The 47090-nt window shown below is 73.8% G+C and carries 36 protein-coding genes; 20 read left to right on the top strand and 16 right to left on the bottom strand.

From position 1 onward, the window contains the following. Positions 1-138 precede the first annotated feature (138 nt). The 3 genes from A4V12_RS00685 to A4V12_RS00675 form a co-directional block, all read right to left on the bottom strand. On the bottom strand, positions 139-2250 hold the full coding sequence (locus A4V12_RS00685; protein ID WP_234372023.1) for a PQQ-binding-like beta-propeller repeat protein: 2112 nt from the start codon (positions 2248-2250) through the stop codon (positions 139-141). 395 nt (positions 2251-2645) lie between these two features. Continuing rightward, the gene (locus tag A4V12_RS00680) at positions 2646-3323 is read right to left on the bottom strand and encodes a response regulator (RefSeq protein WP_064067170.1); all 678 of its coding nucleotides are present in this window, start codon (positions 3321-3323) and stop codon (positions 2646-2648) included. Further along, positions 3320-4603 (bottom strand): sensor histidine kinase, encoded by a 1284-nt coding sequence (locus A4V12_RS00675; RefSeq protein WP_079136708.1) that lies wholly within the window; start codon positions 4601-4603, stop codon positions 3320-3322. The genes A4V12_RS00680 and A4V12_RS00675 overlap by 4 nt, the downstream gene beginning before the upstream one ends. Before the next feature lie 336 nt (positions 4604-4939). Between A4V12_RS00675 and A4V12_RS00670 the strand changes: the two genes are divergently transcribed. The 4 genes from A4V12_RS00670 to A4V12_RS00655 all read left to right on the top strand — a co-directional run bounded on the left by A4V12_RS00670 (position 4940) and on the right by A4V12_RS00655 (position 10255). After that, entirely contained in the window at positions 4940-7162 is a 2223-nt protein-coding gene (locus A4V12_RS00670) for an MMPL family transporter (protein ID WP_064067169.1), read from the top strand. A gap of 263 nt (positions 7163-7425) precedes the next feature. Beyond that, the gene (locus tag A4V12_RS00665; RefSeq protein ID WP_064067168.1) at positions 7426-8181 is read left to right on the top strand and encodes a (Fe-S)-binding protein; all 756 of its coding nucleotides are present in this window, start codon (positions 7426-7428) and stop codon (positions 8179-8181) included. Further along, on the top strand, positions 8178-9611 hold the full coding sequence (locus A4V12_RS00660) for a LutB/LldF family L-lactate oxidation iron-sulfur protein (protein ID WP_064067167.1): 1434 nt from the start codon (positions 8178-8180) through the stop codon (positions 9609-9611). The genes A4V12_RS00665 and A4V12_RS00660 overlap by 4 nt, the downstream gene beginning before the upstream one ends. Beyond that, a complete protein-coding gene (locus tag A4V12_RS00655) occupies positions 9608-10255 on the top strand; it encodes a LutC/YkgG family protein (RefSeq protein WP_064067166.1) in 648 nt (215 codons plus the stop codon). The genes A4V12_RS00660 and A4V12_RS00655 overlap by 4 nt, the downstream gene beginning before the upstream one ends. Positions 10256-10281: 26 nt before the next feature. On the opposite strand, the gene A4V12_RS00650 is transcribed toward A4V12_RS00655, so the two are convergent. Both A4V12_RS00650 and A4V12_RS37315 read right to left on the bottom strand, forming a co-directional pair. Beyond that, positions 10282-11502, bottom strand: a complete 1221-nt coding sequence (locus A4V12_RS00650) for a damage-control phosphatase ARMT1 family protein (protein ID WP_064067165.1) — start codon at positions 11500-11502, stop codon at positions 10282-10284. Between the two features lie 61 nt (positions 11503-11563). Continuing rightward, on the bottom strand, positions 11564-11716 hold the full coding sequence (locus A4V12_RS37315; RefSeq protein ID WP_159028798.1) for a hypothetical protein: 153 nt from the start codon (positions 11714-11716) through the stop codon (positions 11564-11566). 104 nt (positions 11717-11820) lie between these two features. Here A4V12_RS37315 and A4V12_RS00645 point away from each other — a divergent pair, with 104 nt between their 5' ends. Next, positions 11821-12285 carry a DUF2199 domain-containing protein gene (locus tag A4V12_RS00645; RefSeq protein ID WP_064067164.1) on the top strand — a complete coding sequence of 155 codons (465 nt, stop codon included), beginning with the start codon at positions 11821-11823 and terminating at the stop codon, positions 12283-12285. A 74-nt stretch (positions 12286-12359) separates the two neighbouring features. Here the strand turns inward: A4V12_RS00645 and A4V12_RS00640 are convergent, their stop codons facing one another. Continuing rightward, entirely contained in the window at positions 12360-12782 is a 423-nt protein-coding gene (locus tag A4V12_RS00640) for a secondary thiamine-phosphate synthase enzyme YjbQ (protein ID WP_064067174.1), read from the bottom strand. 81 nt (positions 12783-12863) lie between these two features. On the opposite strand from A4V12_RS00640, the gene A4V12_RS00635 reads away from it, so the two are divergent. Further along, positions 12864-14021 (top strand): NAD(P)-binding domain-containing protein, encoded by a 1158-nt coding sequence (locus A4V12_RS00635; protein ID WP_064067163.1) that lies wholly within the window; start codon positions 12864-12866, stop codon positions 14019-14021. 21 nt (positions 14022-14042) lie between these two features. On the opposite strand, the gene mltG is transcribed toward A4V12_RS00635, so the two are convergent. Beyond that, positions 14043-14900 carry an endolytic transglycosylase MltG gene (gene mltG, locus A4V12_RS00630; RefSeq protein ID WP_064067162.1) on the bottom strand — a complete coding sequence of 286 codons (858 nt, stop codon included), beginning with the start codon at positions 14898-14900 and terminating at the stop codon, positions 14043-14045. A gap of 426 nt (positions 14901-15326) precedes the next feature. Next, positions 15327-17141 carry an ABC transporter ATP-binding protein gene (locus tag A4V12_RS00625; RefSeq protein ID WP_064067161.1) on the bottom strand — a complete coding sequence of 605 codons (1815 nt, stop codon included), beginning with the start codon at positions 17139-17141 and terminating at the stop codon, positions 15327-15329. 127 nt (positions 17142-17268) lie between these two features. On the opposite strand from A4V12_RS00625, the gene A4V12_RS00620 reads away from it, so the two are divergent. Next, entirely contained in the window at positions 17269-17718 is a 450-nt protein-coding gene (locus tag A4V12_RS00620; RefSeq protein ID WP_064067160.1) for a MarR family winged helix-turn-helix transcriptional regulator, read from the top strand. 74 nt (positions 17719-17792) lie between these two features. Further along, positions 17793-20717, top strand: coding sequence for an FAD-binding and (Fe-S)-binding domain-containing protein (locus tag A4V12_RS00615; RefSeq protein ID WP_064067159.1), 2925 nt, complete (start codon positions 17793-17795; stop codon positions 20715-20717). A gap of 3 nt (positions 20718-20720) precedes the next feature. Here A4V12_RS00615 and A4V12_RS00610 read toward each other — a convergent pair whose 3' ends face one another. Beyond that, on the bottom strand, positions 20721-21107 hold the full coding sequence (locus A4V12_RS00610) for a transcriptional regulator (RefSeq protein WP_064067158.1): 387 nt from the start codon (positions 21105-21107) through the stop codon (positions 20721-20723). Positions 21108-21378: 271 nt separating this feature from the next. On the opposite strand from A4V12_RS00610, the gene A4V12_RS00605 reads away from it, so the two are divergent. Beyond that, complete coding sequence (locus A4V12_RS00605; RefSeq protein ID WP_064067157.1) at positions 21379-22803, top strand: Gfo/Idh/MocA family protein; 1425 nt, start codon at positions 21379-21381, stop codon at positions 22801-22803. Between the two features lie 58 nt (positions 22804-22861). On the opposite strand, the gene A4V12_RS00600 is transcribed toward A4V12_RS00605, so the two are convergent. Next, positions 22862-24457 (bottom strand): peptide-N4-asparagine amidase, encoded by a 1596-nt coding sequence (locus A4V12_RS00600; RefSeq protein ID WP_199831195.1) that lies wholly within the window; start codon positions 24455-24457, stop codon positions 22862-22864. 179 nt (positions 24458-24636) lie between these two features. Here A4V12_RS00600 and A4V12_RS00595 point away from each other — a divergent pair, with 179 nt between their 5' ends. Both A4V12_RS00595 and A4V12_RS00590 read left to right on the top strand, forming a co-directional pair. Then, entirely contained in the window at positions 24637-26487 is a 1851-nt protein-coding gene (locus tag A4V12_RS00595) for an ABC transporter transmembrane domain-containing protein (RefSeq protein ID WP_064067155.1), read from the top strand. Further along, positions 26484-28274, top strand: a complete 1791-nt coding sequence (locus tag A4V12_RS00590) for an ABC transporter ATP-binding protein (protein ID WP_064067154.1) — start codon at positions 26484-26486, stop codon at positions 28272-28274. The genes A4V12_RS00595 and A4V12_RS00590 overlap by 4 nt, the downstream gene beginning before the upstream one ends. A gap of 143 nt (positions 28275-28417) precedes the next feature. Here A4V12_RS00590 and A4V12_RS00585 read toward each other — a convergent pair whose 3' ends face one another. After that, positions 28418-30385 carry a flavin monoamine oxidase family protein gene (locus A4V12_RS00585; RefSeq protein ID WP_064067153.1) on the bottom strand — a complete coding sequence of 656 codons (1968 nt, stop codon included), beginning with the start codon at positions 30383-30385 and terminating at the stop codon, positions 28418-28420. A gap of 70 nt (positions 30386-30455) precedes the next feature. Beyond that, positions 30456-31247 (bottom strand): metal-dependent hydrolase, encoded by a 792-nt coding sequence (locus tag A4V12_RS00580; protein WP_064067152.1) that lies wholly within the window; start codon positions 31245-31247, stop codon positions 30456-30458. Positions 31248-31369: 122 nt separating this feature from the next. Here A4V12_RS00580 and A4V12_RS00575 point away from each other — a divergent pair, with 122 nt between their 5' ends. Both A4V12_RS00575 and A4V12_RS00570 read left to right on the top strand, forming a co-directional pair. Next, positions 31370-33883, top strand: coding sequence for a DEAD/DEAH box helicase (locus tag A4V12_RS00575; protein ID WP_064067151.1), 2514 nt, complete (start codon positions 31370-31372; stop codon positions 33881-33883). Between the two features lie 16 nt (positions 33884-33899). Continuing rightward, entirely contained in the window at positions 33900-34766 is an 867-nt protein-coding gene (locus A4V12_RS00570) for an acyl-CoA thioesterase (protein WP_064067150.1), read from the top strand. Between the two features lie 27 nt (positions 34767-34793). Here the strand turns inward: A4V12_RS00570 and A4V12_RS00565 are convergent, their stop codons facing one another. After that, positions 34794-35003 (bottom strand): DUF6011 domain-containing protein, encoded by a 210-nt coding sequence (locus A4V12_RS00565; RefSeq protein ID WP_064067149.1) that lies wholly within the window; start codon positions 35001-35003, stop codon positions 34794-34796. An 86-nt stretch (positions 35004-35089) separates the two neighbouring features. On the opposite strand from A4V12_RS00565, the gene A4V12_RS00560 reads away from it, so the two are divergent. Both A4V12_RS00560 and A4V12_RS00555 read left to right on the top strand, forming a co-directional pair. Continuing rightward, positions 35090-35575, top strand: a complete 486-nt coding sequence (locus tag A4V12_RS00560; RefSeq protein ID WP_064067148.1) for a glutathione peroxidase — start codon at positions 35090-35092, stop codon at positions 35573-35575. A gap of 228 nt (positions 35576-35803) precedes the next feature. Next, a complete protein-coding gene (locus tag A4V12_RS00555) occupies positions 35804-36490 on the top strand; it encodes an esterase/lipase family protein (RefSeq protein ID WP_064067147.1) in 687 nt (228 codons plus the stop codon). A 109-nt stretch (positions 36491-36599) separates the two neighbouring features. On the opposite strand, the gene A4V12_RS00550 is transcribed toward A4V12_RS00555, so the two are convergent. From A4V12_RS00550 to A4V12_RS00540, 3 genes are read right to left on the bottom strand one after another with little or no spacing between them, the layout of a single operon-like run. Continuing rightward, positions 36600-38885, bottom strand: coding sequence for an ABC transporter permease (locus tag A4V12_RS00550; protein ID WP_064067146.1), 2286 nt, complete (start codon positions 38883-38885; stop codon positions 36600-36602). Positions 38886-38891: 6 nt separating this feature from the next. Further along, positions 38892-39662, bottom strand: a complete 771-nt coding sequence (locus tag A4V12_RS00545; protein ID WP_064067145.1) for an ABC transporter ATP-binding protein — start codon at positions 39660-39662, stop codon at positions 38892-38894. Next, positions 39659-40174 carry a PadR family transcriptional regulator gene (locus A4V12_RS00540; RefSeq protein WP_064067144.1) on the bottom strand — a complete coding sequence of 172 codons (516 nt, stop codon included), beginning with the start codon at positions 40172-40174 and terminating at the stop codon, positions 39659-39661. The genes A4V12_RS00545 and A4V12_RS00540 overlap by 4 nt, the downstream gene beginning before the upstream one ends. Before the next feature lie 125 nt (positions 40175-40299). On the opposite strand from A4V12_RS00540, the gene A4V12_RS00535 reads away from it, so the two are divergent. The 5 genes from A4V12_RS00535 (at position 40300) to A4V12_RS00515 (ending at position 47059) form a co-directional block, all read left to right on the top strand. Further along, positions 40300-41577: an ABC transporter substrate-binding protein gene (locus A4V12_RS00535; RefSeq protein ID WP_064067143.1), complete on the top strand. Its 1278-nt coding sequence runs from the start codon at positions 40300-40302 to the stop codon at positions 41575-41577. 212 nt (positions 41578-41789) lie between these two features. Then, positions 41790-43481 (top strand): glycoside hydrolase family 13 protein, encoded by a 1692-nt coding sequence (locus tag A4V12_RS00530; RefSeq protein WP_064067142.1) that lies wholly within the window; start codon positions 41790-41792, stop codon positions 43479-43481. Then, entirely contained in the window at positions 43478-44803 is a 1326-nt protein-coding gene (locus A4V12_RS00525; RefSeq protein WP_064067141.1) for an ABC transporter substrate-binding protein, read from the top strand. Before A4V12_RS00530 ends, A4V12_RS00525 begins: the two co-directional genes overlap by 4 nt. A 4-nt stretch (positions 44804-44807) precedes the next feature. Beyond that, entirely contained in the window at positions 44808-46139 is a 1332-nt protein-coding gene (locus tag A4V12_RS00520) for an ABC transporter permease subunit (protein WP_064067140.1), read from the top strand. Beyond that, positions 46136-47059, top strand: coding sequence for a carbohydrate ABC transporter permease (locus tag A4V12_RS00515; protein WP_234372022.1), 924 nt, complete (start codon positions 46136-46138; stop codon positions 47057-47059). Before A4V12_RS00520 ends, A4V12_RS00515 begins: the two co-directional genes overlap by 4 nt. The last annotated feature ends 31 nt before the right edge of the window (positions 47060-47090 follow it).

The following is a 47090-nucleotide window of genomic DNA, read 5'->3' as shown; positions in this document are numbered from 1 at the left end:
GGCCGGGGACGCCGGTGCCGGAGGCGTCGCTGCCGGAGGCCGTCGTGCCGCCCGTGCCGGGGCCGCCCGTGCCGGGGACGCCGGGCCGGGCCTCCCCGGCGGTGGACCGGCGCCGGGACGCGCGCCACCGGAGGCGGATCACGGGGCCGGCTCCGGGGCCGGGGGCCGGGCGGCCGCGCGCCGGGTGGTGTCGGCGCCCAGGTCGACGGCGTGCAGCCGGCAGTCGGTGCCGACGACGAAGAGGAGGCCGTACCCCGTCCTGAGCCCCGCCTCGACGGGCGCCCCGGCGTCGTACCAGGGATGTGCGGGGCCGCCGTCGCGGCGCAGCCGGTGCACCCGGCCGTCGGACGTTCCGGCGTAGACGCTGTGCCGGTCGACGGCCGCCTCGGAGTGGACGGCCGCGCCGAGCGCGAGACGGCGGACGGCGGTGCCGTGGCCGGCGCCCAGTCCGTACAGGCCGCCGCGCAGGCAGCCGACCCAGATCTCGCCCCCGTACGCGACGGGGCGGGCGCGTACCGGGCCGTAAGTGGGCACCTGGCTCTCCTGCCGTCCGTCGGAGGCGCGGAAGGCGCACACGACCCGGGCGCGGCTGCCGACGTGGACGCTGCCCCCGGACACGACCGGCCCGCCGTGCAGTTCGCCGCCGGTGGGGGCCTCCCACAGGCGGGTGCCGTCGCGCGCGTCGAGGGCGTAGACACTGCCGTCCCAGGAGGTGACGAAGACACGGCCGTCGTGGACGGCGGGAGCGCCGTGGACGGCACGGTCGCCCGTGCGCGCGGTCCACAGGAGGTCCCCCGCCTCGGCGTCGAGGGCGCGCACCAGCCCCTCCCGGTCGCCGAGGAGGACCCGGTCGCCGGCGACGACGGGGGTGGAGGGCGCGGTGTTGCCGGTGGGGCGGCGCCATAGTTCCTTGCCCGTGGAGGTGTGCAGGGCGCACACCCAGCGGTCGGCGCGGGAGACGATCAGGGTGTCGCCGCCCGTCGCGGGCGGGCACTCCACCCGGCCGTCCAGCTTCCGCGACCAGGCGACCTCGCCGGTGCGGGCGTCGAAGGCGCGGACGGTGCCGTCGAGCGCCGCGACCACGGCGAGGCCCCGGTGGAGCACGGGCGCTGCGTAGTAGGTGCGGCCCGGCAGCCGGGCGCTCCAGCGGGCGCCGGCGAGGGGCGGGGGCGCCGGCCGCCGGGGGGATGCGTGCGGGGGCGGGGGCGGAGCCGGCGACGGGCGGGGGGGCGCCGGGCGGCCGGCGGGCGTCGACGAGGCTCGGGGCTCCATGACCTTCGTCGGGGCGGGGGGCTCGGGGCGGGGAAGCGGGACGGTCGCGGCGGCGGGCCTGTGGGTGGCGGGCCGGGCCTCCGGCAGGCGGATCTCCTCGTAGGCGCGGAGCACGTCCTGGGCGGCGGGCGGCAGCCAGGTGAAGGCTCCCGGCCGGGCGACACCCGGCGTCGCGGCCCGGGACAGCGCGTCGGCGCGGGCCACCACCGTCGCGGGGGGCGGGCGGTCCGCCGGGTCGAGCGCCATGCAGTCGGCGACCAGTTCGTACGCCTCGGCGGACAGCCCGGTGATGTCGGGGCGCCCGTCGCGCCGCCGCCGGACCGCCGGGCCGTCCACCGGCAGGGCGCCGCGCAGGACGAACGCCAGGATCGCGCCCAGGGCGTAGACGTCGGCCGCCTCGCTCACGGGCCGGCGGAAGCAGTGTTCCGGCGCTGCGTAGCCCGGGGTGCCCCGGCGGTCGGTGTCGAGCGGGTCGGTGGGGCTGGCCAGGTCGAGCAGGAGCCCGAAGTCGATGATGACCGGGCCCTGCCTCGCCACCAGGACGTTGCCCGGTTTGAGGTCGCGGTGGACCAGGCCGAGCCGGTGGACGCGGGGCAGGATGCGTGCCAGTTCCCGCACGAGCGACATGGCGCCCGGCGGGGGTAAGGGGCCGGCCTCGCGGACGAGGACGCTCAGTGGCGGGGCGTGGATGTAGTCGACGGCCAGCCAGGGTGGCCGGCCGTCCGGGTCGGCGCCCCGGTAGCGCGGTGTCCCCGCCCCGGACAGGCGCTCGCACGCCCGGGCCTCGCGGGCGAACCGCATGCGGAATTCCGGGTCGTCCTGGAGTCCCGGCCGCACGGTCTTGATCGCCACGGGCGGCGCCCCGGCGGCCTTCTCCCCCAGATAGACGCGGCCCATGCCGTCCTGTCCGATGACGGCCAGTACGGTGTAGCCGCCCAGGCTGCGCGGGTCGTCCTCGCCGAGCCGGGCGAGCATCATGTTCACGTGGGCGTCCCCCTCCCAAGTGGTCCCCGGGCGACGGAGCCCGGGCGGGGGCAGGAGGGCGGCACGGGGACGCTGACGCGCCGTGCCCCGGCCCCCCGATCCACCCCCGCGCACGCCCAGTCAAGATCCCTTTTCGCCGAAGATTGTCACATCGTACAGATAAATGACGAAGCTTCGGGCATAACCGCGGATTCCCCGCCTCCGCCTCGCCGAAGGTCCCTGACGAGCCGCAACAGGCGTACCAGCGATGGCTGTTCACCCCGCACGGAACCAGTCCCTCCGGGCCGTTCGGCCCGTACGGAACGAAACATTCCGGGTCGTTGGGCCCGCACGGAACGGAGCCCTCCCCGTGCGGCAGGATGCCCTCCGGGCCGCCCGGCCCGGTGGTTTCACGCCTCGCGCCGTACCGTCACCAGGCCCGTCTCGTACGCGGCGATGACCGCTTGGGCGCGGTCGCGGACCCGGAGCTTGGCGAAGAGGCCGGTGATGTGGTTCTTCACGGTGGAGGCGCTCACCCCGAGCTGGTCGGCTATCTCCGTGTTGTCCAGACCGCCGGCGATCAGCCGCCACACCTCCCGCTCGCGCGGGGTGAGCCCTTCGGCCGCGGGGGGCACCGGGTGCGGCGAGGCGGCGGCCGGGGCCGTGACGTGCGTGGAGATGAGCCGGGTCAGGAGCCGCGGGGCGAGGATCGCCTCGCCGTCGTGGACCACACGCAGGGCGGCCACGAGGTCCTCGGGCGAGATGTCCTTGGGCAGGAAGCCGCACGCCCCCGCCCGCAGGGCGGCCACGACGTGCTCGTCCATGTCGAAGGTGCTCAGGGCCAGGACCCGGCAGCCGGGCAGTTCGGCGGTGAGCCGCTCGGTGGCGGCGATCCCGTCCAGGACCGGCATGCGGATGTCCATGATGACGACGTCGGGCCGGCGGTCATGGGCGAGACGGACCGCCTCGGCGCCGTCCGCCGCCTCGGCCACCACCTCGAAACCGGGCTCGGGGGCGAGCATCAGGGCCAGGCCGCGCCGGACGAGGGGCTGGTCGTCGGCGATGAGGACCTTGACGACCGCGCTCACGCGTACGCCTCCTGACGGTCGGCGGGCAGGGGGAGACGGGCCCGGACGGCGAACCCCGCGCCCTCCGGTCCGGCCCGCAGGGTGCCGCCGTGGAGGGCGACGCGCTCCCGCATCCCCATGAGACCGTGGCCCGGTCCGCGTGCGACGGGACGGCCGGTACGCGGACCGTCGTCCGTGATGTCGACCCGGACCTCGCGGGCCCCGCAGGTGAGCCGTACGTCGACGTGCGCGCCGTCGCCCGCGTGCTTGCGGGCGTTGGTGAGGGCCTCCTGGACGATACGGAAGACGGTGAGCGCGACACCGGGCGGGAGCGACCGCGGGTCTCCCTCGGTGGTGAGGCTGGTGGGGAGGCCGGCGCGCCGGCTGTCGCCGACGATGCGGTCGAGGTCGCCGATGCCGGGCTGCGGTGCGGTCGTCCCGCCCTCGTCGCCCTCGTCGCCCTCCTCGTCGATCTCGTCGCCGGCCCGCAGCACGTCGAGCAGGTGACGCATCTCGCGCAGGGCGGTGCGGCCGGAGCCCTCCAGGGCGACGAGTGCCTCGCGGGCCGCCTCCGGGGACCGGTCGATGTTCGCCCGGGCACCTCCGGCGAGCAGCTGCATGGTGGTCAGGTGGTGCGCGACGATGTCGTGCAACTCGCGGGCGATGCGCCGCCGTTCGTCGGACACGGCCCGCTCGGCGAGCAGCCGCCGCTGGGCCTCGGCGTTGCGCTGCCAGCGGCCGACGGCGACGGCGGCACCGGCCACGAACAGCGCGGAAGCGGCGTTGGGGGCGAGCTCGATCAGGGACGGCGCGGGCATCCCCGGGTGGACGAACTGGAGCACCGCGACGCAGCCGGCGACGGCCGCCGCGCCGATTGCGGCCCGGTGGTGACGTACGACGGTGTAGAGGGCGACGACGGTGGCCGCCCCGTAGTGCTGGCCGACGGAACTGAACCAGTTGAGCGACAGGTTCGCCACGAGGACGCACACGAGGACCGCCAGGGGTGAGCGGCGGCGCGCCAGCAGGAACAGCGAGGCGACCACCACGACCAGGCAGCCGGCCACCGGGACGTGACCCTGGTCCATCTGGCTGGTGACGGTGAAGCCCACGAGATCGACGGCCGCGGCGCCGACGGCGACCAGCCCGTCGGCTTGTGTCCACAGCCCCGGTCCGCCGGGGCGGCTCCCCGGGCCGGCCCCACCGGGACGCGGCCCGGCCGGGAGGTCCGACGGTCCGTCGCCGGGCGCGCCCGCGCCGCCCCGTGCCCGGCCGGGGCGCCCTGCGTCCGCGATCCGTCCCATCTCCGCCCCCTGTGCGCGTCCATGTTCGCCCGGGCCGCCGGGGCGGCCCGGTGACCTGCGGTTCGTCCGCCGAGTGTCCCATGGTGCCGGTGCGCCGGGGCCAGGGCGTCGGGACCGGGAGGGAGCGGCGACCAGGAGCAGGCTCCCAGTGGCGCGGCGGTCCGGGGCCGTGCTCCCAGAGGGTTTCTCGTCCCCGGCTCCGAGGTTCGGGCCGCGCGGCGCTGATGTGCTGGAGGAGTGCCGGAACCACCCGGCAGGGGGCGCCGCCCCGGACGTCACGGTCCCGCGGCACCCGCCCCCGTCCCCCCGTACCCCGCACCCTTCCGGAGGCTTTCCGTGATCCGTTCCCTGACCGGATACTCGACCCGCAGACCCTGGCGGGTCATCGTCGTATGGGCGGTGCTCGGCGTCTTCGTCGCGATCATGGGTCAGGCGCTCGTCTTCCGTGTGACGGACACCGACAGCGCCGGCTTCCTGCCACCGGAGTACGACGCGGCCGCGGCGCTGCGGATCGCCCGGGAGGAGTTCGGCGCGGAGCCGGACGCCGACGCGGTGACGGTGCTGGTGGCGCGGCGCGACGGCAAGCCGCTCGAGGACGCGGACGAGCGGCGCGTGCGGGACGTGGCGCGTGAACTGAGCGCCACGCGCGTGGAGATGCCGTGGACGGACGAGCAGGTACGGGGGCTCTCCGAGGACTACTCCCAGGTCCCGCGCGTGGCACCGGTGGCGACCGCCCCCGACGGGTCGTTCGCGCTGCTCGGCGCGCGGCTGCGGGGCAACTCCACCGACCCCGGCATGCAGTCCCTGTACCGGGTCTTCCACGACCGCGCCGAGCGGGAGTTCGGTGAGGCCGGGCTGCGCACGGGGTTCACCGGGGGGCTCGCGGACGTCGTGGACCGCGCCGAGGCGGAGGAGACCACGCAGACGGTGGTCGGCCTGGTGATGGTCGGGCTGATCGTCCTGATCAACGTGCTGGTGTTCCGCAGCGTCCTGGCCGCGTTCGTCCCGCTGTTCGCGGTGTCCGTGGTGGGGGGCGCCGCCGCCGGCACGGTCGTGGGAGCGGCCCTCCTGACCGGTTTCCGGCTCGACCCGGGCACCCCGAGCATGATCGGCACCGTGCTGATCGGCATCGGCGTCGACTACTTCCTCTTCCTGCTGTTCCGCTTCCGCGAGGAGCTGCGCCGGCGGCCGGACGAGCACCACCGCCTGGTGGCCGCGGACGTGGCCGGGCGGGTGGGCACGGCGGTGACCTCGGCGGCGCTGACCATCGTGGCGGCCTTCGCGACGCTCGGGGTGGCGACGTTCGGTCAGTTCCGGGTGCTCGGCCCGTCGGTGGCGGTGTCGGTGCTGGTGATGCTGGTGGCGAGCCTGACGCTGATGCCGGCGCTGCTGGCGGTGGCCGGGCGGAAGATGTTCTGGCCGTCGCGGATCCTCTCGGAGAAGGCCGGGCGGGCCGGCGCGGCGGGCCGCACCGGCGAGACGGTGGCGCGCCGCCCGCTGCTGGTCGCCGTGGCGTCGGTGGCGCTCCTCGGCGCGCTCGCGGCCGGAGCGGCGGGCGTCCGCATGGACTTCGGCACCGGCGGCACCCCGCGCGACACGCCGGCCGCCGCGACGGCACGGGAGATCGCGAGCGCGCTGCCGCCGGGCGTGTCCGACCCGACGACGGTGTACGTCACCGCCGACGACGGCCGGGTCCTGGACCCCGCCGGGCTGGGCGCCCTGCACCGGGCGCTGTCGGCGGTGGCCGGGGTCGGCGAGGTGGCCGCCCCCGTGTTCGACGCCGACCGCACCGCCGCCCGGCTGGACGCGTACCTGACGGTGGACGCCCAGTCGCAGCGCGCGCGGGATCTCGTGGCGGGCCCGGTGCGCGAGGCCGTCCGGGAGGCGACACCCGCGGGGCTCACCGCGCACGTGGGCGGCACCGCGGCCGTGTTCGCGGACGTGGCGACGGCGGTCGACCGGGACCTGCGGACGGTGTTCCCGGTGGCGGCGGCACTGATCGCGCTGATCCTGGTGGTGCTGTTGCGCAGCCTGGCCGCCCCGGTGGTGCTGATGCTCGCGATCGGGCTGTGCTTCGCGGCGACGTTCGGCGCCTCCGCGCTGGTCTTCCAGCACATCGGCGGGCAGGCGGGCGTGACCTTCGTCCTGCCGCTGGTGCTGTTCCTGTTCGTGGTCGCGCTGGGCACCGACTACAACATCCTGATCAGCGACCGCCTGCGTGAGGAGATGTCCCACGGAGGCCCGGCCCGCGCCGCCGTCGCCCGCGCCGTACGGCACACGGCGCCGGCCATCGCCACGGCCGGTGTGGTCCTCGCCGCCTCCTTCGGCAGCCTCGCGGTGAACGCCGACCCCTCCACCCGGCAGCTCGGCTTCGCCACGGCCCTGGGCATCCTCCTGTCCGCCTTCGTCGTGTCGCTCCTTCTGGTCCCGGCGGCCGCGGCACTGCTCGGCCGGGGCATGTGGTGGCCGGTGCGCGGAGCCCGCGGCCGGCGGGACGCGGCCACCCCCCGCAGCGCCCCGGAACCGCGGGGACGCCAGGAGGAGACGACACTGGTGTGACGCGGGAGGGGCTGCGGCCGGCGGCCGCCGCGCGCGGCCCCCGGTCGCGGCCACCCCCCTCGCGGCCGCCCCCCCCTCGCGGCCGACCCGTCGCGGCGGCCCCTCGCGAACGTCCCCTCGCGGCCCGCCGAGTCGAGGCCGCCGCGCAGGGGACGTACTGGTACAGTCCCGCGCCCACGGGCCGGCCGGCGACCACGTGCGGACGCGCGAACCGGTGGCGCGTACCCAGCCGATGTGCCGTTACGGACCGGAGGACCCCCGCGATGCGTGTCGCCCTCTTCCTCACCTGTGTCAACGACACGCTGTACCCGGACACCGGCCGTGCCGTGGTGCGGCTGCTGAGCCGGCTCGGTGTCGACGTCGACTTCCCGATGGGCCAGACCTGCTGCGGTCAGCCCCACTACAACACCGGCCACCGGCGGCAGGCCGAACCGCTCGCCCGCCGGTTCGCCGACGTCTTCGCCGGCTACGACGCCGTCGTGACGCCTTCGGGATCCTGCGGTGCGATGGTGCGCGAGCTGTACCCGCGCATGGGCAGAAGGGCCGAGGAGGAAGGGCGAGGGTCCTCCCTTGCCCTTGCGGTGGCCGAGGTCGTGCCCAGGACGTACGAACTGACGGAGTTCCTCGTCGACGTCCTCGGAGTGACCGACGTCGGAGCGTTCTACCCTCACCGGGTGACGTACCACCCGACCTGCCACGGACTGCGCGCGCTCGGTCTGGGCGAACGCCCCCGGCGGCTCCTGCGAGCGGTGCGGGGCCTCGAACTGGTGGAGCTGCCGGGGGCGGAGGAGTGCTGCGGCTTCGGCGGCACGTTCGCCGTGAGGAATCCCGACGTTTCCGCGGCGATGGGGCGTGACAAGGTCGACGCCGCGGTCTCCACCGGAGCGGCCGTGCTGTGCGCCGCGGACAACTCCTGCCTGATGCACCTCGGCGGCCTCATCCGCCGGTCGGGTGCGGACGTCCGCCCCCTGCACATCGCCGAGATCCTCGCCTCCACGGAAGGAGACCCCCTGACATGACCGGGACCCACCTGGGCATGCCCGCGTTCCCCGAGGCCGCACGCGAAGCAGTGGGCAACAGCACGCTGAGGGCGAACCTGCGCCACGCCACCCGCACGATCCGCGAGAAACGAGCCCTGGCGGTCACCGAACTGGACGACTGGGCAGCGCTCCGCGAGGCCGGCAAGCAGATCAAGGACCACACGCTCAGGCACCTGGACACGTACCTGCTCCAGTTGGAGGAGGCGGTGACGGCGGCGGGCGGCACCGTGCACTGGGCGCAGGACGCCGCGGAGGCCAACCGCATCGTCACCGACCTCGTACGGGCCACCGGCGAGACCGAGGTCGTCAAGGTCAAGTCGATGGCCACGCAGGAGATCGGCCTCAACGAGCACCTGGCGGCCGAAGGGATCACCGCGTACGAGACGGACCTCGCGGAGCTGATCGTGCAGCTCGCCGACGACCGTCCCTCGCACATCCTGGTCCCCGCGATCCACCGCAACCGCGGCGAGATCCGCGACATCTTCCGCGAGCGGATGGGCGATTGGGGGCGCCCGGCACCGGAAGGGCTGAGCGACATCCCGGCCGAACTCGCCGAGGCGGCCCGGCTGCACCTGCGGGAGAAGTTCCTGCGCGCCAAGGTCGGCGTCTCGGGCGCGAACTTCATGGTGGCCGAGACCGGCACCCTCGTCGTCGTGGAGTCGGAGGGCAACGGCCGCATGTGCCTCACCCTCCCCGAGACCCTGATCTCGGTCGTCGGCATCGAGAAGGTGGTGCCGACCTGGCAGGACTTGGAGGTCTTCCTCCAGACGCTGCCCCGCTCCTCGACGGCCGAGCGGATGAACCCGTACACGTCGATGTGGACCGGCACCACGGACGGCGACGGCCCCCGGGACTTCCACCTCGTCCTCCTCGACAACGGACGCACCGCCGTGCTCGCCGACGAGGTGGGGCGCCAGGCGCTGCGCTGCATCCGCTGCTCGGCCTGCCTGAACGTCTGCCCGGTGTACGAGCGGGCCGGCGGGCACGCGTACGGCTCGGTCTACCCCGGTCCCATCGGCGCGATCCTCACCCCGCAGCTGCGGGGAACGGCCAGCGAGGTCGACGCCTCCCTGCCCTACGCCTCCACTCTCTGCGGCGCCTGCTACGACGTGTGCCCGGTCGCCATCGACATCCCCGAGGTCCTGGTCCACCTCCGGGAGCAGGTGGCCGACCAGGGCGGACACCGCGTGGAGAAGGCGGTACTGGGCGCCGCCGCCTGGGCGTTCGACCACCCTGCCGTCCTGGCCACCGCCCAGCGGGCCGCATCGCTGACGCGCGCGCTCCACCCCTCCCGGCTCCCCGGCCCGGGGCGCGCCTGGACCGACAGCCGCGACCTCCCCCAGCTGCCGGACAAGCCCTTCCGCGACTGGTGGAAGCGTCACCACGAGGGAAAGGAGGACGCGCAGTGAGCAGCCGCCGGCAGATGCTCGACCGCATTCGCCGAGCCCTGGACGGCGGCGCGGGGCCCGGGGGCGCATCCCCTGCGGCCGCCGTCTCCCGCGCCTACGCGCACGAGCACGGCGACCGGACGCCCGCGGAGACCACCGACCTCCTGGTGGAGACGCTGGAGCAGTACAAGGCCGCCGTGCATCGCGCGGCGCCCGGCAAGGTCCCCCACGTCGTCGCACGTCTGGTGGCGGAGGCGGGATCCGGCCGGGTGGTCGTACCGACGGGCCTGCCGGAGCACGTTCTCGGGCTGGTCGGGTGCGAGGTCGAACACGAGCGGCCCGGCCTCACGGCCGGCGACCTCGACACCTGCGGGAGCGTGATCACGAGCTGCGCACTCGCCATCGCCGAGACCGGCACGATCGTGCTGGACGCGGGACCGGGCCAGGGAAGCCGGAAGCTCACGCTCGTACCCGATCACCACATCTGCATCGTCCGCGCGGAGCAGATCGTGGGCTCCGTTCCCCAGGCTCTCGCACGCCTCTCCCCCGCCCGGCCGCTCACCTGGATCTCGGGCCCCTCGGCCAGCAGCGACATCGAACTGAACCGCGTCGAGGGCGTCCACGGCCCGCGCCGCCTCGACGTCGTCGTCGTGGACCGCGGATGACGTCGCGGGCGACCGCGCCCGCAGCCCTACGGCCGCACCTGGATGAGCGCGTGCGTGCCGCTCGTACGCCAGGCGGTTGCGGACCGTTCGAGGGCGTCCAGCATTGCCGGCTGCAGGCCGACGATGACGTCGGACTTCAGGGTCCGGAGCGCCCCGACGGCCCCGGGGAAGTACGCCGTGCGCTCGGCGAAGGGCACGGTCGGGCTCCACAGTCTGTCCCCCACGAGGCGGCGGTAGTTGAGATCGCCCTTGAGGATCGTGAGCACGGCACCCGTGAACTCCTCCCGCAGGTCCTCGGGCATGTCCTCGTACGGCAGCGGGGCGCAGAAGAACGGGTGGGTGCGGACCTCCAGGCTTCCCTTCGCCATGGCCTTCCAGAGCCGGCCACCGATCCGGCCGGCGTCGCCGGGAGCCCCGGTGAGGCGGCGGAGGCAGTCGACCACGTCCGCGGTCATCGCGTCGGAGACGAAGTACGGGCACGGCTTGACGTGAAGTGCGACCCGCGCGGCGTGCCCGTGTTCGAGGAGGTGGTCGATGAGCACGAGGTCGGGAATCAGCTCACGTCCGGCGTTGTCGGCCACCACGGCCACGGTGGCCGACGTGCCGGGCGGCAGGCGCCGCCACAGCGTGGTGCTGTCGTCGGCGACCAGGCCCGCGCTCACCGCGCCGCCCGGTTCCGGCTCCCTCGCCGAGACGCGGAAGCCGAGGTCCGCGCGGTTGCCCCAGAGGGAGGCGTGCAGGAGGGCCGTGGCCCGCTCCTCCGCCGGAGCCTCCGCGAGCGTGTCGAGGGCCCGCAGCTCGTCTTCCACCGCGTCGCCCCGCAGCTCGGCCCGCTTGAACGGCGCGAAAGGATCGACGCCCCGCCACGGGCCCGCCCGGAAGTACCCGACCGCGCCGAGGAGCCTGCGGTAGAAGTAGCTCTCCGCCCACAGGAACGGGGCGTCGTACCACGAGCGCCCGAAGTGCTCCCGCCCCCAGGCCGCCCAGCTCGCGTGGTCGTGTTCCTCGGGGGCGAGCGGCTGGACGACGCCGCTGGTGATCTCGTGCAACAGGGCGTCCAGGCCCTCGTGCTGACGCCGGCCGTACGGGAAGGCGTCCCGCACCTGCCGGATGAGGGCAGGGTGGCGCTCGGCCAGCACACCCCGCGCGAACGACCCGGGCTCGTTGCCCACGACGACCGGAGCACCCACCGAACCGGCGTCGCCGACAGCCGCTGCGCCCGAGGCGCGGGAGATCTTCTCCGTCATGGTGTCCAGGCCCCTCGCACGTCGCTCACGTGACCATGATCCCCGAGGGGCGCGCCCGCTGTCAGTCCAGCCCGCCGGAGGCTTCGAGACGAGCGAGGAAGCCGGCCACGAGGCGCGGGTTGCCGACATGGGTGCTGAGCGCGTCGAGCAGGTCGGCTTCCAGCCCCCAGTTGAGCGTGATGTCGTTGCGGTCGGGGACGACGTTGCCCTGCAACCGCCGGCGGCGTGACCGCCCGAGTGGGTCGATAGGCTCCCGCCATGACCAGCGATGCCCGATACACCTGCTCGTGCTGTGGCAGGCACCACGGCGAGTTGCCGATGAACTACTCCGCCGCCGCCCCCTACGTCTGGGATCCGGGTTTCGCCGATGCCGCCGACTGCCTGCTCTCCTCGGACCAGTGCGTCATCAAGGCGCAGCACTATTTCGTGAAGGGTCTGATCGAGATACCGGTCATCGACAGCGACGAGATGTTCTCCTGGGGGGTCTGGGTCTCGCTCAGCCGTGGGAACTTCTCCCGGGCGGCCGACCTGTGGGACACACCGGGGCGCGAGTCGGAGAAGCCGTACTTCGGCTGGCTCTCCACCGAGCTGCCGCTCTACTCCCCCAGCACCATCAACCTGAAGACCCACGTCCACACCCGCCCGATCGGCGAACGGCCGTTGGTGGAGCTCGAACCCACCGACCATCCGCTCGCCGTCGAACAGCGCACCGGCATGACCCTGGACCGTGTGCACGACATCGCCGAAGCGCTGCTGCACGGCACCGGCCCCGAATACGGGTGAAGGCCGCCCGTTTCCAGCGGTGCGGCCGCCGGCTCCCGGACGTACGGCCGGGCCTGCGGGCCGGGGCGGCTCGGTCAGCCCAGGAAGCTCAGCCGCACCTGACGCTCCGGGTTGTCCTTGTTCGTGTCGACCAGGCACACCGACTGCCAGGTGCCGAGCGCCATTTCGCCGCTCACGACCGGGATCGTGGCGTGCGGGGGGACGAGGGCGGGGAGGACGTGGTCGCGGCCGTGGCCCGGGCTGCCGTGGCGGTGCTGCCAGCGGTCGTCGGCCGGGAGCAGGGTGTGGAGCGCGGCCAGCAGGTCGTCGTCGCTTCCGGCGCCGGTCTCCAGGATGGCCACGCCGGTCGTGGCGTGCGGGGTGAAGACGTTCAGCAGGCCGTCGCGGCCGGTCGCCACCTCCCGGAGGAAGGAGGCACAGGCGCCGGTGAGGTCGTGGACGGTCTCCCTGTTGCCGGTGGTGATGCGCAGCGTACGGGTGGTGAATGCGTCGCTCATGTCCTCCATGGTGTCATCGGGTGGGGCGCGCGCCCGGGAGCGGCCGGGAAGATCCGCCGATGGACCGTGGTTGGTGGAATCATGAACTACTTTCCGGGTGGGTCCACCGCCGTGGACGTGGTCGTCGTCGGTGCGGGTCAGGCGGGGCTGTCCGCCGCGTACCACCTGCGGCGTGCCGGGCTGGAGCCGGACCGGGACTTCGTCGTCCTGGACCACGCCCCGCGGCCCGGCGGGGCCTGGCAGTTCCGGTGGCCGTCGCTGACGTACGGCAAGGTGCACGGGATGCACGCGCTGCCCGGTATGGAGCTGACCGGTGCCGACGGGAGCCGGCCGTCGTCGGAGGTGATCGGCGGCTACTTCGCGCGGTACGAGGAGCGGTTCGGGCTGCGGGTGCACCGGCCCGTGGACGTGGGCGCGGTCCGGGAGGGGGAGGCGGGGCGCCTGCTGGTGGAGACCTCGGAGGGGACGTACGCGACGCGGGCCCTGGTCAACGCGACGGGCACGTGGGACCGGCCGTTCTGGCCGCGCTACCCGGGCCAGGAGACCTTCCGCGGGTGGCAGCTGCACACGGCGGACTATCCGGGACCGGCGGCGTTCGCCGGCCGCCGGGTGGTCGTGGTGGGCGGCGGGGCGTCGGGCACGCAGCACCTGATGGAGATCGCGGAGGTGGCGGCGGAGACCACGTGGGTGACGCGCCGGGAGCCGGTCTGGCGCGAGGGCGCCTTCGGGGAGGCCGAGGGGCGGGCGGCGGTGGCCCTGGTGGAGGAACGGGTCCGGCGCGGACTGCCCCCGCTGAGCGTGGTCAGCGTGACGGGACTGCCGCTGAACGAGGCGACCCGGCGGGCCCGGGAGCGCGGGGTCCTGGACCGGTTCCCGATGTTCGACCGGATCACCCCGACGGGCGTGGTGTGGGGGGACGGTTCCCCGCCGGAGGGGCGGACGGTGGACGCCGACGTCATCCTGTGGGCGACCGGCTTCCGTGCGGCCGTCGACCACCTGGCCCCGCTCCGGCTGCGCGAGCCGGGCGGCGGCATCCGGCTGGACGGTACGCGCGCCGTGCGCGACGCGCGTGTCCATCTGGTGGGGTACGGCCCCTCCGCCTCCACCATCGGCGCGAACCGCGCCGGCCGCTCGGCGGCCCGTGACATCACCCGCCTGCTGGAGCGCGCCGGCGGCCCGGCCGAGGAGCCGGGCGGCGGCGAGGACCGGGGCCGGGAGCGGGAGACGGTGGCCGTCTGACGCACCCCGGGCGGCAGGCGGTCAGTTCGGGGCGGACGCGCGGAGGGCGTTGAACTCCTCGACATTGCGCTGGTGCTCCCCGTAGTCGGCGGTGAAGCGGGTGTCCCCGGGCCGTACGGTGACGAAGTAGAGCCAGTCGCCGGGCGGCGGGTCGATCGCCGCGTGCATCGCCTGCTCACCGGGGTTGTCGATCGGTGTGGGCGGCAGCCCCTGGCGGTTGTAGGTGTTGTACGGGTTGTCCATCCGGGTGTCCGCGTGCGACGTGTCGAGCGTGGAGCGGCCGAGCCCGTAGTTGAGGGTCGAGTCCATCTGGAGCGTCATGCCCTGGGCGAGGCGGTTGTGGATGACCCGGGCGACCTTGCCCATGTCCTCCGGGGTGTCGGCCTCGGCCTGCACGATGCTGGCGATGGTCACCGTCTGGTAGAGGTTCACCCCGGTGCGCTGGGCCCCGGAGCTGATGCGTTCCGCGCCGAACCGCTCGTGCGCGGTCCTGACCATGTAGTCCAGCAGTCCGCGGGGCGTGGTCTTCCGGTAGACCGGGTACGTGGCGGGGAACAGGAACCCCTCCGGGTTGCCCAGCGCGTCCGCCGGCAGCTTGAGGGTGCCGCCCTCGGCGACCTTGCGGGTGGTGCCGGGCGCCACCCGGAGCGCCTTGTCGGCCGCCTCGTACACCTGGCTCGCCCGCCACCCCTCCGGGACGAGCAGCATCCTCGGCTTCTCCGGGGGCGGCACGACCGGCGGTTCCTCGGACAGCAGCAGCGGCACCAGCACCGCGGCGGCCGTCACGACGAGCAGACCGGCACCGAGGGCCAGCCGGCCGCGACGGGTCATGCGGGGACGCCCGCGCCGGGGCGTGTCCTGCGGGGACTCGTTCACCATGCGGGCACGCTAACCCGAGATCAGCACATAATCCGGTAAATCGGGCGCAGGCCCTCGCCCGATCCGCCGAGCAGAACAGGGGAACAGGCGAACACGGGCTCGGCTGTTCGCCCGAACGCATGATCGCCACCGGTTTCCCTGGCCGCGGCGCGTGCGGCGGATGATGCTTACGGTGCGCAAGCGACGGGCTGCAGACCGCGACTGCGCAGTCCCACACGAATTCGCACGGCACAAGGAGAACACCCCACATGAACGTCATCACCGACCTGCTCGCCGGCGTCGTCCACTTCATCGGCTGGCTCGTCTGACGGTCGTCCCCCGGCGCCGTCGCTCCCCCGTCCCACGGGAGCGGCGGCGCCGTCGTCGTACGCGCCACCGCGCCACCCCGGGACTCGCGCCCGCGCCCTCACCGGGGCCGGCGCCGGGTCAGGACGCGGACGCGGCCGGCTCCAGCTCCGCGTCACCGCGCACCAGCGCGGCGTAGCGGCCGTCGAGCGCCATCAGCTTCTCGTGCGTGCCGCGCTCGGCGATGCGGCCCGCGTCGAGGACCACGATCTCGTCGGCGTCCCGGACGGTGGAGAGCCGGTGGGCGATGGTGATGGTGGTACGGCCCGCGGAGAGCGCGTCGATGGCCTGCTGCACGGCCTGTTCCGTACGCGTGTCGAGGGCGCTGGTGGCCTCGTCGAGGATCAGCACGGGCGGGTCCCGAAGGATGGTCCTGGCGATCGCCAGGCGCTGTTTCTCCCCACCGGAGAAGCGGTAGCCGCGCTCGCCGACCAGGGTGTCGTAGCCGTCCGGCAGGGAGGCGATGTGGTCGTGGATCTGGGCCGCCCTGGCGGCCGCCTCGATCTCCTCGTCCGTCGCCTCGGGCCGGGCGAAGCGGAGGTTGTCGGCGACCGACGCATGGAAGAGGTAGGTCTCCTGGGAGACGACCCCCACCCCGCGGGCGAGGCTGTCGAAGTCCAGGTCCCGGACGTCGACGCCGTCGAGCGTGACACGGCCGGCGGTGACGTCGTACAGCCTGGGCACCAGGTAGCTGAGCGTGGACTTGCCGGAGCCGGTGGGGCCGACGACGGCGAGGCTGCCGCCGGCCGGCACGGTGAGGTCGATGCCGGTGAGCGTCTCGCCGCCCCTGGTGTCGTACCGGAAGCCGACCTCCTCGAAGCGGACCTCGCCGCGGATGGTGTCCAGCCGGACCGGGGTGTCGGGCTCGGTGATGTCGACGCGCAGGTCCAGGTACTCGAAGATCCGCTGGAACAGGGCCATCGAGGTCTGGATGTCGACGCCGGTGGAGAGCAGGCTCACGGCCGGCCGGAAGAGGCCCTGCTGGAGCGAGACGAACGCGACGAGGGTGCCGATGGAGATGGCGGGGCCGCCCGCCTGGAGCGCCAGCCCGGCCGCCCAGTAGAGCATCGCCGGCATGGCGGCCATGACGATGCCTATGGTCGACATCCGCCAGCGGCCGGCCATCGAGGAGCGGACCTCCAGGTCGACGAGGCGCTCGGACTCGGCGGCGAAGGCCTTGGTGAGGGAGTCGGCCCGGCCCATGGTGCGGCCCAGCAGGATCCCGCTGACGGAGAGCGACTCGGTGACGGTCGCGGCCATGGCCGCCATCTGCCCCTGGCGCTGGGTGGTGATCCGCTTGCGCTCACGGCCGACCCGGCGGCTGATCCACACGAACACCGGCAGCAGGAGCAGCGAGACGACCGTCAGCCGCCAGTCCAGCGCCAGCATCGCCACGACGGTGGCCACCACGGCGGTCAGGTTGGAGACGAGGGAGGTCGCGGTGGAGGTGACGGTCGCCTGCATCCCGCCGATGTCGTTGGCGATGCGGGACTGGACCTCACCGGTGCGCGTCCGGGTGAAGAAGGCGAGCGGCATGCGCTGGAGCCGGCCGTAGACGGCGGTGCGCAGGTCGTGCATGACGCGCTGGCCGACCGTCGTGGAGATCAGGGTCTGCAGCACGCCGAAGACACCGGTCACCACGGCGGTGAGGATCATGCCGAGGGCGAGGAGGGTGAGCAGACCCGTGCGCCCCTGCGGGATGGCGGTGTCGAGGATCTCGCGGAGCAGGAAGGGCGAGGCGACCGACACCAGGGACGAGGCGCCGACGAGCAGGCCCACCACGGCCAGCCGGCCGCGATAGGGACGGAAGAGCCGCAGGATGCGCCGGATCTGGGCCGGCGGCTGGTCCTGATCGGGGGGCGGGGGCGTCCAGGTGGACTCTGCGTGGATGCGCATGGGCTCCTTCGAACGTACAGGGGACGGTGCGGGCCGTCCTTCCGGAGCGGCCCGGAGGAACGACTCCGAGAGCTTAGCTCATTGTTACCTAACCTCACAATGAACATGGTCCTGATAGCATGCCGCCATGTACTCCCCCGACGCCGACGGCCTCCTCGCCGAGCAGCTGCTCCGGCTGACCAGGCGCCTCCACCGCAGCCAGAAACGGCAGCTGGAGTCGGCCGACATAGCGATCACCCCGGCCCAGTCGCGGCTGCTGCGCACGGTCGCGCACTACGACGCACCGCCGCGGATGGCCGACCTCGCCGCCCGTCTGGAGGTCGTCCCGCGTGCCGTGACGAGCCTGGTCGACGGGCTGGAGGCGAGCGGGCGGGTCCGCCGCGTCCCGGATCCGGCCAACCGCCGGGTGGTGCGGATCGAGCTGACCGACGCGGGCCGGGACACGCTGCGGCAGCTGCGTACCGCGCGCCGGGCCGCCGCAGAGGACATCCTGGCTCCATTGACCGCCGAACAGCGCGAGGTGCTCGGCGGGCTGCTGTCCGCTCTGGTCGACGCACGCCCGGAGCGCCACTGCTGACGCCCGTGCCGTGACACCCGCGCCCGGACCCGCCGGTGCCGCGAGGCGGCGCCGCCCGTCGAGGGGACCGCGAGATGCCGCAGCCGGAGCCGAAACCCGACGCCCTTCGCCCCGGCGCGCACCACGGGCCCTCCCCCGACCGGGTGCCCGACCTGCTGGCCCACGGCTCACCCGGACGGCTGCGGGAGGAACTGTCGGCGCTCGTGGGCGCGGAGAAGGTGCTGTGGCAGGTCTCCGACCTGGTCCGGTACGCGTCGGACGCCAGCCCCTACCGGTTCGTGCCGCAGGTCGTCGTGGTCGCGGAGGACGTCGACGACATCTCGGCCGTCCTGTCGTACGCCCACGGCCGGGGCCGGGAGGTCGTCTTCCGGGCCGCCGGGACGAGCCTCAACGGCCAGGCGCAGGGGGAGGACATCCTGGTGGACGTGCGCCGCCACTGGGTGGGCGTCGAGGTCCTCGACGGCGGGGCCCGCGCCCGTGTCCGGCCCGGCACCACCGTCGCCCGGGCCAACGCGACGCTCGCCCGCCACGGCCGCGTCCTCGGCCCGGACCCGGCGAGCGGGGTGGCCTGCACGATCGGCGGGGTCGTCGCCAACAACGCGTCCGGGATGACGGCCGGCACGTCGCGCAACTCGTACCGCACGGTCGCCTCCCTCACCGTCGTCCTGCCGTCCGGCACCGTCGTCGACACCGGCGACCCGGCGGCCGACGACGTCCTGGCGCACGCGGAGCCCGGCCTGTGCGCGGAGCTGCTGGCCATCAAGGCGGAGATCGAGGCCGACCCGGAGCTGACGGCCCGGATCCGCGCCAAGCACCAGCTCAAGAACACCAACGGCTACCGGCTCGACGCCTTCCTGGACGGGGCGACGCCCGCCGCGATCCTGCGCGGGCTGATGGTGGGCTCGCAGGGCACCCTCGGGTTCATCTCCGAGGTGGTCTTCGACACCCTGCCGCTGGACCGCGAGGTCGCCGCGGCGCTGCTGTTCTTCCCGTCCCTGCCCGCCGCCGCGGCCGCGGTGCCGCTGTTCACCGAGGCGGGCGCGGTCGCCGTGGAGCTGATGGACGGCAACACGCTGCGGGCGTCCGTGCGGGTGGACGGGGTGCCCGCCGACTGGGCCCGGCTGCCCGGGCCGACCACGGCCCTGCTGGTGGAGTTCCGCGCGCCCGGCACCAAGGCCCTGGAGGAGTACGAGCGGGCGGCGGCGCGCGTCCTCGACGGCGTCGAACCGGTCGCGCCCGTGCCGTCGGTGACCAACACCTTCACCCGGGACGCCGCGACGATCGGCGGCTACTGGAAGGCGCGCAAGGCGTTCGTCGCCGCGGCGGGCGGCGGACGGCCCTCCGGTACGACCCTGATCACCGAGGACTTCGCGGTGCCGCCGTCCCGGCTCGCCGAGGCGTGCGAGGCGCTGCTCGCCCTCCAGGCGGAGCACGGCTTCGACGCCGCCGTCGCCGGCCACGCCGCCCACGGCAACCTGCACTTCCTGCTCGCCTTCGACCCGTCCGACCCGGACGACGTCGACCGGTACGCCGCCTTCATGGACGAGTTCTGCAAGCTGACCGTCGAGCGGTTCGACGGCTCCCTGAAGGCCGAGCACGCCACCGGCCGGAACATCGCGCCGTTCCTGGAGCTCGAGTGGGGGCCCAGGGCGACGGAGCTGATGTGGCGCACCAAGCAGGCCCTGGACCCGGAGGGGGTGCTCGCCCCGCGCGTCGTCCTCGACCGGGACCCGCGCGGCCACCTGCGCGGCCTGAAGACGGTGCCGCGGGTGGAGCCGCTGACCGACGCGTGCATCGAGTGCGGCTTCTGCGAACCGGCCTGTCCCAGCCGGGACCTGACCACCACACCCCGCCAGCGGATCGTGCTGCGCCGCGAGATGATGCGGCAGAACCCCGGTTCGCCCGTCGAGACGGGCCTCCTCGCGGCGTACGGGTACGCGGCGGTGGACACCTGCGCGGGCGACTCGGTGTGTCGGCTCGACTGCCCGGTGGGCATCGACACCGGCGCGCTGATGAAGCGGCTGCGGCACGCCCGGCACTCGGCGCGCGAGGAGCGGGCGGCGGCGCTGGCCGCACGGCGGTTCGCGACGGTCGAGGCCTCGGCGCGGCTGGCGGTGGCCACCGGGCGGCGGCTCGGCGACCGGCTGCCCGCCTCCGTCACGGGGCTGGCCCGCCGGCTGGTGGGGCCCGAGCTGGTCCCAGGGTGGCTGCCGGAGGTCCCCGGTGCCGCCGCCGCGCGGCTGCCCGCGACGGCGCGACAGCGGGCGGTCGCCGTGTACTACCCGGCGTGCGTGAACCGGATCTTCGGCGAACCGGCCGGGTTCGACGGGCCGTCCCTGCCCGAGGCGGTGGTGGCCCTGGCGGAGCGGGCCGGGAAGCCGGTGTGGATCCCGGACGACGTGACGGGCACCTGCTGCGCCACGATCTGGCACTCCAAGGGGTACGACGAGGGCGCCCGGGTGATGGCGAACCGGATCGTCGAGGCCGCCTGGGGCTGGACCGCGGGCGGCAGACTGCCGCTCGTCGTGGACGCCTCCTCCTGCGCGCTGGGCCTGACCCGCGAGGTCGTGCCGTACCTCGACGCCCGCAACCGCGAGCTGCACGAGCAGCTGACGGTCCTCGACTCCGTCGTGTGGGCCGCCGACGAGCTGCTGCCGCACCTGGCGGTACGGCGGAAGGCCGCCTCGGCGGTGGTGCACCCCACCTGCGCGATGCGGCACCTCGGCGACGAGGACCGGCTGCCGGCGCTCGCGGCGGCGTGCGCCGAGGAGGTCGTCGTCCCGGACGACGCCGGCTGCTGCGCCTTCGCGGGCGACCGCGGGATGCTGCACCCGGAACTGACGGAGTCGGCGACGGCCCGGGAGGCGGCCGGGGTGACGGCGCGGACGTTCGACGCGTACCTCTCCGCGAACCGGATGTGCGAGCTGGGCATGGAGCACGCCACGGGCCGCCCCTACCACTCCGCGCTGCTCCAGCTGGAGCGGGCGACCCGGCCCTGACGCTCACGTCGGCAGGTCGAGCAGGGCCGCGCCGTCGTCCGTGAGGCACAGGCGGACCTCCCGGCCGTGGCGCAGCCGCCGCAGCAGGCCGGAGCGGGCGAGCCGGTCGCAGTGGTGGGTGGCGGTGCTGACGGTGACATGGGCGCGGCCCGCCGCCTCCGACACGGACGGCCGCCGGCGGGCGTGGCGCAGGAGCGCGGCGCGGACCGGTCCGAGGACGAGGTCGAGCCGGTCCTGCGCGGGCGGGGCGTGCGGTCCGGTGGACCGGTGCGCGAGCCGGCCCAGCCCCGGCAGCGGGTAGCCGACCCGGAGCAGGTCCGGGTCCTCCGCGCGGGTCGTCGACGGACGTGGCCGCCCCGGTGCCCGGGCCGTCCGGTGCGAACCGCCCATGGCCCCGCCCCACGAGAAGAAGTCTCGGCCGCCGGCCGCCGCGGCCGACAGCCTTTCGAGCGCTCTCGAAACGTCCGCGGACGACGCGTCCCCGCCCCCGCCGGACCACCCCGGCCACGGGCACCGGACGCCCGCCGGACCGTCCGCTTCGGTGAGTCCATGGGCCCGTGACAGGAGTCCAACCGGGCCCCTTGCGCACCAACGGCCCCGACGGCCAGGGTCCTTGCCGGGATTCATGGACCAGCCGCGCACACGACGCACTGGAGGTTCGATGAACGACGCAGCACCCGGGAACCGGGGCCGGGCGCAGGACCCGCCCAGCCGCCGGTCCGTCCTGCGGACGACGGCCGGTGCGGCGGGCGCCGCGGGTCTGGGGCTCGGCGCGCTGGGCGGTACCGCCGCCGCCGCGGAGACCGGGGCGCCGGAGACCACCGCCGCTCCCCCGCGCCAGGGCCGCACCATGGCCGGCGTGCCCTTCGAGGGGCGCTCCACCGTCCGCGTCGCGATGGTGGGACTGGGCAACCGCGGCGACGGGATGATCGACCTGTTCCTGGCCCTCCCCGGCGTACGGGTGGTCGCGGTCTGCGATCCGGTACGGGCCAAGACCGAGCGCGCCGCGGCCAAGGTCGTACGGGCCGGGCAGCCGTCGCCCGCCGTCTACGCCAACGGGGAGCACGACTACGAGAGGCTCTGCGAACGCGGCGACGTCGACCTCGTCTACGTGGCCACGCCCTGGGACACGCACTTCGCCATGGCCCGGACGGCGATGCTGAACGGCAAGCACGTCGGCGTCGAGTGCCCCCTGGCGATGCGCCTGGACGAGCTGTGGGAGCTGGTCGACCTCTCCGAGCGCACCCGCCGCCACTGCATGCAGCTGGAGAACTGCTGCTACGGCAGGAACGAGATGCGGGTCCTGCGTATGGCCCACGCCGGCAAGTTCGGCGAACTGCTGCACGGGGCCGGGGCGTACAACCACGACCTGCGGGGCCTGATGTTCTCGCCGACGTACTACGAGGGCCCCTGGCGCCGTCTGTGGCACACCCGGCTGCGGGGCGACCTCTACCCCAACCACGGCTTCGGGCCGGTCGCCGGCTACATGGACGTCAACCGGGGCGACCGGGCGGTCAGCATCAGCAGTTTCGGCACACCGGCGCTGGGCCTGGCCGAGTACCGCGAGGCCAACGTGCCGCCCGGTGACCCCAGTTGGAAGGAGACGTACGTCGGGAGCGACCGGACCGTCAGCATGGTGCAGACGGCGAAGGGCCGGGTGATCCGGCTGGAGCACGACGTGTCGACGCCGCACCCGTACAGCAGGATCAACAGCCTGGGCGGGACGAAGGGCGTCTTCGAGGACTACCCGGCCCGGATATACCTGGAGCCCGACCACAGCGACGACCGGTGGGCCGACTTCTCCGCGTACGCGGACGAGTTCGACCACTGGCTGTGGAAGGAGCACGCCGATCCGCCCGGCGGGCACGGCGGGATGGACTACCTCATGGTCTTCCGCCTGACGCAGTGCATGAGGCTCGGCCTGGTCCCGGACTTCGACGTGTACGACGGCGCCACCTGGACGGCCCCCGTGCCGCTCAGCCACGCCTCGATCAGGGCGAAGGGCGCGCCGCAGCCGATACCCGACTTCACGCGCGGCGAGTGGCGCCGGGCACGGCCGGGCGTGGACTCGGTCCGGCCCGCGTGAGGGGTGCGGGGCCCGGCCCGAGGACGCCGGCCGGGCCCCGCACCGCGACAGCGGTGGATCAGCAGCGGCGGCGGTCCTCGGTGAGGGTTCCCTGGACCGTCCGCAGCGTACGGTCCCAGCAGCCGTCCGGGCCGTACAGCCGGTAGCGCTCGGAGCTGGTCCCGACGGCGTGCCGCTGGTCGCGCGGGACGCCGGTGGTGTACGTCGCGTCACCGGTGTACGTGTCGTCGAGCCGGGTCCACCGCGGGCGCTGACCGGCGCGCATGACGAGGGAGCGGGCGCGGTCGCCGAGGGTGAGGACGGTCCGCAGCCGGTCGCCGGCGCCCAGTGTCGTCACCCCGTCCATGGTGTACGTGCGGTGGGTGCGGGTGCTGGTGGCCCCGTGCTCCACCGTTTCGTCGTCCCGCCAGGTCGCGGTCAGCGCGTCCCGGCTCTCGTCCCCGGTCCAGCGGTGTACGGAGGTGTGGGCCACCGACCGGGTGACGGTGGTCGTGACCCGGCCGTGCGAGGTGTCCAGGTGGCCGGCGACGGTGAGCCGGTGGGCGGCCGCGGTGTCGAGCCGGTGCTCGGTGCCGGGGGTGTGGACCGAGGAGACGGTGGGGGTGCTCTCCTCGTGGCGGGTGAGGGCGCCGGTGACGACCGCGCGGTTCTCGTCCTGCCAGAGCAGCACGTTGGTGGGGGTGGACCAGCCGGGCCGTCCGGCCGGCACGCCCGCGACCGAGACCTCCACGCGGTGCGGGCGGCCGTCGTTGAGCAGCGCGGCGAACGGGGTGAGGTCGTAGAGGACCGGTGCGACGTCGAAGGCGCGGGGGCCGGGGATCACGTACCAGAGGAAGGGGTTGGACCAGCCGCCGGTCCAGACGGTGGGGAAGGGGGCGGCGATGCCGGCGAGCCGTCCGTCGACGGTGATCCGCACCTCGCGGTGCGGTCCGCCGGCCGCCCTGCACGAGTAGGGCGCGGTGTCCGGGACGGTCAGGTACCAGTACTCCTCGCAGCCGCCGCCCGAGCCGGTGGCGTACACCTCGGCGAGGATCCGCTCGGTGTTGCGGGGGGTGGTGAGGGACGGCGTGGTGAGCGGCAGGACGCGGTCGGGGACGGCGGAGGAGGGAGCGGGCCGCCCGGCGTGGAAGGTCAGCGTCACCCGGACGTCGAGGACACCGGTGTGGGTGTCGTCCACGACGTTGCCGATGAGCATCTCGACGGGCCCGGGGCGGCGCAGGACGTCGCTGTACCGGGTGATGTCCTTCTCGACCGACCAGGTGATGCCGTCGGGGGACGGCTGGGGTGTGGAGGTGCGGAACACCTCGACGCCGCCGACGGACACATGGCCGAGCCGGTCGTACTGGCGTCCCTTCACGCTGCCGTCGAGGCGCAGCACCACCGCGCTCCACCGGTCGCCGCACCCCTCGGGGGGCGTGTAGAGGCCCTTGTACGGCGTGAAGTCGCGGAACTGGGCCTCGGCGAGCTTCACTTCGCAGGTGGGCGCGCCGTCCGGGCGGGGAACGGGCGGGGCGGCGGTGACCGGATCGCGCCAATCGGTGCCGAACTCGGGCGGTGGGTCGTGGGGCGCGGCGGACACCGGGGCCGCACCGAGCAGTCCGGTGAGGGCGAGAACTCCGCACATGAGCATGCTCATGACTCGTCGTGGTCTCATGGGCCGGGAGTGAAGCGCGGGACACACTGCCCGCGCCAGGGGCGGGGTCCGGACCGTGGCGCGAAGCGCGCGGTCGCCGCCGAAAATCGATTGCCCGTCACCGGTCCGGAAGGCGAACCTTGCACGGTTTCCGGCGGCCGCTCCGCGCTGCCGCCCGCCGACGGAACCCCTGGGACGTCATGCAGATCCACCACCTTCCGTACGCCGATCCGGGTGAACCCGACGTCAGGTCGGGCACCCGCTTCCTGCTCTGGCTGGGGCGCAACCAGCTGGGCGGTCAGGTCAAGTCCCTGCTGTGGGGCCTGCTGCTGCACCTGGGCATCGCCGGCTCGCCGCTGGGTGTGGGCCTCGCGGTCCAGGCCGTGATCGACCGCTCGGGCGGGGACCTGGCCCGCGCGGGCGCCCTGCTCGCCGTACTGGGCGCGGCCATCGCCGTGGGCGACACGATGATGCACCGCACGGCCGTCACCAACTGGATCACCGCCGCCGCCCGCGTCCAGCAGCTGCTGGCCCGCAAGAGCGCCGAGCTGGGCTCGCTGCTGAACCGCCGGGTCGCGGCGGGCGAGGTCGTCGCCGTCTCCACCGGTGACGTCGAGAAGATCGGCTGGTTCGTGGAGACGCTGTCGCGGTTCGCCGCCGCGGCCACCACCCTGGTCCTGGTCTGCGTGGGGCTGGTGGTCTACCAGCCGGCCCTCGGCGTCGTCGTCGCCGCCGGCGTGCCCGTGCTGGCCCTCGCCGCCCTGCCGCTGCTCCCCCGCGCCACCCGCCGGGCCGACGTCCAGCGCGAGAAGGCGGGCCGCGCCACCGAGCTGGCCTCGGACACGGTCGCCGGACTGCGGGTGCTGCGCGGCATCGGCGGCGAGGACCTCTTCCTCGGCCGCTACCGCGAGGCGTCGCAGCAGGTCCGTGAGGCCGCCGTGCACAGCGCCCGCATGTGGGCCCTGATCGCCGCGGTCCAGGTGCTGCTGCCGGGGCTGCTGCTGGTCGTGGTGGTGGTGTACGGGGCGGGGCTCGCCCTGGAGGGGCGCGTCACGGTCGGCGAACTGGTCACCGTGTACGGCGCGGTCGCCCTCGCCCATCACCCCTTGCGCAACTTCGAGGAGATCGCCATGGCGTACTCCTTCTCGCGCCCCTCCGCGAAGCGCGCCGCCGGGGTGCTCGCCCTGACGCGCACCACGGCCACCGGGCCGGCGGCGGCCGGCGAACCACCGGTCGGCGAAACCCCGGCCGGTGACCTCCCGGCCGGTCCGCTCCCGGCCGGCGAAGCCCCGGCCGGCGGCCCTCCGGGCGGGGACCTGTACGACCCGGTGACCGGACTGCTCGCCCCCGCCGGTCTGTTCACCGCCGTGGTGTGCGGCGACCCGGACGCCGCCGGGAGGCTGGCCGACCGGCTCGGCGGGCACCCGCCCGGGGAGCCGGAGGCACACGTCTCCGTCCTCCTCGGCGGCACCCCCCTGGACGAGCTGCCCCTCGGCACGGCCCGCACGGCCGTCCTCGTCCAGGACAAGGACCCGGTGCTGCTGTCCGGCACCCTGCGCGAGCTGCTGGACGTGCCGTCGTCCGGGCGCGTCACGCCCGGGGACGCCCTGGCGGCGGCCCGCTGCGGTGACGTGCTGGACGCGCTCGCGCAGGCGTCGGCGGACCCGGGCGGCGACCCGATGAACACCCGGATCACCGAACGCGGCCGGTCCCTCTCCGGCGGCCAGCGCCAGCGCCTGGCACTGGCCCGGTCCCTGGTCACCGACCCCGAGGTGCTGGTGCTCGACGAGCCGACGTCGGCGGTGGACTCGCACACCGAGGCACGGGTCGCGGCGGGCGTCCGGGAGCTGCGCACCGGCCGGACGACCGTCGTGCTGGCCTCGTCGCCCCTGCTGCTCGACCTCGCGGACCGGGTGGTGTTCGTCCGTGACGGACGGGCGGTGGCGGTGGGCACCCACCGCGAACTGCTGGCCGCCGAGGAGCGCTACCGCGCGGTGGTCACCCGCGAGACCGAGGAGGACACCCTGGTGGACATCGGGGAGCCCGCATGACCCCCGTCATCGGCATGGCGCCGCCCGCGTACGACCCGGCGGCCCCCGAGTCGGCAACCACCCTGCCGGTCGGCACCGCCGCGACCGTCCGGGCGTACGTGACCCGGCTGCTGCGCCGCCACCGCACGGCGTTCGCCGTGCTCGTCGCCGTCAACGCGGTGGCGGTCCTCGCGTCGATGGTGGGTCCGTACCTGCTCGGCTCGCTGGTCGACCGGCTCGCCGAGGGGGCGCGGGAGCTGCACCTGCCCGTCACCGTCGGGGCGTTCGCCGTCGCGCTGGCGGTGCAGGCGGTGTTCGTCCGGATGGTGCGGTTGCGCGGTGCGATGCTCGGCGAGGAGATGCTGGCCGACCTGCGCGAGGACTTCCTCGTGCGGGCGGTCGCGCTGCCGCCGGGCGTGCTGGAGCGGGCGGGCACCGGTGACCTGCTCTCCCGGATCACCACCGACGTCGACCGGCTGGCCAACGCCATGCGCGAGGCGGTGCCGCAGCTGGCCGTCGGCGTGGTGTGGGCGGGGCTGCTGGTCGGCGGCATCACGGTGACCGCGCCCCCGCTGGCGCTCGCCGTGCTGGTCGCCGCGCCGCTGCTGGTCACCGGCTGCCGCTGGTACTTCCGGCGGGCGCCGTCGGCGTACCGGTCGGAGGCCGCCGGGTACGCGGCGGTCGCCGCCGCGCTTGCGGAGACGGTGGACGCGGGGCGGACGGTGGAGGCGCACCGGCTGGGCGCGCGGCGGACCGCGCTGTCGGACCGGCGGATCAAGGAGTGGACGGCGTGGGAGCGTTACACGCTCTTCCTGCGCTCGGTCCTCTTCCCGGTGGTCAACCTCACGCACACCGCGGTCCTCGCCGCCGTCCTGATGATCGGCGGCGTGTTCGTCCTGAACGGCTGGATGGACGTGGGGCAGCTGACGACCGGCGCGCTGCTGGCGCAGATGCTGGTGGACCCGGTGGGGATCATCCTGCGCTGGTACGACGAGCTCCAGGTGGCGCAGGTGTCGCTGGCCCGGCTCGTCGGCGTGCGGGACATCGAGCCGGAGAGCGGCGACGCGTCCGTGCGGCCCGACGGGCGCGACGTGCGGGCGGAGGAGGTGCGGTTCGGCTACCGCGAGGGCGTGGACGTGCTGCACGGGGTGGCGCTGGACGTGCCGCCGGGCACGCGGGTGGCGCTGGTGGGTCCGTCGGGGGCGGGCAAGTCGACGCTGGGCCGGCTGCTCGCCGGGATCTACGCGCCGCGCGCCGGCCGGGTCACCCTGGGCGGGGCGGAACTGTCGCGGATGCCCGCCGAGCGGGTCCGGGAGCACGTCGCGCTGGTCAACCAGGAGCACCACGTCTTCGTCGGCACGCTCCGCGACAACCTGCTGCTGGCCCGGGCCGGCGCCGGGGACGCCGAGCTGTGGGCGGCCCTCGGGGCGGTCGACGCCGACGGCTGGGCCCGGGCGCTGGACGACGGGCTGGACACCGAGGTCGGTTCGGGCGGCCTGGCGCTGACCCCGGCGCAGGCCCAGCAGGTCGCGCTGGCCCGCCTGGTGCTGGCCGACCCGCACACCCTGGTGCTGGACGAGGCGACGTCCCTGCTGGACCCGCGCGCCGCCCGCCACCTGGAGCGGTCGCTGGCCCGGGTGCTGGACGGCCGTACGGTGGTGGCGATCGCGCACCGGCTGCACACGGCCCATGACGCGGACGTGATCGCGGTCGTCGAGGACGGCCGGATCAGCGAGCTGGGCAGCCACGCCGAGCTGGTGGCCGCGGACGGCGCCTACGCGGCCCTGTGGCGGTCCTGGCACGGGTAGGAGCGGCGGCGCGGGCGGGGCCCGAGCACGGCGGGCGTGGCACGGGTGAGGACCGGGGAGGCCGCTCCGCGCGCCCCAAGGCCCGAGCACGGTGGGAGCGGGCCCCGGGGACGGTTCGCCGTCACACCCCCGGGGCCCGCCGTTCAGCGACCGCCGTGGACCTCCAGGGCGGCGCGGACCGCCGATTCGAGGGCGCCCTCGATCCAGGCGGGCTTGACCGAGGTGTGGCAGCCCGCGAAGTGCAGCGGGCCCTCGGGCGTGCGCATGTCCAGCAGGATCTCGGTGTGCTGGCCCGGCAGCAGGACGGAGGCCTCGCCGTACGCGTACGGGTCGCGCTGCCAGCTCTGGGTGCGGCCGACCCCCGTGAAGAAGACCTCCAGCCGCCGCCCGTACACCTCCTGCATGCCGCGCAGGGCGAGCGCGTACCGGGCCTCGTCGTCGTAGGCGTCCCAGCGCCTGGCGTCGTCCGCCCAGCTGTAGGAGGCCAGGACCACGCCGCCGTCGCTGCCGGGGACGGGGTGGGAGGGGTTGAACATGAAGCGGTTGGGGTTGTCGGTGACCGACCCCCCGCCGATGACCTCGGCGGCCTCGGGCTGGTCGCGGGAGAGGTGGGCGTTGGCCGCGTAGTGGGTGCGCTGGTCCTCGGAGAGGTGCCCCCGGGGTACGGAGGGGTGCGCGCCGAGCAGCCGTCCGTCCGCCGGGACCCGGCCCTTGCGGTACTTGTCGTAGAGGCCCGGTTCCATGGCGTCGAGTTCGCGCCGCCAGTCGTCCTCGCCGAACTCCCACCAACGGCGGCTGAATTCGAGGAGCACCTTGGTGGCGCTGTCGTAGTGGACCTCGGTGATGGCGCGGCGCTTGCGGTACGAGAGCCGGGGGGTGATCTCGACGTGCCGGAGCCCGGAGAAGGGGATGGTCACGATCGCCGCGTCGCCGGTGAACCGCTCGCGCACCACGGGCCCGCCGCGGCCCTCGGAGACCGTCTCGACGACGACCCGCTCGCCCTTCTCCCGGGTCTCGATCCGGGTGACGCGCCGGTCGAAGCGGACGTTGTCGCGGATCCGGCCGAGGAGCGCGTCGGCGAGGACGGCGGTGCCGCCGTCCAGCTCCCAGAAGGCGGTGCCGGGGCTGATGAGCGCCTGGCTGATGAAGCTGTGCAGGAAGGAGAGCGGCAGCCGGGAGGTCATGTTCTCCAGGGTCCCGATCAGGTCGATCGTGCGCTCGTCGAGCCCGGCGTGCTCGGTGAGGAACCGGTGCATGGACCAGTCGCCGAACCGCTGGACGACGCGGACCCAGCCCTCCAGCAGTTCGGGCATCGGCTTGTCGGCCCGGGTGCCGTCGGGGCGCAGCACGCTGTACTCGTCGCGTACGGGGTCGAGGGCGCGGCGCACGATGTCGGCGGCCGGGACGTTCTCGTACTTCTTCGGCACGCCGAAGGAGCGGTTGATCGCCCGCGGGTCCTTGGCGTAGTCGGCGCGGCGGGCCCGGATGCCGTTGACGCGGATCCAGGTGCGGTACCGCGGCGTGCCGTCGGGGTCGGTGTCGACGTAGCGGAACGGTCTGCGCTCGATGCCGAGCGCGTCGATGAGGCCGATGACGAGCGGGTGGCTGCCGGGGATGCGCATGGCGCCGGCCTCGGCGTACTGCTTGGGGTCGGCGAACGCCTGCGGGGCGTTCTCGTGGCCGCCGGTGCGGAACGTCTTGATGCGGCCGCCGGCCCGGTTGCCGTTGGCCTCGATGACGGTGACCCGGTGGCCGGCGTGCCCGAGGAGGGCGGCGGCGACCATGCCGGCGGGTCCGGCGCCGAGGACCAGGACGTGCTTGGGGGCTGCGGTGGACTTGGGCAGTCCGCCGCCGAGGAGGACCTTCCGGTAGCGCGGGACCAGCGGTTGGTCGTCGTCGTCGAGGACGAGCAGGGCGCGGGCGACGGCGAGGCAGCTGCGCCGGTCGGCGGTGGGCCGGGGTGCGGGGGCCGCGGCGGCGGAGCCGGGTGCGGGGGCGGCGGTGGCGGGTGCGGCGAGCGCCGCCGGGGCCACGGCGGCAGCGGCGGCCACGGCCCCCGCGCGGGCGGTGAGTTGACGGCGGGTCAGATCGGTGGAGTCAGCGGGATCCATGATCAGAAGAAAGCGGATCTTCCGCTTCCGCGGAGGGGCTTCGCCTCCCGGTTCACCCGAACGAGAGGGATCAGATGAAGTTGAGCGCGGCCGCCCCGCCCACGCCGCCCAGCAGCATGAAGGCCGGCATCAGCACCTTGAGCTCCACCCAGCTGCCCGCGCGGAAGCGCATCCCCTTCGGGGGCCCCACCGGGTACCAGCGCTTGCCGGCGACGGGGATCGGCCACAGGACCGGGCAGCCGGAGACGGTCAGGGCGTCACCGATGTCGTGGACGAGCGCCCCCAGCACGATCGGCAGCCCGAGCCACAGGTACTCCTGCCCCGGCGCGGTGAACAGCCAGTCCGCGCCGTTGCCGGGCTTGTCCAGGACGCCCGCGAGGATCCACGCGCTGGTGGCGCCCAGCAGCCACACCAGGACGTCGCTGGACATCCGGGCCGCCCGCCACAGCAGACCCTCCACCGCCAGCACCAGGTGGACGAAGAGGATGCCCAGCACCGCCCACCGGCCCCCGGTGATCGCGAGCGCGGACGCCCCCGCGCCGCACAGCACGGCCCACACCCAGGTGTGCGTGAGCGTGCGGTGACCGCCGCTGCGGCGGGCGTCGGCCCGCGTCTTCGTCGCCTTGTAGACGGCGTACGAGAGCTTGTCGACGATCTCGCAGAGGGTCTTCGAGACGGGGCCGAAGGCGCGCGAGATGGTCGCCGACTTGTGGTCGAGGTCGGGTGCGAGCGCCGCTCCGGCGCAGATCAGGGCGCCGACGACGAGCACCGGCCACGGCATCGGATGCCCCGCCGCCGCGGTCGCGGCCCCCACCCCCAGCCACGCGGCCGCCCCGGAGAGAGAGTGCGCCGGTCCCATCATGTGCGTTCCCCGCCCCGTTTGCTCTTGTCCTGCACCGCGATCGACGGGACAGCCTACCGTTCGTGATCTTCATCCGGACGGCCGGTTGCCGCTTCCGGACGCGAGCCAGGCAAGATGGGGGCGTGACCCTTATCGATCAGCTGCCGCCGGACGCCGACCCCGATGCCCTCTTCGAGGCCTTCTCGTCATGGGCCGAGGAGCGGGGCATCACCCTGTACCCGGCCCAGGAGGAGGCGCTGATCGAGGTGGTCTCGGGGGCCAACGTGATCCTCTCCACGCCCACCGGGTCCGGGAAGTCGCTCGTCGCGGCCGGTGCGCACTTCTCCGCGCTCGCACGCGACCAGGTGACCTTCTACACCGCGCCGATCAAGGCGCTGGTGTCGGAGAAGTTCTTCGACCTGTGCAAGCTGTTCGGCACCGAGAACGTCGGCATGCTCACCGGCGACGCGTCCGTGAACGCCGACGCGCCGGTGATCTGCTGCACGGCGGAGGTGCTGGCGTCGATCGCGCTGCGGGACGGCAGGGCCGCGGACGTCGGCCAGGTCGTGATGGACGAGTTCCACTTCTACGCCGAGCCGGACCGCGGCTGGGCCTGGCAGATCCCGCTGCTGGAGCTGCCGCAGGCACAGTTCGTCCTGATGTCGGCGACGCTCGGCGACGTGTCGATGTTCGAGAAGGACCTCACGCGCCGCACCGGCCGCCCCACCGCGGTGGTGCGCTCCGCGACCCGGCCGGTGCCGCTGTCGTACGAGTACCGGCTGACCCCCATCACCGAGACGCTGACCGAGCTGCTGGAGACCAAGCAGGCACCGGTCTACATCGTCCACTTCACCCAGGCGCAGGCGGTGGAGCGGGCGCAGTCGCTGATGAGCATCAACATGTGCTCGCGCGAGGAGAAGGACAGGATCGCCGAGCTGATCGGCAACTTCCGCTTCACCACCACGTTCGGCAAGAACCTCTCGCGGTACGTGCGGCACGGCATCGGTGTGCACCACGCGGGCATGCTGCCCAAGTACCGGCGGCTGGTCGAGAAGCTGGCCCAGGCGGGTCTGCTGAAGGTCATCTGCGGGACGGACACCCTCGGCGTCGGCGTCAACGTCCCGATCCGCACGGTGCTGTTCACCGCGCTCACCAAGTACGACGGCAGCCGGGTGCGGACGCTGCGCGCCCGTGAGTTCCACCAGATCGCGGGCCGCGCGGGGCGCGCCGGCTTCGACACGGCCGGGCTCGTGGTCGCGCAGGCGCCCGAGCACGTCATCGAGAACGAGAAGGCGCTCGCGAAGGCCGGCGACGACCCGAAGAAGCGCCGCAAGGTGGTGCGGAAGAAGGCGCCGGAGGGTTTCGTCGGCTGGACCGAGAACACCTTCGAGAAGCTGATCGCCGCCGATCCGGAGCCGCTGACCTCCCGCTTCCGCGTCACCCACACCATGCTGCTGTCGGTGATCGCCCGGCCCGGCGACGCCTTCGAGGCGATGCGGCGGCTGCTGGAGGACAACCACGAGCCGCGCAGGAACCAGCTGCGGCACATCCGGCGGGCCATCGCGATCTACCGCTCGCTGCTGGACGGCGGGGTGGTCGAGCAGCTCGACGAGCCCGACGCCGAGGGCCGCACGATCCGGCTCACCGTGGACCTCCAGCAGGACTTCGCGCTCAACCAGCCGCTGTCGACGTTCGCGCTCGCCGCGTTCGACCTGCTGGACCCGGAGTCCCCCTCGTACGCCCTGGACATGGTGTCGGTCGTCGAGTCCACGCTGGACGACCCGCGGCAGATCCTCGCCGCCCAGCAGAACAAGGCGCGCGGCGAGGCGGTCGGCGCGATGAAGGCGGACGGGGTCGAGTACGAGGAGCGGATGGAACGGCTCCAGGACATCTCGTACCCCAAGCCGCTCGAAGAGCTGCTGTGGCACGGGTACAACACCTACAAGAAGTCGCACCCGTGGGTCGGCGACCACCCCGTCTCGCCGAAGTCCGTCATCCGGGACATGTACGAGCGGGCCCTGACCTTCACGGAGTTCACGTCCTTCTACGAGCTGGCGCGTACCGAGGGCATCGTGCTGCGGTACCTGGCGTCCGCCTACAAGGCGCTGGACCACACCATCCCCGACGACCTCAAGACCGAGGACCTGTCGGACCTGATCGCCTGGCTCGGCGAGATGGTGCGGCAGGTCGACTCCTCGCTGCTGGACGAGTGGGAGCAGCTGGCCAACCCCGAGGTCGAGACGGCCGAGGAGGCCCAGGAGAAGGCCGACCAGGTCAAGCCGGTCACCGCCAACGCCCGCGCCTTCCGGGTGCTGGTGCGCAACGCGATGTTCCGCCGGGTCGAGCTGGCCGCGCTGGACCAGCTGGCGGAGCTCGGCGAGATGGACGCGGAGTCCGGCTGGGACGAGGAGCGGTGGGCGGAGGCGATGGACGCCTACTGGGACGAGTACGACGACCTCGGCACCGGCCCGGACGCGCGCGGTCCGAAGCTCCTGGCCATCGAGGAGGAGCCGGAGCACGGCCTGTGGCGCGTCCGGCAGACCTTCGCCGACCCGAACGGCGACCACGACTGGGGCATCAGCGCGGAGGTGGACCTGGCGGCCTCGGACGAGGAGGGCCGCGCGATCGTCCGCGTCACCGACGTCGGCCAGCTCTGATCAGAAAGGAACGTGGATGACCAACCCCGCCGAGAGACTCGTCGACCTGCTCGACCTGGAGCAGATCGAGGTCGACATCTTCCGCGGCGCCAGCCCCGAGGAGTCCCTGCAACGGGTCTTCGGCGGGCAGGTCGCCGGCCAGGCGCTGGTGGCCGCCGGCCGCACCACCGGGGGCGACCGCCCGGTCCACTCGCTGCACGCGTACTTCCTCCGGCCCGGGATCCCCGGCCTGCCGATCGTGTACCAGGTGGAGCGGGTGCGGGACGGGCGGTCGTTCACCACCCGCAGGGTGACCGCGATCCAGCGCGGGAAGACGATCTTCAACCTCACGGCGTCCTTCCACCAGCCGGAGGAGGCGGGCTTCGAGCACCAGCTGCCGCCGCGCCTGGACTTCCCGCCGCCGGAGGACCTGCCGTCGGTGACCGACGAGATCCGCGAGCACCTGGGCGCGCTCCCGGAGGCGCTGGAGCGGATGGCGCGGCGCCAGCCGTTCGACATCCGCTACGTCGACCGGCTGCGCTGGACGGCCGAGGAGGTCAAGGAGGCGGACCCGCGCAGCGCGGTGTGGATGCGCGCGGTCGGCCCGCTGGGCGACGACCCGCTGGTGCACACCTGCGCGCTGACGTACGCCTCCGACATGACCCTGCTCGACGCGGTCCGCATCCCGGTCGAGCCGCTGTGGGGCCCGCGCGGGTTCGACATGGCGTCGCTGGACCACGCGATGTGGTTCCACCGGCCGTTCCGCACCGACGAGTGGTTCCTGTACGACCAGGAGTCCCCGATCGCGACGGGCGGCCGGGGACTGGCGCGCGGCCGGATCTACGACCGTGAGGGTCGGCTGCTGGTGTCGGTGGTGCAGGAGGGCCTGTTCCGCCGTCTCTGAGGCCCGGTGCGCGCCGGTGCGCCCGGCCTAGAGGCCCGGCAGCGCGTCCTGCTCCACCTCGTGGCGCCGCGTCCTGATGTCGGGACCGGCCGGGTGGAGCTTGGCGTCGCAGGCGGGCCCCAGGCCGCTGCGCCGGGAGGCGGCGCCGGTCAGCGGCCGCCCGCACAGCCGGCACCGCACCGGTCGCGGGCCGGCGGCGACGGGTTCGGTCTCCAGCGGAGGCTGTTCCTGGTGCACACCCGCCTGTCTACCAGGCGGAGCATGTTTTGATCGACCCTGTTGTCAGTGGCCGTCGGCCGCGCCCTTCGAGGAGGAGTTCCCGCATGTCCCTGTACGACATCCCGCTGCGCACCCTGTCCGGTGACCCGACGACCCTGGCCGCGTACGGGGACAAGGTCGTCCTGGTGGTCAACGTCGCCTCGAAGTGCGGGCTCACGCCGCAGTACGAGGGGCTGGAGCGGCTCCAGAAGACGTACGGCGACCGGGGCTTCACCGTGCTCGGAGTGCCGTGCAACCAGTTCGGCGGCCAGGAGCCGGGCACGGCCGAGGAGATCGGCACGTTCTGCTCGGCCACGTACGGCGTGACGTTCCCGATGCTGGAGAAGACGGACGTCAACGGCCCTGACCGGCACCCGCTGTACGTGGAGCTGACGAGGACCGAGGACGTGGACGGCGAGTCCGGGGACGTCCAGTGGAACTTCGAGAAGTTCCTGATCGCCCCCGGTGGCGGGGTCACCCGCTTCCGCCCGGGGACGGAGCCGGAGGCGGCCGAGCTGGTCGCGGCGATCGAGGCGCGGCTGCCCGCCTGACGCGTACCGCCCGCCGTCGGCGCCGGTCCCCCGCGGGGGGCCGGCGCCTTTCTGCTGCCGGGGCACGGCGGAGTGAATTCCTTTCGGCTCCGAATAACGCTACGGAATGGAGCGGAATTGATGGCGCAACGATTCGGCACTTTCGTGTGCACGGGCATTGACTTCCCCCGTCTACCCGTCAGTAACCTCCTCTCGCGCCCCCCACGCGCCCCTTCACCGAGGTAGGTCATGAGAAAGCACCTGCTCGTCGTCGCCATGGTGAGCGCCCTGCTCGGGCCGGTCACCACCGCCCCGGCAGACGCCGCCACCCAGGCGTCCGCATTCCGTCCGGGCAGTAATCCCATCCTTTTCGTCCACGGATACAGTTCCAACGGCTCGTACTGGAACACCATGGCCGACAGATTCCGCGCCGACGGCTGGCCGTCGACGCACCTGCGCCAGTGGAGTTACGACTGGCGCCAGTCCAATGCCACCACGGCACAGGGAGTCGCCGCGGAGGTCGACCGGCTCCTCGCGGAGACCGGCGCCGCCCGGGTCGACATCGTCACCCACTCCATGGGCGGCCTGTCCAGCCGCCACTACACCAAGACCCTCGGCGGCAGCGGGAGGACCGACGCCTGGGTCTCCCTGGGCGGCCCCAACCACGGCACCGACGCCGCCGAAGCCTGCTACGACACCTCGTGCACGGAGATGCGGATCGGCTCGGCCTTCCTCACCGCGCTCAACTCCGGCGACGAGACCCCCGAGGGCACCCGCCACGCCACGTGGTGGTCGCCCTGCGACACCTTCATCAACCCGGACAGCACCGTCGCCCTGACCGGCGCGGCCAACACCCGCACCGCCTGCCTCGGCCACAGCGCCCTGGGCTCCGACCCGGTGGTGTACGGACAGGTCCGCGACTTCGTCAACGGCTGACGCCCTCCCCGCCCGCGCGGCTACCGCGCCGCGCGGGCGGCCGGGCGGGTGCGCCCGGTGGGCCCGCCGGTCGGACGCGCCGGCGGGGACGGCCGGAGCGGGTCGCCGGTCAGGCCACCGCGCTGAGGGTGTCCGCGAGGCGGTGGCGGGTGGCGCGGGCGGCCGGGAGGGCGGCGAGGGCGACCGCACCGGCGACGGCCGCGGCGGCGAGGGCCAGCAGCTGGAGCGGGGGCGGGGCGTGGGCGATGCCCGCGCCGATGCCGGTGGCGTGGGCCTCGTGGTCGATCAGCCAGTGGGCGAACGGGACACCGAGGGCCGTGCCGAGGAGCGCGGCGGCCAGGGCGGTGCAGCCGACCGCGGTGAGCGTGACGGTGGTGATCTGGCGCGGTGTCAGGCCGATCGCCTTCCAGGCGAGCAGGTCGCGTTCGCCGTCGCGGATGGTGCCGCCGATGGCGGTGGACAGTTCGGTGAGGCCGATGAGGGCGAGGACGGCGATCAGTCCGGCGACGACACCGCGCAGCGCGGAGAGGCGGTCGGCGGGGCTGGTGACCTCACGGACGTCCAGCCGCCCGGAGGAGGCCTCGGCGAGGTCTGCGCTCACCGCGCGGGGGTCCGCGCCGGGGCGCAGCTGGAGCCGGTAGAGGCTCGGGCGCAGCCCGGGGTCGTTCTCGCGGAGGGTGTCGAGCGAGGTGGAGACGACCCGGCCGCCGTTCTCCGGTTCGATGCTCCGGCCGACGATGTGCAGCACCTGCGGGTGGCCGGCCACGGTCAGCCGCACCCAGTCGCCGACGCGGGCGTCGAGCAGGTCGAGCAGGCCCTGCCCCGCGACGGCCTCGTCGGGCCCGTGGGCGGGGCGGCCCTCGGCGATGGAGTACGGGTAGGGCCGCTCGCGGGTGCCGACGCCGCGCAGCGCGATGGTGCCGGTCTGGCCGGGCACCAGGGCCGCGACCTCCAGGCCCGGGTGGGCGGCGGTGACCTGCCGGTTGGCGCGGAGCAGCGCGGCGGCGCCGGCGTCGGTGAGGGTGCCGTCGGGTCGGGCGGTGAGCGCGGCGGCGAGGCCGACCTGCTCGGGGCGGCTGTCGAACCGCTCGATGGTCGTCCACGCGCCGAGCGCCACGGTGATCAGCAGCAGGGGCAGGGCGAGGCGCACGATGGTGGCCGGGGCGCGCCGCCCGCGCCCGAAGGCCCGGTGCCAGCCGAGGACCAGCGCGGGCGGCACCCGCAGCCCGAGCGCCCCGCGCGCCGCGCCGGACAGTCCGGCGCCCGGGGCCGCGCCGGCGGGCAGCACCGGCACCGGGGGGACGCGCCCCGCCCGCCAGGCGGCCAGACAGGTCGCCGCGCCGATGAACAGGACGGCGCCGGCCGGGACGAGCAGGAGCGCCGGGAGGTGGCCCGGGAGCCCCTGCCACACCTGGACGGCGTCGCCGAGCCGGCCCGGCAGGCGGGCGCCGAGGATCCGTACCAGCGAGGCGGCCAGGGCGGCGCCGAGGACGGCGAACGCCAGGTGCTGGACGAGGAAGATCCGTACCACCTGGCCGGGCGTGAAGCCGACGGCCTTGAGGACGGAGATGTCCCGGAGGTGGCCGCGCACCCGGGTGGCGATGGCGCCGAAGACCGCGAGGGCGGCGGCGATGAGCGCGCCGAGGCCGAAGAGGCCGAGGACCTGGCCGAGCAGCCGGGTGTCGTCCTGCGCCTCGGCACGGGCCTGCTGCCAGGTGGAGACGTCGCTGACGGCGCCCGCGCCGAGCGTGGTGACCGCGCGCTGGACCGTGTAGTCGGTGTCGTCGGGGTCGGCGAGCCGCAGTCCGACGACCTGGCCGGCGGTGCGGTCCGCGGGCACGGCCCGGGGCAGGGCCCAGATGGTGCCGGGCCGTTCCCCGGGCCGGTAGCGGCGCTCCGCGGTCTCGGCGACGCCCAGGACGGTCAGGGTGCGGCCCGCGAGGGTGAGCCGGTCGCCGGGCTCGGCCCACAGGGCGCGGGCGAGTCCCGCTTCGAGGACGACCCCGTCGGGCGCGGCCGGGTCGAGCCAGCGGCCGGACGTGATCAGCGGGCGGCCGGTCGGGGGCGGGCCGCCGTCAGTGGCGCGTACCTCCACGCCCGCGCGGGCGCCGCGCGAGGCGACGGTGGTGGTGGCGGTGCGGTAGGGGCCGGACACGGCGTCGACGCCGTCGAGGGCGGCGAGCCGGCCGGTGTCGGCGGCGGGGCCGGTGTGGATCCACACGTGGGCGCCCCGGGACTGGGTGAACACCCGCTGCCAGGGGTTGGTGGCGTATCCGAAGAGCGCGCTGGCGAGCAGCAGCGACGCGACGATCCCGGCGGTGGCGGCGACGAGGAACAGCGCCTCGCCCCGGTGGGTCCGCAGATCGGCGTGCGCCCAGCGCAGCATGGCCCGCACAGCCGGTCAGTCCCTCAGGTCGTTCAGGGCGATGACACCGGCCGGGCCGGTGCGGCGCGGCGGTGCGGCGGCGAGGTCGGCGTCGTCGGCGATCCGGCCGTCGTAGAAGCTGATCACCCGGTCCGCGGCGCTGGCGAGGCGGGCGTCGTGGGTGACGAGGACGATGGTCTGCCCGCGCTGGTGGAAGCGGCCGAGCAGCCGCATGACCTCGCGGGTGCCCTTGCTGTCCAGGCTGCCGGCCGGTTCGTCGGCGAGGAGCAGGCGGGGCTGGTTGACCAGGGCGCGGGCGAGGGCGACGCGCTGCTGCTCGCCGCCGGAGAGCTCGCCGGGCATGCTGCGGGCCTTGCCCTCCAGGCCCAGCTCGGCGAGGAGCTTCTCGCGCTCGGCGCGGGCCTGGCGGGCGGAGGTGCCGGCGAGGAGGGCGGGCAGTTCGACGTTGTCGGCGACGGTGAGGTTGGAGACGAGGTTGAAGAACTGGAAGACGATGCCGATGCGGCGGCGCCGTTCCACGGCCCACCGCGCCTCGCTGTAGCCGTCGGTGCGCTCGCCGTCGAGCCAGAGGGAGCCGCTGTCGGGGCGCTGGAGCCCGCCGAGCAGGTGCAGCAGGGTGGACTTCCCGGCGCCGGAGGGGCCGGTGACGGCGACGAACTCGCCGTGCCGCACGGACAGGTCGACCCCGCGGACGGCGTGGGCGGGGGCGCCTTCGCCGTGGTGGGTCTTGACCAGTCCCTCGGCGCGCAGCAGCGGTGCGGCGGATATCGCGGAGGTGTCCGTCATCGCAGGTCCTCCAGTTCCTCCTGGCAGCGCTCCAGCCAGTCGAGGTCGGCCTGGAGGTGGAGCATGGCGCCCTCGATCAGCAGGTGCGATATGCGGTTGTCCCGGTCTTCGGTCGCGGCCAGCTTGGAGAGGTTGCGCATGGTGTTGAGGTACTCGCGTCGCTGTCTGTTGATGAGGGCGATCTGGTCGGCGAGCCCGGTTCGGGGGGCGAGGGCGAGTTTCATGAAGAACTCGTCCCGGACCCTCGGTTCGTCGGCCGTCTCCTCGAACCAGGCGCGCAGTGCTTCCTGCCCGGCGTCGGTGAGGCGGTAGATCTTCTTGTTGGGCCGGCTCTCCTGGGCGATCTCCTCGCCCTCGATGAGTCCGGACTTCTCCAGCCGGCCGAGCGTCACGTAGATCTGGCCGACGTTGGTGGGAGGGTACGCGGCGCCCAGCAGTTGCTCAAGGTCCTGCTTGAGTTCGTAGCCGTGGGCGGGGCCCCGGGCCAGGAGGGCGAGGAGGGGAAGGCGCACCCGTGCTGTCCTCCTCCGCGTGCTCCCGGTGTGATGTGGGCTCTAGTATCGCCCATGCCTAACGGGTATACATGCCCGAGACGCGGACGCCGACGTCCTGCGCCGGGTGCTCAGGGAGGAAACCTATGCGGTGGATACGTGCCGCGGGTAGGGGTCTCCTCGTCCTCATGGTCATTTTGACCGGGTACGCGGCTTCCGGCGCCGCCCCGCAGGGCCGGGCGCCCGACGCCGGGGGGCGGGGCCCGATGACCCTGGCCACGGCCGGGGACCTCACCGGATACCTGGGCCGGGTGCTGGAGGGCTGGAACCGGTCGCACCCCGACGAGCGCGTGACGCTGGTCGAACTGCCGGACTCGGCGGACGAGACCCGGTCCCAGATGATCACTGACCTGCGGTCGGGGGCCGGCCGGTTCGACGTCCTCAACATCGACGTGGCGTGGACGTCGGAGTTCGCCGCCGCGGGGTGGATCGCGCCCGTGGACCGCGGGCGGTTCCCGCTGAAGAGCTTCCTGCCCCCGGTCGTGGACACGGCGACCTACGACGGGCGGCTGTACGCCGTTCCCTACGTCACCAACGCCGGGATGCTCTTCTACCGCAAGGACGTCCTCGACCGCGCGGGCGAGCGTCCGCCCCGGACGTGGGCGGAGCTGGAGCGGCAGGCGCGGACCCTGGCGCCGGCGAACGGCCTCGACGGGTACGCGGGGCAGTTCCTGCCGTACGAGGGGCTGACGGTGAACGCCGCGGAGGCGGTGTACTCGGCGGGCGGCACCATCCTCGGCGACGAGGGCGAGCGGGTCACGGTGGACTCCGCGGGCGCGCGGGAGGGGATCGCGTTCCTGGCGCGCGGTGTGCGGGACGGCTGGATCCCCCGGGAGGCCCTGACGTACACGGAGGAGGAGTCCCGGCGGGCGTTCCAGGAGGGCAGGCTGCTGTTCCTGCGCAACTGGCCGTACGCCTGGGCCGGCGCGTCCGGCTCCGGTTCGCGGGTGGCGGGCAGGTTCGGCGCGGTGCCGCTGCCGGGGCCCGACGGGCCGGGCACGAGCGTGCTGGGCGGGTCGAACCTGGCGGTGAGCAGCCATGCGCGGCACCCGGAGTCGGCGCGCGACCTCATCGCGTACCTCACGAGTGAACGGGTGCAGCGCCGCGTGCTGACCGAGGGCGCCCTGCCGCCGGTGCGCGCCGCCCTGTACGGGGACGCGTCGCTGGTGCGGCGGTTCCCCTACCTCCCCGCGCTCCGGGCCAGCGTGCTGGCGGCCGCCCCGCGCCCCAAGAGCCCGCATTACGAGCAGGTCAGCCTGGCCGTGCAGGCCGTGGTCCACGACGCGATGGCGCAGCGGCAGACGCCCGAGGCGGCCGTGCGCCGGCTGGCGGACGAGCTCGCGGCCATCGCCCGCCGCCGCTGACCGCGACACTTCCGCACCCCCTCGCCTAGTTACCTGTTAGGTAACCGCAGGCTAACGACTCCCTGGGCATAACGGGACATTCACCCCCACCTTGCGCTGACTTCGTGCAGCAGCGTTGACACCCTCTCGTCACGCCTACTTAACATGCATGCATAACCGCTACCCGCTCTGGATGGCGCGCACCCCTTCACGAAGAAACAGGTCAACGGGTGATGCTCACAGCTCCGGCCGACGACGGCCTCTCGCAGCACCTCACGCACCGGTCCGCCCACCCCTGGTGGCGCGACGCGGTGATCTACCAGGTGTACGTCCGCAGCTTCCTGGACAGCACCGGTGACGGCATCGGCGACCTCGCCGGAGTCCGCGCCGGGCTTCCGTACCTCAAGAAGCTGGGCGTCGACGGGATCTGGCTGAGCCCGTTCTACCCGTCGCCGCAGGCCGACCACGGGTACGACGTCGCCGACTACTGCGACGTGGACCCCGTCTTCGGCGACCTCGACGAGTTCGGCCGGCTGGTGGCCGACGCACACCGGCTCGGCGTCAAGGTGCTGCTGGACATCGTCCCCAACCACTGCTCCAGCGAGCACGCCTGGTTCCGCGAGGCACTCACCTCCGCCCCCGGCAGCGAGGCCCGCGCCCGGTTCCACTTCGCCGAGGGCCGGGGCCCCGGCGGGGACGTGCCGCCCAACAACTGGCACGCGATGTTCGGCGGCCCCGCCTGGAGCCGGGTCACCGAGCCGGACGGCACTCCCGGCCAGTGGTACCTGCACATGTTCACGCCCGAGCAGCCGGACCTGAACTGGCGCAACCCCGAGGTGGCCGCCCACTTCGACCACGTGCTGCGCTTCTGGCTGGACCGGGGGGTGGACGGCTTCCGCATCGACGTGGCCGCCGGCCTGTACAAGCACCCCGACCTGCCGGACTCCCCCGACCCCGAGGCCGACGCCCGCACCCGCGACTCGGTCAACCCGCTCGCCTGGAACCAGCCCGAGGTGCACGACGTGTGGCGCCACTGGCGCGCGGTGTGCGAGGAGTACACGGCCCGCGACGGCCGCGAGCGGCTGCTCGTCGGCGAGGTCTCCGTACCGACCGCCCGCGAGCACGCCAAGTACGTCCGCCCCGACGAACTGCACCAGGCGTTCTTCTTCGACCTGCTGAGCGCCCCCTGGAACGCCGACACCTTCCGCACGGTGATCGACGAGGCGATCCGGGACATCGCCGGCACCGGCTCCACCGTCACCTGGGTGCTCAACAACCACGACCAGGTGCGCACGGTGACCCGCTACGGCGAGTCCGGCACCGAGGGCAGCGGCCTCGGCGCCGCGCGGGCCCGGGCCGCGGCGCTGCTGATGCTGGCCCTGCCCGGCGCCGCCTACATCTACCAGGGCGAGGAGCTGGGCCTGCCGGAGGTCGTGGACCTGCCGGACGAGGTGCTCACCGACCCGATCTTCCGGCGCACCGGCAGCCGGGCCCGGATCCGTGACGGCTGCCGCGTGCCGCTGCCGTGGTCGGGGCACGCCTCGCCGTTCGGCTTCAGCACCGGCGCCGAGAGCGCCAAGCCGTGGCTGCCGCAGCCCGGCTGGTTCGCCGAGCACGCCACCGACCGGGCGCTCGCCGACACGCGCTCGTTCTGGCACCTGTACCGCGACGGTCTTCAGCTGCGGCACGGACTGCCGCAGCTGGGCGAGGGCACCCTGCGCTGGCTGGAGTCACCGCCCGGTGTCCTGGCCTTCGAGCGCGGCGAGGGCCTCGTCTGCGCCGTCAACTTCACCGCCGACCCGGTGCCCGCACCGGTCTCCGGCGCTCCCCTGCTGTCCAGCGGCCCTTGCCCGGCCGGCGTACTGCCCGGATCCACCGCCGCCTGGTGGACCGGTGACCACACCACCTCGGAGGTATCACGATGATGACGCGACGACGGATGGCGATGGCGTGCTGTTCGGCGCTGACCCTGGCGCTGGGGGCGACCGCCTGCGGCGGCGGCCCGGTGAGCGCGGGCGGCGGAGCGAAGGAACTCAGCGGCCAGACGCTCGACGTGGCCGGTGTGTGGTCCGGTGCCGAGCAGAAGAACTTCCAGAAGGTGCTGGACGCCTTCACCGAGAAGACCGGCGCCAAGACCCGCTTCACCTCGACCGGGGACAACGTCTCCACGGTCGTCGGCAGCAAGATCGAGGGCGGCAACGCCCCCGACGTGGTGATGGTCCCCCAGGTCGGCGTGCTCCAGCAGTTCGCGAAGAAGGGCTGGCTCAGCCCGCTCTCCGGCAAGACCGTGAGCGCCGTCGACGCCAACTACGCGCCGGTGTGGAAGGACTACGGCTCGGTCGACGGCAAGCTGTACGGCCTGTACTTCAAGGCCGCCCACAAGTCGACCGTCTGGTACAGCCCCGAGGCGTTCGAGCAGGCGGGCGTCAAGCCGCCGAAGACGTACGAGGAGATGCTCAAGAGCGGCCAGGCCGTGTCCGACTCGGGCCTGCCGGCCTTCGCCGTCGCAGGTGAGGACGGCTGGACGCTCACCGACTGGTTCGAGAACATCTACCTCTCCCAGGCCGGTCCCGAGAAGTACGACCAGCTCGCCAAGCACGAGATCGCGTGGACCGACCCCACCGTGGTGAAGGCCCTGACCACCCTCGGCACGCTGTTCTCCGACAAGAAGCTGATCGCGGGCGGCCAGAAGGGCGCGCTGAGCACCGACTTCCCGGGCTCCGTGGAGAAGGTGTTCGGCCCCGAGCCGGAGGCCGGAATGGTGTACGAGGGCGACTTCGTCGCCGGCATCGCCAAGGACCAGTTCGGCAAGAAGATCGGCCAGGACGCCACCTTCTTCCCCTTCCCCGCCGTCACCGGCGGCAAGGCACCGGTGGTCAGCGGCGGTGACGCGGCCGTCGTCCTGAAGGACGGCAAGAACAGCAAGGCCGCGACGGCGTTCCTGGAGTACCTGGCCACCCCCGAGGCGGCGGCCGTGTGGGCGGAGGCGGGCGGGTTCCTCTCCCCCAACAAGAAGCTGGACCTCGCCTCGTACGGTGACGACACCGCACGCGAGACGGCCAAGTCGCTGATCGACGCCGGGGACACCGTGCGCTTCGACATGTCGGACCAGGCACCGGCCTCCTTCGGCGGCACCAAGGGCGTGGGCGAGTGGAAGCTGCTCCAGGACTTCCTGCGCGACCCGTCGGACCCGGCGGCGACCGCGGCGGCGCTCGAAGCCGCGGCGGCCAAGGCGTACAAGGGCTGACGACATGACCACCCTCACCACCTCCGTGGGGGCCGCGGGTCCCCGGCGGCGCGCCCAGCGCCGCCGGCGGGCCATCGCCGTCGCCTTCGTCCTGCCGGCGCTGCTGCTCCTCGGCGCGCTGGTCGTCTACCCGGTCCTGTTCTCGGTCGGCCGGAGCTTCTTCGACGCGGCCGGGACGCGGTTCGTCGGCGGGGAGAACTACGCGGAGATGTTCCGCGACCCCGCCACCCTGACCGCCATCCGCAACAGCGCCATCTGGGTGGTGGTCGCCCCGACGCTGCTCACCGGGCTCGGGCTGATCCTCGCGGTGCTGGTGGAGAAGGTCCGCTGGGCCACCGCGTTCAAGCTGCTGCTCTTCATGCCGATGGCCGTCTCCTTCCTCGCCGCGGGCATCATCTTCCGGCTCGCCTACGAGGAGGACCCCGACAAGGGCGTGCTCAACGCGGCGGTGGTCGGCGTGCACGACGTCTTCGAGGACGGCTCCTCGTACCCGACCGCCCGCCCCCGGGAGGACCAGGGGCTGCGGAAGGCCCCGGACGGGTCGTACGGCACGGCCGAGGCCGTTTCGCCGGGCAGTGCCGTGACCCTCGGCCTGGTGGGCGTACCGCCCAAGGAGATGCCCGCGGAGGCGAAGCCGGCGTCGTCGGCCAAGGCCGCCGCGGACGAGGTGCGCGGTGTCGTCTACCTGGACTTCACCCCCGGCGGCGGGGGGCGGCCGGGCGTGATCGACGCGGCCGAGCGCGGCCTGCCGGGCATGGCGGTCGAGGCGGTACGGGACGGCGGGACGGTCGCCACGGCGACGACGGCGGCGGACGGCTCGTTCCGCTTCGCGGGTCTCGCCGACGGCACGTACACGGTGAAACTGCCCGCGGCGAACTTCGCGCCGCCCTACGAGGGCGTCTCCTGGCTGGGGCCCGCGCTCGTCACTCCGGCGATCATCGGCGCCTACCTGTGGATCTGGACCGGCTTCGCCATGGTGCTGATCGGTGCCGGCCTGTCGTCGCTGCCGCGTGACGCCCTGGAGGCGGCCCGGATGGACGGGGCGAGCGAGTGGCAGGTGTTCCGCCGGATCACCGTGCCGCTGCTGGCGCCCGTGCTGACGGTCGTCTTCGTCACGCTGGTGATCAACGTGATGAAGGTCTTCGACCTGATCTACATCATCGCGCCGGGCCCGGTGCAGGAGGACGCCACGGTCCTCGCCACCCAGATGTGGCTCGTGTCCTTCGGCGGCGGCAACAACCAGGGGCTGGGCAGCGCGCTCGGTGTGCTGCTCCTGCTGCTGGTGATCCCCGCCATGGTCTTCAACGTCCGCCGCTTCCGCAGGAGCCAGTCATGAGCGCGACCGTCACCGCTCCTCCCCCGTCGCAGCCGTCCGCCCCGCCCCCGCCCGCCCGGCCCGTTCCCACCCGGCCGCGGGGCGGCAGGCTCCGCCGCTGGCTGGGCAACGGCCTGGTCCAGGCGTTCCTGGCGGTGGTCGGCCTCGTCTGGATCACCCCGGTGGCGGGACTGCTGCTGTCCTCGCTGCGCTCGGCCAACGACAACGCGGCGAGCGGCTGGTGGACCGCGCTGACCGGCCCCGGCCAGTTGTCCCTCGACAACTACACGGCACTGCTGGGCAACGCGGGCATCACCCGGGCGTTCTGGAACACCGTGCTGATCTCGGTGCCGACGACCGTGCTCGTCGTGGTGCTCGCGGCACTCGCCGGATACGCCTTCGCCTGGCTGGAGTTCCCCGGCCGGGACTGGATCTTCCTGGCGGTGGTGGCGCTGCTGGTGGTGCCGGTGCAGGTGGGTCTGCTGCCGGTGGCCAAGCTCTTCGGGCAGCTGGGCCTGTTCGGCACGATCCCGGGCGTGGTGCTGTTCCACGTCGCGTACGGGCTGCCGTTCGCCGTGTTCCTGCTCCGCAACTACTTCGCGGACATCCCGCGCGAGATGCTGGAGGCGGCACGCATGGACGGGGGCGGCGAATGGCGGATCTTCACCCGGCTGGTGCTGCCGGTGGGCCGGCCGGCGATCGCGAGCCTGGCGATCTTCCAGTTCCTGTGGGTGTGGAACGACATGCTGGTGGCGCTGCTCTTCGCCGACAGCTCCTCGCAGCCCCTGACGGTGGAACTCCAGTCGCAGGTGCGGCAGTTCGGCAGCAACATCGACGTCCTGGCGCCGGGCGCCTTCCTCTCCCTGATCGTGCCGGTGGTGGTGTTCTTCGCCTTCCAGCGGCACTTCGTGCAGGGCGTGATGGCGGGTTCCGTGAAGTGACGTCACCCATACCGGCGGGGGGCCTCCCCCC

It is taken from the genome of Streptomyces noursei (assembly GCF_001646665.1).
Taxonomy (GTDB): domain Bacteria; phylum Actinomycetota; class Actinomycetes; order Streptomycetales; family Streptomycetaceae; genus Streptomyces; species Streptomyces lavendulocolor.
The sequence above is the reverse complement of the archived record's forward strand: the minus strand, read 5'-3'. Positions and strand labels throughout refer to the sequence as shown.

What these genes read in the sequence shown, in the direction of transcription:
- A4V12_RS00685 (WP_234372023.1), bottom strand. Translation starts at nt 2,250, where the DNA reads ATGATGCTCGCCCGGCTCGGCGAGGACGACCCGCGCAGCCTGGGCGGC.
- A4V12_RS00675 (WP_079136708.1), bottom strand. Translation starts at nt 4,603, where the DNA reads ATGGGACGGATCGCGGACGCAGGGCGCCCCGGCCGGGCACGGGGCGGC.
- A4V12_RS00665 (WP_064067168.1), top strand. Translation starts at nt 7,426, where the DNA reads ATGCGTGTCGCCCTCTTCCTCACCTGTGTCAACGACACGCTGTACCCG.
- A4V12_RS00660 (WP_064067167.1), top strand. Translation starts at nt 8,178, where the DNA reads ATGACCGGGACCCACCTGGGCATGCCCGCGTTCCCCGAGGCCGCACGC.
- A4V12_RS00650 (WP_064067165.1), bottom strand. Translation starts at nt 11,502, where the DNA reads ATGACGGAGAAGATCTCCCGCGCCTCGGGCGCAGCGGCTGTCGGCGAC.
- A4V12_RS00645 (WP_064067164.1), top strand. Translation starts at nt 11,821, where the DNA reads ATGAACTACTCCGCCGCCGCCCCCTACGTCTGGGATCCGGGTTTCGCC.
- A4V12_RS00640 (WP_064067174.1), bottom strand. Translation starts at nt 12,782, where the DNA reads ATGAGCGACGCATTCACCACCCGTACGCTGCGCATCACCACCGGCAAC.
- A4V12_RS00635 (WP_064067163.1), top strand. Translation starts at nt 12,864, where the DNA reads ATGAACTACTTTCCGGGTGGGTCCACCGCCGTGGACGTGGTCGTCGTC.
- mltG (WP_064067162.1), bottom strand. Translation starts at nt 14,900, where the DNA reads ATGGTGAACGAGTCCCCGCAGGACACGCCCCGGCGCGGGCGTCCCCGC.
- A4V12_RS00625 (WP_064067161.1), bottom strand. Translation starts at nt 17,141, where the DNA reads ATGCGCATCCACGCAGAGTCCACCTGGACGCCCCCGCCCCCCGATCAG.
- A4V12_RS00620 (WP_064067160.1), top strand. Translation starts at nt 17,269, where the DNA reads ATGTACTCCCCCGACGCCGACGGCCTCCTCGCCGAGCAGCTGCTCCGG.
- A4V12_RS00615 (WP_064067159.1), top strand. Translation starts at nt 17,793, where the DNA reads ATGCCGCAGCCGGAGCCGAAACCCGACGCCCTTCGCCCCGGCGCGCAC.
- A4V12_RS00610 (WP_064067158.1), bottom strand. Translation starts at nt 21,107, where the DNA reads ATGGGCGGTTCGCACCGGACGGCCCGGGCACCGGGGCGGCCACGTCCG.
- A4V12_RS00605 (WP_064067157.1), top strand. Translation starts at nt 21,379, where the DNA reads ATGAACGACGCAGCACCCGGGAACCGGGGCCGGGCGCAGGACCCGCCC.
- A4V12_RS00600 (WP_199831195.1), bottom strand. Translation starts at nt 24,457, where the DNA reads ATGAGACCACGACGAGTCATGAGCATGCTCATGTGCGGAGTTCTCGCC.
- A4V12_RS00595 (WP_064067155.1), top strand. Translation starts at nt 24,637, where the DNA reads ATGCAGATCCACCACCTTCCGTACGCCGATCCGGGTGAACCCGACGTC.
- A4V12_RS00590 (WP_064067154.1), top strand. Translation starts at nt 26,484, where the DNA reads ATGACCCCCGTCATCGGCATGGCGCCGCCCGCGTACGACCCGGCGGCC.
- A4V12_RS00585 (WP_064067153.1), bottom strand. Translation starts at nt 30,385, where the DNA reads ATGGATCCCGCTGACTCCACCGATCTGACCCGCCGTCAACTCACCGCC.
- A4V12_RS00580 (WP_064067152.1), bottom strand. Translation starts at nt 31,247, where the DNA reads ATGATGGGACCGGCGCACTCTCTCTCCGGGGCGGCCGCGTGGCTGGGG.
- A4V12_RS00570 (WP_064067150.1), top strand. Translation starts at nt 33,900, where the DNA reads ATGACCAACCCCGCCGAGAGACTCGTCGACCTGCTCGACCTGGAGCAG.
- A4V12_RS00560 (WP_064067148.1), top strand. Translation starts at nt 35,090, where the DNA reads ATGTCCCTGTACGACATCCCGCTGCGCACCCTGTCCGGTGACCCGACG.
- A4V12_RS00555 (WP_064067147.1), top strand. Translation starts at nt 35,804, where the DNA reads ATGAGAAAGCACCTGCTCGTCGTCGCCATGGTGAGCGCCCTGCTCGGG.
- A4V12_RS00545 (WP_064067145.1), bottom strand. Translation starts at nt 39,662, where the DNA reads ATGACGGACACCTCCGCGATATCCGCCGCACCGCTGCTGCGCGCCGAG.
- A4V12_RS00535 (WP_064067143.1), top strand. Translation starts at nt 40,300, where the DNA reads ATGCGGTGGATACGTGCCGCGGGTAGGGGTCTCCTCGTCCTCATGGTC.
- A4V12_RS00530 (WP_064067142.1), top strand. Translation starts at nt 41,790, where the DNA reads ATGCTCACAGCTCCGGCCGACGACGGCCTCTCGCAGCACCTCACGCAC.
- A4V12_RS00525 (WP_064067141.1), top strand. Translation starts at nt 43,478, where the DNA reads ATGATGACGCGACGACGGATGGCGATGGCGTGCTGTTCGGCGCTGACC.
- A4V12_RS00520 (WP_064067140.1), top strand. Translation starts at nt 44,808, where the DNA reads ATGACCACCCTCACCACCTCCGTGGGGGCCGCGGGTCCCCGGCGGCGC.
- A4V12_RS00515 (WP_234372022.1), top strand. Translation starts at nt 46,136, where the DNA reads ATGAGCGCGACCGTCACCGCTCCTCCCCCGTCGCAGCCGTCCGCCCCG.